Annotated in this window: 46 protein-coding genes and 1 pseudogene (1 of these 47 cut by a window edge); 23 read left to right on the top strand and 24 right to left on the bottom strand. The window is 73.4% G+C overall.

The genetic code is table 11. The annotated features are described in order from the left end of the window. On the bottom strand, positions 1-1,217 hold the 5' portion of the coding sequence (locus ADL05_RS16330) for an acyltransferase (RefSeq protein WP_082376462.1). It extends 106 nt beyond the left edge of the window; only the first 1,217 of its 1,323 coding nucleotides appear in the window; its start codon is at positions 1,215-1,217; the stop codon falls past the left edge of the window. A 201-nt stretch (positions 1,218-1,418) separates the two neighbouring features. Between ADL05_RS16330 and ADL05_RS16325 the strand changes: the two genes are divergently transcribed. The 4 genes from ADL05_RS16325 (at position 1,419) to ADL05_RS16310 (ending at position 6,173) form a co-directional block, all read left to right on the top strand. Continuing rightward, on the top strand, positions 1,419-2,333 hold the full coding sequence (locus ADL05_RS16325; protein WP_053617835.1) for a DUF3068 domain-containing protein: 915 nt from the start codon (positions 1,419-1,421) through the stop codon (positions 2,331-2,333). 725 nt (positions 2,334-3,058) lie between these two features. Further along, positions 3,059-3,940 (top strand): decaprenyl-phosphate phosphoribosyltransferase, encoded by an 882-nt coding sequence (locus ADL05_RS16320; RefSeq protein ID WP_082376468.1) that lies wholly within the window; start codon positions 3,059-3,061, stop codon positions 3,938-3,940. Beyond that, entirely contained in the window at positions 3,937-5,292 is a 1,356-nt protein-coding gene (locus tag ADL05_RS16315; protein ID WP_053617834.1) for an FAD-binding oxidoreductase, read from the top strand. The genes ADL05_RS16320 and ADL05_RS16315 overlap by 4 nt, the downstream gene beginning before the upstream one ends. Positions 5,293-5,423: 131 nt before the next feature. Further along, positions 5,424-6,173, top strand: a complete 750-nt coding sequence (locus ADL05_RS16310) for an SDR family NAD(P)-dependent oxidoreductase (protein WP_053617833.1) — start codon at positions 5,424-5,426, stop codon at positions 6,171-6,173. A 227-nt stretch (positions 6,174-6,400) separates the two neighbouring features. On the opposite strand, the gene ADL05_RS16305 is transcribed toward ADL05_RS16310, so the two are convergent. The 6 genes from ADL05_RS16305 to ADL05_RS16280 form a co-directional block, all read right to left on the bottom strand. After that, a complete protein-coding gene (locus tag ADL05_RS16305) occupies positions 6,401-7,342 on the bottom strand; it encodes an oxygenase MpaB family protein (RefSeq protein WP_053617832.1) in 942 nt (313 codons plus the stop codon). 101 nt (positions 7,343-7,443) lie between these two features. Continuing rightward, positions 7,444-8,421 (bottom strand): oxygenase MpaB family protein, encoded by a 978-nt coding sequence (locus tag ADL05_RS16300; protein ID WP_053617831.1) that lies wholly within the window; start codon positions 8,419-8,421, stop codon positions 7,444-7,446. Positions 8,422-8,633: 212 nt separating this feature from the next. Beyond that, the gene (locus ADL05_RS16295) at positions 8,634-9,215 is read right to left on the bottom strand and encodes an ATP/GTP-binding protein (protein WP_053617830.1); all 582 of its coding nucleotides are present in this window, start codon (positions 9,213-9,215) and stop codon (positions 8,634-8,636) included. Beyond that, the gene (locus tag ADL05_RS16290; RefSeq protein ID WP_053617829.1) at positions 9,196-9,603 is read right to left on the bottom strand and encodes a DUF742 domain-containing protein; all 408 of its coding nucleotides are present in this window, start codon (positions 9,601-9,603) and stop codon (positions 9,196-9,198) included. The genes ADL05_RS16295 and ADL05_RS16290 overlap by 20 nt, the downstream gene beginning before the upstream one ends. 9 nt (positions 9,604-9,612) lie before the next feature. Continuing rightward, positions 9,613-10,044 carry a roadblock/LC7 domain-containing protein gene (locus ADL05_RS16285; RefSeq protein WP_053617828.1) on the bottom strand — a complete coding sequence of 144 codons (432 nt, stop codon included), beginning with the start codon at positions 10,042-10,044 and terminating at the stop codon, positions 9,613-9,615. Then, positions 10,041-13,016 (bottom strand): nitrate- and nitrite sensing domain-containing protein, encoded by a 2,976-nt coding sequence (locus ADL05_RS16280; protein ID WP_231640773.1) that lies wholly within the window; start codon positions 13,014-13,016, stop codon positions 10,041-10,043. The genes ADL05_RS16285 and ADL05_RS16280 overlap by 4 nt, the downstream gene beginning before the upstream one ends. 703 nt (positions 13,017-13,719) lie before the next feature. On the opposite strand from ADL05_RS16280, the gene ADL05_RS16275 reads away from it, so the two are divergent. Next, a complete protein-coding gene (locus ADL05_RS16275) occupies positions 13,720-14,868 on the top strand; it encodes an antibiotic resistance protein VanZ (protein WP_053617827.1) in 1,149 nt (382 codons plus the stop codon). Here ADL05_RS16275 and ADL05_RS16270 read toward each other — a convergent pair. The 4 genes from ADL05_RS16270 to ADL05_RS16255 all read right to left on the bottom strand — a co-directional run bounded on the left by ADL05_RS16270 (position 14,831) and on the right by ADL05_RS16255 (position 19,093). Continuing rightward, the gene (locus tag ADL05_RS16270; protein ID WP_053617826.1) at positions 14,831-15,226 is read right to left on the bottom strand and encodes a DUF3592 domain-containing protein; all 396 of its coding nucleotides are present in this window, start codon (positions 15,224-15,226) and stop codon (positions 14,831-14,833) included. The genes ADL05_RS16275 and ADL05_RS16270 overlap by 38 nt on opposite strands. A gap of 43 nt (positions 15,227-15,269) precedes the next feature. Further along, positions 15,270-15,914: a TetR/AcrR family transcriptional regulator gene (locus ADL05_RS16265; protein WP_053617825.1), complete on the bottom strand. Its 645-nt coding sequence runs from the start codon at positions 15,912-15,914 to the stop codon at positions 15,270-15,272. Between the two features lie 190 nt (positions 15,915-16,104). Next, positions 16,105-18,147: a YhgE/Pip domain-containing protein gene (locus ADL05_RS16260; RefSeq protein ID WP_082376467.1), complete on the bottom strand. Its 2,043-nt coding sequence runs from the start codon at positions 18,145-18,147 to the stop codon at positions 16,105-16,107. 136 nt (positions 18,148-18,283) lie between these two features. Further along, the gene (locus ADL05_RS16255; protein ID WP_053617823.1) at positions 18,284-19,093 is read right to left on the bottom strand and encodes an ATP-binding cassette domain-containing protein; all 810 of its coding nucleotides are present in this window, start codon (positions 19,091-19,093) and stop codon (positions 18,284-18,286) included. 203 nt (positions 19,094-19,296) lie between these two features. Here ADL05_RS16255 and ADL05_RS16250 point away from each other — a divergent pair, with 203 nt between their 5' ends. Further along, entirely contained in the window at positions 19,297-20,070 is a 774-nt protein-coding gene (locus ADL05_RS16250) for an endonuclease V (protein ID WP_053617822.1), read from the top strand. Positions 20,071-20,185: 115 nt separating this feature from the next. Here the strand turns inward: ADL05_RS16250 and ADL05_RS16245 are convergent, their stop codons facing one another. After that, positions 20,186-21,625 carry a GuaB1 family IMP dehydrogenase-related protein gene (locus ADL05_RS16245; RefSeq protein ID WP_053617821.1) on the bottom strand — a complete coding sequence of 480 codons (1,440 nt, stop codon included), beginning with the start codon at positions 21,623-21,625 and terminating at the stop codon, positions 20,186-20,188. 234 nt (positions 21,626-21,859) lie between these two features. On the opposite strand from ADL05_RS16245, the gene ADL05_RS16240 reads away from it, so the two are divergent. Next, positions 21,860-22,789, top strand: a complete 930-nt coding sequence (locus ADL05_RS16240) for a CDP-alcohol phosphatidyltransferase family protein (protein ID WP_053617820.1) — start codon at positions 21,860-21,862, stop codon at positions 22,787-22,789. A gap of 102 nt (positions 22,790-22,891) precedes the next feature. Here the strand turns inward: ADL05_RS16240 and ADL05_RS16235 are convergent, their stop codons facing one another. Continuing rightward, entirely contained in the window at positions 22,892-23,971 is a 1,080-nt protein-coding gene (locus ADL05_RS16235; protein ID WP_231640772.1) for an acyltransferase family protein, read from the bottom strand. A gap of 490 nt (positions 23,972-24,461) precedes the next feature. On the opposite strand from ADL05_RS16235, the gene ADL05_RS16230 reads away from it, so the two are divergent. Together ADL05_RS16230 and ADL05_RS16225 are read left to right on the top strand one after the other, a co-directional pair. Then, complete coding sequence (locus ADL05_RS16230; RefSeq protein WP_053617819.1) at positions 24,462-26,432, top strand: amidohydrolase; 1,971 nt, start codon at positions 24,462-24,464, stop codon at positions 26,430-26,432. 6 nt (positions 26,433-26,438) lie between these two features. After that, positions 26,439-27,242, top strand: a complete 804-nt coding sequence (locus ADL05_RS16225; RefSeq protein ID WP_197285820.1) for a M48 family metallopeptidase — start codon at positions 26,439-26,441, stop codon at positions 27,240-27,242. 463 nt (positions 27,243-27,705) lie between these two features. On the opposite strand, the gene ADL05_RS16220 is transcribed toward ADL05_RS16225, so the two are convergent. Beyond that, positions 27,706-29,868 (bottom strand): elongation factor G-like protein EF-G2, encoded by a 2,163-nt coding sequence (locus tag ADL05_RS16220; RefSeq protein WP_053617818.1) that lies wholly within the window; start codon positions 29,866-29,868, stop codon positions 27,706-27,708. Between the two features lie 180 nt (positions 29,869-30,048). Between ADL05_RS16220 and ADL05_RS16215 the strand changes: the two genes are divergently transcribed. From ADL05_RS16215 to ADL05_RS16205, 3 genes are all read left to right on the top strand, one after another. Continuing rightward, positions 30,049-31,380: a CPBP family intramembrane glutamic endopeptidase gene (locus ADL05_RS16215; protein WP_053617817.1), complete on the top strand. Its 1,332-nt coding sequence runs from the start codon at positions 30,049-30,051 to the stop codon at positions 31,378-31,380. A 70-nt stretch (positions 31,381-31,450) separates the two neighbouring features. After that, the gene (locus tag ADL05_RS16210; protein WP_053617816.1) at positions 31,451-32,242 is read left to right on the top strand and encodes an alpha/beta hydrolase; all 792 of its coding nucleotides are present in this window, start codon (positions 31,451-31,453) and stop codon (positions 32,240-32,242) included. Between the two features lie 58 nt (positions 32,243-32,300). Next, complete coding sequence (locus ADL05_RS16205; RefSeq protein ID WP_053617815.1) at positions 32,301-33,581, top strand: MFS transporter; 1,281 nt, start codon at positions 32,301-32,303, stop codon at positions 33,579-33,581. Positions 33,582-33,878: 297 nt separating this feature from the next. Here ADL05_RS16205 and ADL05_RS16200 read toward each other — a convergent pair whose 3' ends face one another. From ADL05_RS16200 to ADL05_RS16190, 3 genes are all read right to left on the bottom strand, one after another. Continuing rightward, positions 33,879-34,850 (bottom strand): hypothetical protein, encoded by a 972-nt coding sequence (locus tag ADL05_RS16200; RefSeq protein WP_053617814.1) that lies wholly within the window; start codon positions 34,848-34,850, stop codon positions 33,879-33,881. A 195-nt stretch (positions 34,851-35,045) separates the two neighbouring features. Beyond that, positions 35,046-35,600 (bottom strand): peptide deformylase, encoded by a 555-nt coding sequence (gene def, locus ADL05_RS16195; protein ID WP_053617813.1) that lies wholly within the window; start codon positions 35,598-35,600, stop codon positions 35,046-35,048. Positions 35,601-35,687: 87 nt separating this feature from the next. Further along, on the bottom strand, positions 35,688-36,506 hold the full coding sequence (locus ADL05_RS16190; RefSeq protein WP_053617812.1) for a nucleotidyltransferase domain-containing protein: 819 nt from the start codon (positions 36,504-36,506) through the stop codon (positions 35,688-35,690). An 835-nt stretch (positions 36,507-37,341) separates the two neighbouring features. On the opposite strand from ADL05_RS16190, the gene ADL05_RS16185 reads away from it, so the two are divergent. After that, the gene (locus tag ADL05_RS16185; RefSeq protein WP_053617811.1) at positions 37,342-38,019 is read left to right on the top strand and encodes a sirohydrochlorin chelatase; all 678 of its coding nucleotides are present in this window, start codon (positions 37,342-37,344) and stop codon (positions 38,017-38,019) included. 338 nt (positions 38,020-38,357) lie between these two features. Further along, positions 38,358-39,290, top strand: coding sequence for an aminoglycoside phosphotransferase family protein (locus ADL05_RS16180; protein WP_053617810.1), 933 nt, complete (start codon positions 38,358-38,360; stop codon positions 39,288-39,290). A gap of 130 nt (positions 39,291-39,420) precedes the next feature. Here ADL05_RS16180 and ADL05_RS16175 read toward each other — a convergent pair whose 3' ends face one another. Together ADL05_RS16175 and ADL05_RS16170 are read right to left on the bottom strand one after the other, a co-directional pair. Further along, entirely contained in the window at positions 39,421-40,098 is a 678-nt protein-coding gene (locus ADL05_RS16175) for a response regulator (protein ID WP_053617809.1), read from the bottom strand. After that, positions 40,079-42,613, bottom strand: a complete 2,535-nt coding sequence (locus ADL05_RS16170; protein WP_053617808.1) for an ATP-binding protein — start codon at positions 42,611-42,613, stop codon at positions 40,079-40,081. Before ADL05_RS16170 ends, ADL05_RS16175 begins: the two co-directional genes overlap by 20 nt. A 534-nt stretch (positions 42,614-43,147) precedes the next feature. Between ADL05_RS16170 and ADL05_RS16165 the strand changes: the two genes are divergently transcribed. Continuing rightward, the gene (locus ADL05_RS16165) at positions 43,148-43,813 is read left to right on the top strand and encodes a hypothetical protein (protein WP_053617807.1); all 666 of its coding nucleotides are present in this window, start codon (positions 43,148-43,150) and stop codon (positions 43,811-43,813) included. Between the two features lie 76 nt (positions 43,814-43,889). On the opposite strand, the gene ADL05_RS16160 is transcribed toward ADL05_RS16165, so the two are convergent. Continuing rightward, positions 43,890-45,518: an FAD-binding oxidoreductase gene (locus tag ADL05_RS16160; protein ID WP_053617806.1), complete on the bottom strand. Its 1,629-nt coding sequence runs from the start codon at positions 45,516-45,518 to the stop codon at positions 43,890-43,892. A 17-nt stretch (positions 45,519-45,535) separates the two neighbouring features. Between ADL05_RS16160 and ADL05_RS16155 the strand changes: the two genes are divergently transcribed. From ADL05_RS16155 to ADL05_RS16140, 4 genes are all read left to right on the top strand, one after another. Beyond that, positions 45,536-46,135, top strand: a complete 600-nt coding sequence (locus ADL05_RS16155; RefSeq protein WP_053617805.1) for a TetR/AcrR family transcriptional regulator — start codon at positions 45,536-45,538, stop codon at positions 46,133-46,135. Positions 46,136-46,252: 117 nt separating this feature from the next. Continuing rightward, positions 46,253-47,782 (top strand): glycerol-3-phosphate dehydrogenase/oxidase, encoded by a 1,530-nt coding sequence (locus tag ADL05_RS16150; protein ID WP_053617842.1) that lies wholly within the window; start codon positions 46,253-46,255, stop codon positions 47,780-47,782. 359 nt (positions 47,783-48,141) lie between these two features. Next, a complete protein-coding gene (locus ADL05_RS16145; protein ID WP_053617804.1) occupies positions 48,142-48,696 on the top strand; it encodes an ATP-binding protein in 555 nt (184 codons plus the stop codon). 209 nt (positions 48,697-48,905) lie between these two features. Further along, positions 48,906-49,805, top strand: a complete 900-nt coding sequence (locus tag ADL05_RS16140) for a bile acid:sodium symporter family protein (RefSeq protein ID WP_053617803.1) — start codon at positions 48,906-48,908, stop codon at positions 49,803-49,805. A 145-nt stretch (positions 49,806-49,950) separates the two neighbouring features. Here ADL05_RS16140 and ADL05_RS16135 read toward each other — a convergent pair whose 3' ends face one another. Together ADL05_RS16135 and ADL05_RS16130 are read right to left on the bottom strand one after the other, a co-directional pair. Next, a complete protein-coding gene (locus ADL05_RS16135) occupies positions 49,951-50,595 on the bottom strand; it encodes a response regulator transcription factor (RefSeq protein ID WP_053617802.1) in 645 nt (214 codons plus the stop codon). After that, positions 50,583-51,803, bottom strand: coding sequence for a sensor histidine kinase (locus ADL05_RS16130; protein ID WP_053617801.1), 1,221 nt, complete (start codon positions 51,801-51,803; stop codon positions 50,583-50,585). Before ADL05_RS16130 ends, ADL05_RS16135 begins: the two co-directional genes overlap by 13 nt. A 143-nt stretch (positions 51,804-51,946) precedes the next feature. Here ADL05_RS16130 and ADL05_RS16125 point away from each other — a divergent pair, with 143 nt between their 5' ends. Beyond that, on the top strand, positions 51,947-52,492 hold the full coding sequence (locus ADL05_RS16125) for a DinB family protein (RefSeq protein ID WP_053617800.1): 546 nt from the start codon (positions 51,947-51,949) through the stop codon (positions 52,490-52,492). A gap of 76 nt (positions 52,493-52,568) precedes the next feature. Here ADL05_RS16125 and ADL05_RS16120 read toward each other — a convergent pair whose 3' ends face one another. Then, positions 52,569-53,588, bottom strand: a complete 1,020-nt coding sequence (locus tag ADL05_RS16120; protein ID WP_053617799.1) for a tetratricopeptide repeat protein — start codon at positions 53,586-53,588, stop codon at positions 52,569-52,571. 56 nt (positions 53,589-53,644) lie between these two features. On the opposite strand from ADL05_RS16120, the pseudogene ADL05_RS29775 reads away from it, so the two are divergent. Then, positions 53,645-54,025, top strand: a pseudogene (locus ADL05_RS29775) (ATP-binding cassette domain-containing protein); the annotation flags it as partial. Between the two features lie 483 nt (positions 54,026-54,508). On the opposite strand, the gene ADL05_RS16110 reads toward ADL05_RS29775, so the two are convergent. Further along, positions 54,509-55,033, bottom strand: coding sequence for an LURP-one-related/scramblase family protein (locus ADL05_RS16110; RefSeq protein ID WP_053617797.1), 525 nt, complete (start codon positions 55,031-55,033; stop codon positions 54,509-54,511). A 262-nt stretch (positions 55,034-55,295) separates the two neighbouring features. On the opposite strand from ADL05_RS16110, the gene ADL05_RS16105 reads away from it, so the two are divergent. Both ADL05_RS16105 and ADL05_RS16100 read left to right on the top strand, forming a co-directional pair. Beyond that, positions 55,296-56,534, top strand: a complete 1,239-nt coding sequence (locus ADL05_RS16105) for an MFS transporter (protein ID WP_082376465.1) — start codon at positions 55,296-55,298, stop codon at positions 56,532-56,534. 437 nt (positions 56,535-56,971) lie between these two features. After that, a partial coding sequence (locus ADL05_RS16100) for a SulP family inorganic anion transporter (protein ID WP_197285819.1) occupies positions 56,972-57,316 on the top strand: 345 nt, incomplete at its 3' end.

The raw sequence follows: 57,316 nt of genomic DNA, 5'->3' as shown, positions 1-57,316 counted from the left end.
GGCTCCTCCACCCACCGGTGCGTGGCCATGGCCAGCAGGACCGTGCCGATGGTCACCGGCACCGCGTCCAGGAGGAAGGACCCCGTGAAGATCTCCTGGCCGGTGAAGTCGCGCCACAGGTAGAGCACCACGAACTGCCAGAGGAACACCCCGTAGGAGATCCGGGCGAGGAACTGGACCGTCCGGTGCCGCAGCAGCGAGTCCAGCCACCGCCCGTCGGTCCAGGCCCCGGCCCGGCGCAGGGGGAGCGGGGCGGACGTGGGGCGCGGCGCCAGCGCGGCGGGGGCCAGGACGAGGAACGCGAAGCCGATGCCGGTCGCCGTGCCCAGCGCCGAGCCCCAGATGTCCCCGGCGCCGATGAAGCGGCCGCCCGCGGCCGGTGTGGCGTTGAGCGCGAAGAACGCGCCCGCCGCCAGCCAGCAGATCCCCGGGGAGGCGGCGATCGTCCGGCACAGGCGCCGCACCGGTCCGTCCGGGCCCGGTTCGCGGTGGGCCCACTCCGACAGGACCGCCAGGGCCATCCCGGCCGCGAACAGGCCCAGCGCCCGGGGCAGCCACGCGTGCATGTACTCGCGCGACTCCGGATAGAACTGCGGCACCAGGGCGGCGAAGCCCAGCACGACCAGGGCGGCCAGGCCGATGAGCAGGCGCCGGCCGCGGTCGTCCACCGTGGCGCCGCGCCGGGCCCACAGCGACAGCGCCAGGGCCAGGAGCGGCAGCAGCAGGTAGAAGCTCACCTCGACGGAGAGGCTCCACATCTGCCCCAGACCGTACGGCCCGGTGCCGAGCCAGGGCGGGTCGGTGTTGAAGGGGAAGGCCAGCGTCAGCACCTCCAGCCAGTGGCGGAGGTTCAGGTCGGCACGCGAGTGGAGCAGCAGCGCGGTCACGGCCACCACCCAGTAGGCGGGGAAGACCCGCACTGCGCGGCGCCAGAGGTAGGGGAGGGCGCGCGGGCCCCGGTCGCCGTCCAGGACGGCGCGGGCCCACGGCCGGAAGAGCAGGACCCCGGAGAGCGCGAAGAAGAGGGGCACCGCCAGGTCGAGGGAGCCGAGCAGTCCGCCGACGACACCGGGCGCCAGGGAGTCGCCGGTCTCGGTGGCCACATGGAAGAAGAGGACCATCAGGGCGGCCGCGGCGCGCACGCCGTCGAGGGTCTCGTGGCGGCCGCCGACCTGGGGCAGCAGGCGGTCCGCGGTCGGGGAGAGGGTGCGCTCCATGGGGCCTTCCAGCGCGGGGGCGAGTCGAAACGCGTCTCACTAGAACGTGTTATAAAAATTCAGACACGCCCTGGTGACGTCGTTCACTACTGGGCAGTACTCTACCGGAACTGAAGCTAGTTCCACCCGCCCCCGCTCACCCCGATCCGATCCACCCAGTTCCAGATCCAGAACCGGACTCTCATCCGCCCAGGAGGGCACATGCGCCGTACCGTTGCGGTCGTTCTCATCGCGCTGGGGGTCTTCTTTCTCGCCTTCGCACCCATGATGCGCACGTGGATGTCGAGCTCCCTGATGAAGACTCCTCTGGACTACTACAGTCAAACCGTCAACGAAGGAGAGGTCGACTACTTCAACATCGAGGACGTGGAGGCGGTCGAGAACGCCCAGGTGGAGGCGCACTCGACGATCCGCGCCGATGTGGCCTCCAGCACCGACGACACCGTCGTCTGGGACCAGTTCACCTGGATCAAGGACGCCGACACCGACTTCGGCATCTCGTCGACCAGCCGCCGTGCCGGGCACGACCGGGTCACCGGCGAGGCGGTCGACTGCTGCGACGCCATGATCAACGACGAGGCCGCCACCCAGACCGGCCTGCTGTGGAAGTTCCCCTTCTTCCCGGAGCAGCGCGACTACGACTTCTTCGAGACCACCGTCCAGGAGGTCGTCCCGATGGAGTTCCAGGACGTCGAGGAGATCGAGGGCGTCGAAACCTACCGATACGTCCAGACCGTCGAGCCGACCACCGTCGGCGAGCGCACCATCCCGCGCTCCGTGGCGGGCCTGGAGGGCGACGGCGACATCACCGGCGAGGAGCAGTTCTCCATCGTGCGCACCTACTGGGTCGACGCCGTGACCGGAACCCCGATCAAGGTCAGCGAGGACCAGCACCGGGTCGTGGTCTACGAGGGCGAAGAGGTCCTCACCCTCCTCAGCGGCGAGCTCACCTTCGACGAGGCGAGCGTGCAGGACAAGATCGAGAGCACCGAACAGGGCCGGACACTGCTGCCCCTGCTGCGCACCACCATCCCGGTGGCGTCGCTGATCGTCGGTGTCGGCCTCATCGCCATCGCGACCGTCCTCCTCATCGCGGGACGTACCCGCACCGACTAGGTCGTGTTCTTTGCGGCATTCCGGGCTCGCGGCCGCCAGGCCGCCTCTCGCCGCGCCTCCGCGGTCGTGCAGCACGACCAGGCTGAACGTCGCACATCGTCTCGTGAGAGAGGGCCTGACGACCGCTCGCTCACCCGAAGGCCTGCGGAAGAACACTCCCTGGACGTGGATCCGCGGGCGACCCCCAGGACACCGCACTCTCCCCCGGCGGCCGACCGCCGGTGCATCCCCCCGGTGTACCGGCGGCACGGCCGTCTCCGGCAACGACTTCGACGGGAGCGGACATGTCCTCACCAGTGGACCACCGGCGGACCCGGCACGACGCGACCGTGCCCGCGGAGCCCGCCACATCCAGGGAACCCGCGGCACCCGCGACACCGGTGACGCCTGCGTCATCCGCCACACCTGTAACACCTGTGGCACCCGCCGCATCCGCCACGCCTGTGGCACCTGCGTCATCCGCCACACCTGTGGTACTCGCGTCATCCGCCACACCTGTGGCACCCGGGTCGTCCGCGTCACCCGTGGCACCTGCGTCATCCGTGACGCCTGTGGCACCCGAGGGGCCCGCCGAGCGAGTCGCCTCCGGGGAACCTTCGGACCCTGGCCCGGAATCCCAGGCCGCCCGCCCTCCCCGCTCCTCCCAGACCGCTCGCCTCCCCTGGTCACCGCGCTCCCCACGGACCACCGACTCCCCACGGGCCGCCCGCTCCCTCCCACTCGCCCTGCTGCGCGCCTGCCGCCCCCGGCAGTGGCTCAAGAACCTCCTGGTGTTCGCCGCCCCGGCGGCGGCCGGAGCGCTCGGCCAGCCGTCGGCCCTGGCCGCCTGCGCGGTGGCCTTCGTCCTCTTCTGCCTGGCGGCCGGGGGGACCTACCTGCTCAACGACGTCAGGGACGTGGAACGCGACCGCGCACACGAGCGCAAGCGCGACCGCCCGGTGGCCTCGGGCGAGCTGCCCGTCCCCGTCGCCGTGACGGCGGGCGCCCTCCTGGTCGCCGTCGTCCCGCCCGCCTCCCTGCTGTTCGGCGAACCCCGACTGACCGTCCTGCTCACCTGCTACGTCGTGCTCACCCTCGCCTACACGCGCTTCCTCAAGGACGTCGTCGTGTGCGACCTGGTCGCGGTCTCGGCCTGCCACGTCCTGCGCGCCGTCGCGGGGGCGGCGGTCGTCGGCGTCCCGCTCACCACCTGGTTCGTCATCGTCGTGTCCCTGGCGGCCCTGCTCGTGGTGGTCGGCAAGCGGGAGGCCGAACTGCGCGCCGCCGACGCCGCCGCCGAGACGGCGCCCGCCGGTCCCCGCGCACCCGCGCCCCCGGCGGCCCGCGAGACGCTGCGCGGCTACTCCGTCTCCTACCTCACCCAGACCCGCACCACGGTCTCGGCCGCGATGATCGTCACCTACTGCGTGTGGGCCCTCGAACCGGCGGAGCACACGGCCTTCCACGCGGTCAGTATCGTTCCCTTCATCATGTTCGTGCTCCGCTACAACCTGCTCGTCGACCGCGGCGTCGGCGAGGAGCCCGAGGAGGTCGCCCTGCGCGACCGGCCGCTCCAGGCCGTCCTCACCGCCCTCGTGGCCCTGGTCGGTCTGGGGATCTATCTGTGAACCGTCCGACGCTGCTCACCGGGTGGGGCCGCACCGCGCCCACCGCCGCCCGCGTGGTCCGTCCGCGCACCGCCGCGCAGGTGGCCGACGCCCTCGCCCAGGCCGGACCGCGCGGCGCCCTGCCGCGCGGCCTCGGCCGGTCCTACGGCGACGCTGCCCAGGCCGCCGGCGGACTGGTCCTGGACTGCCGCGAGCTGACCGGGCCCGTGCGGCTCGACGCCGACCGCGGCACGGTCACCGCGCCCGCAGGTACCGCCCTGGGCCGACTGGCCGCCCACCTGCTGCGCCGCGGCCACGTCCTGCCCGTACTGCCCGGCACCGGGTACGTGACGCTGGGCGGGGCGATCGCCGCCGACGTCCACGGCAAGAACCACCACCGCGACTCCTCGTTCGGCGCCCACGTGCGCTCCCTGACCCTGGTCACGCCCGACGGCCGTACCCGCGTGCTCGGTCCCGCCGGCGCGGACGCCGACCTCTTCTGGGCGACCGTCGGCGGCATGGGCCTGACCGGAGTGGTCACCGAGGCGACCGTGGCGGTCCGCCCGGTGGAGACCGCCCACATGCGCGTGGACACCGACCGCACCGGCGACCTCGACGCCACGCTGGAGCTGATGTCGCGCCACGGCGACGCCCCCTACTCCGTGTGCTGGGTGGACCTGCTCGCCCGCGGGCGAGCCCTGGGCCGGGGCGTGCTCACCCGCGCCCACCACGCCCGGCCCGCCGACCTCCCCCGGGCCCTGCGCGCCGATCCGCTGCGGCTGAACCCGTCCCCCCGGCTGTCCGCGCCGCCCTGGGCGCCGTCCGGGCTGCTCAACCGCTGGACGGCGGGGGCGTTCAACGCCGCCCGCTTCCACGGGGCGCCGGAGCGCCGACGCGGCGAGCCGCAGCCGCTGCCGTCGTTCTTCCACCCGCTCGACGCCGTTCGGGGGTGGAACCGGATGTACGGGCCGCACGGCTTCGTCCAGTACCAGTTCGTCGTGCCGTTCGGCGCCGAGGACGTGCTCACCCGGATCGCCCGGGACCTGTCCCGCGCGGGCACGCCGTCCTTCCTCGCCGTACTCAAACGCATGGGCGAGCCCACAGCGGGACCGCTCTCCTTCCCGCGACCGGGCTGGTCGCTGGCCATGGACCTGCCCGCCGCGCTGCCCGGGCTCGCCGGCCTGCTCAACGGCTTCGACGAACGCGTGCTCGACGCGGGCGGGCGCCTCTACCTGGCCAAGGACAGCCGTGCGCGGGCCGAGACCGTGCACGCCATGTACCCCGCTCTGCCCGCCTGGCGCGAGGTCCGGGCCAGGGCCGATCCGGCCGGGGTCCTGGTCTCCGACCTGGCCCGGCGCCTGAGGCTCGTGTGAGCGCGGGCCGGGCGCCGGTCCCTTGGACCGACCGGGCCGCCGACGCTTCCACCCGAAGGGACTCTCCATGACTGGGCCACGCCGCCCTGCCGGAACCCCGGTTCCGCACCGCCACGACCCGAAGGACCGCCATGCGTGACTCCGTGGGCTCGGTACGGACCGTGCTGCTGCTCGGCGGCCGGAGCGAGATCGGGCTGGCCGTCGTCGAACGGCTCGTCCGCGACGGCGCCAGGGAGGTCGTGCTGGCGGCGCGGGGCGGGACGGCGGCACCCAGCGTCCTGACCGCTCTGGGAGCCACCGTGCACTCGCTGGAGTTCGACGCCCGCGCCCCCGACACCCACACCGCGACGGTGGAGCGGGCCGTGGGCCTGGTGGGCGACCTGGACGTGGTGGTCGACTCCTTCGGTGTCCTGGGCGAGCAGGCCGACTACGAGGCCGACCCGGCCTCGGCCGCGCGCGCCGCCGCGGTGAACTACACGGGGCACGTGTCGGTCGGCCTGGCCGTCGCGGCGCGGCTGCGCGAACAGGGCCACGGCGCCCTGGTGGTGGTCTCGTCCGTGGCCGGGGTGCGCGTACGCCGCTTCAACTTCGTCTACGGGTCGGCCAAGGCCGGGCTGGACGGCTTCGCCCAGGGCCTGGCCGACTCCCTGCACGGTTCGGGCGCGCGCGTCCTGGTGGTGCGCCCCGGCTACGTACCGACACGGATGTCGGCGCACGTGGAGCCCGCGCCCTTCCCCGCCACCCCCGGGCAGGTCGCCGACGCCGTGGCGGCCGGGCTGCGCTCGGGCGCCACCACCGTGTGGGCGCCGCGCGTCCTCCAACCGGTGTTCGCGGGGATGCGGCTGATGCCGCGCGCCCTGTGGCGCCGACTCGGGCGCTGAGTGGGGGTCGGCGCCCTCGCTCGTGTCTTCTTCGGGCCTCCGCTCGTTCCTCGCTTCGGCTCGGGCGCCTTGAGGACGGGGCCTTCGCGCCTTCCGGTGTGCCCGCTCGTTCCTCGCGGACCCGCCTCCAGGCCCTCCAGGACCCGTCGGCGCCCTCGCTCGTGTCTTCTTTGGGCCTCCGCTCGTTCCTCGCTTTGGCCGGGGCGCCCTGAGGACGGGGGCCAGGCTCACTCGTGGGAGTCGGCCGCCTGCCGGGAGGCCGTCGGGCGGTCCAGTTCCTCGTTGCCGACCGGGTCGACGTCGTGCGCCACCGGGCAGCCCGCCGGGAACGTGCCGATCCGGTTGACGTCGTACCCCTGCGGGTAGCTGCGGACGTTCGGGTTGTTCTCCGCCCACAGCGGCTCCTCGCGCGGCTTCATCCGCCGCACCACCCTGGCGCGCAGCTTCAGTGCGAGGTCGGCGGCCCGGCGCCAGGCCCGGCTCGGCGGCTCGTAGCGGAAGGTCTCGATGAGCGAGTCGTCGAGGATCGCCATGGAGAACGCCCGGGCGGCCCCCGCCAGGCGCGGCGGATAGAACGACACCATCAGGTCCAGGGTCGAGTCCGAGACCCGGCGGCCTCCCTCGGTGTAGGCGAAGTGCTCGCGCTCGTAGCCGTCCATGAGCTCACGGAAGCCCTCGTAGGTCTCGGGGACGTCCTTGATCCCCATGTAGCGGCCCAGGCGGCGGTAATAGTGCGTGATCGCGGAGATCTCGTGCTCGGAGAGGCGGCGCCAGCCGTAGCCGTAGTCGTTGAGCCAGCGCACCGGCATCACGACGAACGTGCTGAGGACGTACCGGTAGTCGTCGTTGGAGATGTCGTAGGAGCGGTGCATCTGGTTCATCCGGCGCAGGGCGTCGCGCCCCGGGCCGGGCTCGAACCCGTGCTGGACCATGTTGCCCAGGATCAGCGCGGTGTCGTCGTAGCGCTTCTGCGTGCTGCCGGTGAACTCGTCGGTCTCGCCCAGCAGGCCGCCGATGCTGGGCACGGCGTAGGTGCGGTACAGGGCGATCCCCAGGGCGCGTCCCATGTCCCAGGGGAACTCGTGGGACTGCAGGATCTGCATGATCCGCACGCAGTCGGCCTCGGCGTCCAGGCGGTGGATCTCGTCGCGGAAGTCGAAACGCTTCATCGGGGTCCTCGTTGAGCGGGGCGGGGCGGGAGGGCGGAGGGCGCGGTGTTCTCGGCCGCCGGCGCAGGGCGCGCGGCGCCCGGCGGGCGGGGCGGCGGACGCTACCGCTCGGCGGCGTCCTCGGCCGCCGGGGCGGCGGACGTGCTCGCGACCGCCTGGCCGGGGGCGGGCACCCGGGCTCCGGTCCCGGGCACCTCCCGCGTGGCCAGGTCGTGCGGCACCGGGCAGCCCTGGGGGAACGTGCCGATCCGCGACGGGTCGTAGCCGTCCGGGTAGTTGCGGATGTTGGGGCTCTGCCGGGCCCGGCGCGGTTCCACGCGCGGGCTCATCCGCCGCACCGCCTTCGCGCGCAGCCGCAGCGCCCCGTCGGCCAGCCGCCGCCACGCCGCCGAGGGCTCCGGGTACCCGAACGCCTCGATGAGGCGGTCGTCCAGCAGCGCCTTGGTGAACGGGCGCACCAGGGGCCGCTGCCAGGCCGGGTAGAAGTCCACCATGAGGCCGAGGGTGGCGTCGGAGACCGCGCGTCCGCCGTCGGTGTAGGCGAAGTTCTCGCGCTCGTAGGAGTCGAACAGGTCGTAGAACTCCGCGTAGGTCTCGGGAATGTCCTTGATCCCCATGTGCTTGCCCAGGCGGCGGTAGTAGTTGGTGCTCGCGGCGATCTCGTGGTCGGTCAGCCGCCGCCAGCCGTAGCCGAGGTCGTTGATCCAGCGCACGGGCATGACGACGAACGTGCTGAGGACGTACCGGTAGTCGTCGTTGGAGATGTCGTAGGAGCGGTGCATCTGGTTCATCCGGCGCAGGGCGTCGCGGCCCCGGCCCGGCTCGAACCCGAACTCCATGATGTCGTTGAGGATCAGCGCGGTGTCGTCGTACCGGTGCTGCGGGCGCTCGGTGAACTCCTTGGTGTCGGCCAGCAGGCGGCCGATGCTCGGCACGGCGTAGGTCCGGTACAGCGCCAGCCCCAGCGCCTGCTCGAAGTCCCACGGGAACTCATGGCTGCCCAGGATGAGGACGATCTCCCGGCACTCGGTCTCGGCGTCCATGGCCGCTATCCGGTCACGCCACTCGAACCGCTTCATGGAGAACTCCCGTCACCTTCGTTGCGCCGCCCGGTCGGACGGCGGTCTGCGCTGCGAACCGTCCGGTGGTGGAACGTTTCACGGGCCGAACTTTACCTGGAAGCCCCGTGTGTACAAGGGTTCCGGGCCCCGGCGGGCTGCCTCCGGGGCGGGGGAGACCGCGGTGGGGGGAGGATCGCGTGGCGCGCGGCGGAGGGCCGCCACGGCACGGGTCAGGCGGCCATGCGCTCCGCCACCAGGTTGACCAGCGTCAACAGGACCTCCTTGGACGACTGGCGCTCGCGCGCGTCGCACAGGACCACCGGGATCCCCGGGTCCAGGCTGAGGGCGTCGCGCACCTCCGACGGCTCGTAGGAGTGGGCGCCCTCGAAGCAGTTCACCGCCACCACGAACGGCACGCCGCGCCGTTCGAAGAAGTCCACCGCCGCGAAGCAGGTCTCCAGGCGGCGGGTGTCGGCCAGCACGATGGCGCCCAGCGCGCCCTCGGAGAGCTCGTCCCACATGAACCAGAACCGCTCCTGGCCGGGCGTGCCGAACAGGTACAGGACGAGGTGCTCGTTGATGGTGATGCGGCCGAAGTCCAGGGCCACCGTGGTGGTGGTCTTGGCCTCGACGCCGGACAGGTCGTCGACGCCGTAGCTGGCCTCGGTCATCACCTCCTCGGTGCTGAGCGGAGCGATCTCGCTCACCGATCCGACCATCGTCGTCTTGCCGGCTCCGAATCCGCCCGCCACCAGGATCTTGAGCGCGGACGGGACCGGTGCCTGGGTGTCGTCAGAGTCGCTGGATGCCATCGAGAACCGCCTGGAGTACGTCCCGGCTGACCGGGCTCTTTGCCGTGTAGGGTGCGCGCGCCAGGGCCAGGCCGCGGTTGAGCAGGTCGCTGAGCAGGACCTTGACGACGGCGACCGGGATGTCCAGGTGCGCGGACACCTCGGCCACCGACTGGGGGCGTCGGCACAGCTCCAGGATCCGGAGCTGCTCCGGTTCGAGCGCCATCTCGTCGATCTCGGCCCGCTTGGCGGCGATGACCACGCTGATCATGTCGAGTTTGACTGAGTCGGCGTGGTCGCGGCCCTGGGCGATCACGTACGGGCGGACGAGGGGGCCCGCTTCCTCGGCCCCCGCGGGAACGGACGGGTCGTCCGCCCCGCCCGGTCGTTGCTCGTGGTTCGCTGGCATAACCGTCCCCTATCGCGTGGATTCCCCGGTCGCGCCCTCGTGCCTGGGTGCTGCGTCCAGGTACCGTCCCACCTGGTCGACCAGGACGTTCATCTCGTAGGCGATGAGTCCGACGTCGGCGCTCTCCTCGGCCAGGACGGCCAGGCAGGCGCCGCGTCCCGCGCCGGTGACGAACAGGTAGGCGCTCTCCATCTCGACGACCGTCTGGAGGACCTCGCCGCCGCCGAAGTGGCGGCCGGTGCCCCGCGCGAGGCTCTGGAACGCGGAGGCGACCGCGGACAGGTGCTCGGCGTCCTCCTTGACCAGGCCGCGGGAGCGGCCGATCAGCAGACCGTCGGCGGAGAGAACGATGGCGTGCCGCGATCCGACCGCTCGTTCGAGCAGTTCGTCGAGCAGCCAGTCGATGTCCTTGGTTCCGGTGCTATCGGGGGTGCTCGTCACGGTGAGGCGTCCTTGTCGGTGTCGTCGGTCTGCTGCTTGCTCTCGCGCCGGCCCCGGTCGGTGCCCTTCTGGAAGGCGGACATGTTCTGGCGCAGGCGGGCCAGGCGGTCCGAGGAGGCGGTGGGGTCGCCGGAGGGTGTGGCACCGGCCGCCGGGCCGCCCAGCACGTCGCCGCCGGTGTCGGCCGCGAGCTGCGGTGCCAGGTTCTCCTGCGGGCGCCGCTTGGGCAGGGGCGGACGCCCGCCGCCCGCCTCGACCATGGTCGGCGCCCGGTCGGCGGCCGTGTCCGGCGGTGTCGTCGGCGCGCCGGCCGCCGGGCGGCGGGTGGGGAGCGGTGTCCGGGCGGTCGCCGGGGCCGGGTCGCCGCCCCTCGCGGGGGTGCGCCGGGGCAGCGGTCCGGCGCCGTTGACAGGGGTGCGCGCGGTGGTCCCGTCGTCGTCGCCGGGGGTGGCGGAAGAGTCGTCGCCGGGCGTCGCGGACCCGTCATCGGTGTCGTCCGCGCCGGACCGGTCGACCGGGTCGGACCACCACTCGTCTGTGCCGTTCTCGTCGTGCCGGTCGGCGGACCCCTCGTCGGTATCGTCCGCGCCGTGCCGGCCGGCGGACCCGTCCCCGGCGTCGCCCTCGCCGGACCGGTCGCCGGACGGGTCGCCGGCCCCGCCGAGTGCCCCGTCCTCCTCGGACCGGTGGCTGGTCCCGGCGGCGTCGTCGCGGTCACCCGTGCCGGTCTCGTCCCACGGGTCGGCGTCCGGCACGGCCGTGGGCGCGGGAGCGGCGGAGAACAGCGACGCCAGGCCGGTGGGCGGGGAGGCCGGGCCGCCCGCCGCGCCGCCGCCGTCGGTGGTCGCCGTCTCGTCGGTGACGTCGGCCGGCGGGGCCACCGACGTCAGCACCGGCTTGGTGCCGTTGCCGCCGGGCGCCGGCGCCTCGATGGCGCCCCGCGAGCGGTCGACGATCTCGCGGACCTCCCAGATGTCCTCGTCGCCGTCCTGCCCGGGAACGGGCCGGCGCTCGCCCGAGATCAGGCTGTGGGGCAGGAGCACGATCGCCTGCACACCGCCGTACGGGGACTGGCGCAGGTGGACCTGGATACCGTGCCTGTGCGCCAGGTGCGAGACCACGAAGAGGCCGAGGCGCATCTTCTCGTTGAGGCGCATCACGTCGAACTCGGGCGGGTCGGCCAGCAGCGCGTTGGCCGACTCGAACTCGCCCTCCGTCATGCCCAGGCCGCGGTCCTCGATCTCGATCGTCACACCGTTGGGAACGTCGTCGCTGCTCAGGCGGACCTGGGTGTGCGGCGGCGAGAACATCGCGGCGTTGTCGACCAGCTCGGCGACCAGGTGGATGACGTCGGCGACGGCGGGGCCGTTCAGGTGCACGCGGGCGATCCGCTCGCGCTTGACCCGGGTGTAGTCGCCGGACTCGGAGATGGCGCCGCGCAGGACGTCGATGAGCGGCATCGGCCGGTGCCACGTGCGGCCCGGCGCCTCGCCGCCCAGGATCAGCAGGTTCTCGGCGTTGCGGCGCGAGCGCGTGGCGAGGTGGTCGAGCTTGAACAGCTGGGCCAGCTGGTCCGGGTCCTCCTGCTCGCGCTCCATCTTGTCCAGCAGCCGGAGCTGGCGGTGGACGAGCGTCTGGCTGCGGTGGGCGATGTTGAGGAACACCCGGTTGACGCCCTGGCGCAGCTCCGTCTGCTGGACCGCCTCGTCGACGGCGGCGCGCTGGGCGGAGTTGAACGCCCGGGCGACGTCGCCGATCTCGTCGTCGGAGGTGGTCAGCTGGGGGACGGCCGTGTCGGTGTCGACCGCGTCGCCCTCGTGCAGGCGGCGCATCAGCGCGGGCAGGCGCGTCTCGGCCAGGTCGGTGGCTCCGTCGCGCAGCTCCAGCAGGCGGGCGGTGAGCAGGCGGGCGGAACGGGTGGCCAGCAGGAAGGCGACCGCGGTCACCGCGGCGACGCCGAGGCTGCCCAGGACCGCCATGAGGACGGCGCGGTTGGCGTCCTCGCGGGTCAGGGACGCGGCGTACAGGGCCTCGTCCTCGCCGATGTCGGTGAGCTCGGAGAGGACGTACGAGTAGTCCTGCGCCCACTGGTCGGCGTCCACCGGCAGGGACAGGTCCTCGACCGTCTCCTCCTGGAGGGTGATCGGATCGGTGACGGTCTCCGTCTCGATCTGGCGGTGGACGATCCGCTGCTGCATCTCCTGGAGCCGGGTGTACTCGGGGCTCTCGAGCAGGGCCGTCACACGCTCCTGCTGGCCGTCCCCCTCCAGGTAGGGGGCGGTGGCCTCCAGGAAGCCCTGGTAGGACCCGACCAGCCGGCCGAACTCGTGCTGGTCCTCGTGGCCCAGCTCGTCGGTGGCGAAGGCCCGCGCGAGCTGGGCGTCGCTCTGCGCGAACAGGTCCACCGCGCGGAACAGGGTCGTGGCGGTGTAGGCGGGGCTGACCGCCGAGCCCTCCGTCCCCTCCCGCGTCTGCGTGTCGAAGGTGTCGGATCCGGCCAGGATCAGGGAGTTGTAGTAGGTGAGGACGTCGGCCCGGGAGGCGGACCCGTCGTCCACGGCCGCGCGGATGTCGCCGATCTCCGAGTACTGGCGGTGCAGCTCGCTGATCCGCGCGGCGGTGCCGTCGGGAGCGAGGTCGACGAACTCGAACAGCTCGTCGATGACCGCGCCCATCGACCCGTCGGAGAGGGCGCGGGACTCGGCCAGCTCCCGCTGCAGCTCCTCGTCCTGGCGGTTCTCGATGTAGGCGATCGTCTGGGACCGCTCCTGCATGACGTTCACGAGACCGACCGCGGCGGGGGCGATCATGTCCTCGGTGGCCTTGGCCTGGATGACCTGGAAGACGGCGTTTCCGGCGAGGGCGACGGTGAGGACCAACCACAGGGCGATCAGTGCCGCCACGGGGATCATGACCATGGTGCGGAGCCGGGCGGTGATCGTCCGCCTGCGCCGCTCGGGTGCTGCCTGCACGGTTCTCCTGTCGATCCGCGTCACGAGTGTTCCTCGGGGGCCGGGGGCGGCCGCTGGTACGTGGGGGGAGGGCGCGCGGCCCGCGCGGGGGCGGGGCCGACCGCCCCTGGGGGCCGGGTCCGCGTGCGGGGTGGTGACGCGGACCTACCGCAGGGTAACCACTCGCGTCCCCGCTCGGCGTCGCGGGTCGGCGCCTAGGGTGCGGCGAGCGGTCCACCGCTCCGCGGCGCGTCGCTGGCCACCGCCCCCGGCGGACGCCCGCGGCGCGGATCCCCGCATCGTGGAGGGGGCACCCGACGAACACGCCCTGGCACGCGGAAGGTGTGCGTTCCGCGTGCTGAGGCAGTCTGCCATGTTGGGCAGATATGTCCAGTCATCAGGTGGTTACTCACGAGGTAGGGCCACTGCAGAATAGGACAAACGTCATAAGAGTCAACAGGGGGTGTGGCGAGTTTCGCTTCGGAAGGGGCACACGGAGGCGGAATTCGCTGTTTCGGCCCGCCGCCCCCGCTCGGCGTACTAGCGTTGCGGCGCGGAGTGGGCGGGTTCCCGGGGCCGAGCGGCCACGACGGGCGGTCCGTTCCCGCGCCCGATCCCCGGCGGCCGCGCCATGCGGTACGCGGTACCACTTCTCGGAAGGAGGAGGGCGCCCGACCCCAGCACGGCCGGACCGGCCTCGGGGGACGCGCGCCCCAACCCACTGATGGGCCCACCGTTCGGCGGAGGACAGGCCGCCATCGACGTGGCGGTCGCCGCCGTGCCCCTGCTCGTGGTCATCGGCGCCGCGCTCTACCTGCGCGGCCAGCACCGCCGCTACGGGCGCCAGCACGGCTGGCCGGGACGCCTCACCACGGCCGCGCTGGCCACCGGTGCGTGCCTGGCCCTCTACGCCGTCTGGCCGCTGCCCGCCAACGCCGACGGGCTGTGCGCCCTCGACCCGTCCGTGGCCGGCGCCCGGCCGGACTCCGCCCTTCCGTGGGCAGCCCCCGCCGACACGCCCCGCGCGATGGCCCTGGCCTTCGCGCTCTTCCTCCCCGTCGGCGTCCTGGCCCGCTGGCGCTTCCGCCGCGGCTGGGCGCTCACGCTGGCCCTGGGCACCGGACTCGCCGCGGCCGCCGCCCTCCTGCGCGCCACCGGGCTGCTGGGGCTGTACCCGTGCGCGTACGCGGACACCTCCCCGGCGCTGGTCGCCCTCGGCGCCGCCGGGACCCTCACCGGCTGGCTGCTCGCCCGCTGGGTCCTCCCGCTGTGGCCGAAGGGGCCCGCGCGCGGATGGCCCGCGGCCCTGCCGGACCGCCTCGTCCCCGACCTCGGGCGGCGGATGACCGGCGCCCTGCTGGACCTGGGCCTGTGGTGGTACGGCACGGCCGCCCTGGTGGCGCTCCTGCGGGCCTACGAGGTCGTCCGGCCCACGGCCGTGGACCAGGTCCGCGTCGCCGCGCTGCTCGGCTGCGCCGCCGTCTTCGCCCTGGTCCTGCCGCACCTGCGCCGCGACCGCGCCACGCTGGGGGCCGCCGCCGTGCACCTGGCGCTGACCTCGCCCGCCGCGCCGCGCTCCGCCGCACGGTGGCGGGTCCTGGTGCGCACGCTGCTGCTCCAGGTCCCGGTCGCCCTGCTGCTCGCACTGGGCCCGGCCTGGGCCGCGCTCGCCGTGGCCGCCCTCCACGGGAGCACGGCGGTGGTGCGGCCGGACCGGGCGGGCCTGGCCGACCTGGTGTGCGGGGTCCGGGTCCGGACCCGTTCGGTCCTGGACGGCGGACTGCCCGACCGCCTGGTCCGCTACGCCGCGCCGGCGGAGTACGCCGGTGCGGGCGTCAGCTCCACGCCAGGTAGCCCAGCAGCAGGCCGATGAGCACCAGGAGCGCCCCGAGCCCGCCGAACATCACCCGCACGTAGCGGGAGAGCCAGGGGCCCGAGACGATCCGGGCCTGTTCGGGCGCCTCCGGATCGTAGGAGACGGTGACGATCTCCCCGGACCGGGAGGCGGTCCAGCCCGAGCTCTCGTGCTCGGCGTGGATCTCCAGGCCGTCCTCGGTCCGGAACTGCACGACCATCCGCGAGGCGGTCGACGTCTCGTGGTAGCCGATGATCCGGGCCTTGGCGCGTATCCCGTGGCGTACCAGGCGCAGTTCCAGGCGGATCTCGCGCGTGACCGTCCACAGCAGGACCACGCCCGCGAGAACGGGGATCAGGGGGTAGAACTCGGCCATCGTGGGGGATGTCCTCTCGGGAGGTCTCTGGAACGCCGGGACGCTAGGACGGCGGGGTCGGCGGCGGACCGACCAGACCGTCCGCCATGTGAGCCAGGGTGGCGTGGATGTCCTCGATGGGGCGCTCGGGCTGGAGCGTGCGCCAGTCCAGGGCCACGCTCACCACCATGCCGAACAGCGCCGAACCCGCAAGGGCGGTGTCCAGATCCGGCCGGACCAGTCCTTCGCGCACGAGGTCGTCCAGCAGTGCGGTGATCACCCCGATCGCCTCGGTGCGGATCTGGTGGACCGCCGTGTACCAGGCCCGGTTGGTGCGCCAGGCCTCGGCCATGAGCATCCGGGCCAGCGCCTCGTGGGCACCGATGAACACCACGCCGGCGCGCAGGACGCCCGCGAGCGCCGCGCGCGGCGGTACACCCGCGTCGGGGGCGGGGACCGCCTCGGCCAGGGTCTGGGCCAGCCTGGTCACGCCCCACTCCATCAGGGCCGTGTACAGCTCGCTCTTGCCGCCGAAGTTGTAGTAGACGGTGCCCTTGGCCACCCCGGCCCGCTCGGCGATCTCGTCGACGGTCGTGGCGTCGTACCCCTGCTCGGAGATCAGCGTGATCGCCGCCTCGAACAGGCGCTGGCGCGTGGCCTCGCGGCGTCTGCTCATCGGGCGGTCACCGCTGGGGGTGCGCACACTCATCTGGGGGTTGGACGACCCGTCCCTCGGGGCGGGTGCGTCCGTCTCCTTCCTACGACTCGTCGCCGGCCGGCCGCCGGCCCGTGGACCGCGGCGGCCCGGCGGCGCGGTGTCCGTGCTCCGGTCCACGCCGGTCGGCGCCCTCCCACGCTACCCGCGCGCGGTCGCACGGCCGGCGCGGCCGCTCCCGCCGTCAGAGCTTGAGCGCGGGGTAGAGGGCGCTCATGGTCCAGGTCCTCTTGCGTTCGACCGCCACCCACGTGAGTAGCAGGGGAACCACCAGCCACAGCGACATCACCCCGAAGGCCTGCCACACCAGGGCCATCTCCCCGCCGCCGATCAGGTGGCGCATCGCCGTCACGGCCCAGTGGAGGGGCAGGTACGGCCCGACGGCCTGGAAGAACCCGGGGCTGGTCTCGATCGGATAGGTGCCTCCGGCCGAGGTCAGCTGCAGGACGAGCAGGGCCAGCGCGATCACCCGCCCCGCCGCGTTGAACTGGACGTTCAGGTACTGCACCGTGGCGGTGAAGGCGGCCGAGGTCAGCAGCAGGAACGCGATCATCAGCGGCCAGCGCTCCGCCTCCAGGTCCAGCAGCAGGTGCAGCGCCGTCAGCATCACCGCGACCTGCCCCGCCCCCAGCAGCAGGGGGACCACGCGTCCCGCCAGCGCCACGCGCCAGGAGGCGGCGGTCGAGGACAGGGCCCGGGAGGACAGGGCGGGCAGCACCATGAACACGACCATGGCGCCCACCCACAGCGACAGCGGCACGAAGAACGGCGCGAACCCGGTGCCGTAGTTGGGGGCCTCGTTGTCGATCTCGGTGTCCAGGCGGACCGGCCGACTCATCATGTCGGCCGCCGTGGTCCGGCCCCCGTCGGAGTACGTGGGGATCTCGTCGACCCCCTCGGACAGGCCCTCGGCGAGCTCGTCCGACCCCTCGGACAGGTCGCCCAGCCCGTCGTGCAGGTCGCCCGCGCCGCCGCTCAGCTCGCCCAGCCCCTCGTCGAGGTCGGCGGCGCCGTCGGAGGCGTCGCTGAGCCCGTCGCGCAGCGTGCGGGCGCCCGAGGCGATCTCCGACAGGCCCTCGTCCAGCTCGTCGACCTGGTCGCGCGCCTCCTCGGCCTGGTCGACCATGCCCGGGAGGTCCTCGGCCAGCCGCGCCGCGTCCCCGCTCAGCTCCGAGGCCTCCTCGGAGGCCGTCCGGATGTCCTCGCGGTTGTCGTTGACGTACTCCGCGGTGGACAGTCCGACGCCCAGCGCGTCCTGGACGTCGGTGAGCAGCGTGTGCAGCTCCGGCTCCTCGGTCTCCAGGTCGGGATGGGACTCCAGGTACTCCGCCAGGCGCTGGTCCACCGCGGTCATCCCGGTGGTGTCGATCTCCTCGGGCAGGGCGTCCAGGGCGGTGGACAGGTCGCCCGCGATCCGCGAGACGCTCCGCGCGCGCTCCTGGAGGCCGGGCAGGTCCTCCTCCAGCTGGGGGAGGACCTCGTCGGCCACCTCGTCCAACTTCTCGACCTGGGTGGAGACCTCGTCGGAGGCCGTCGTGGCGCCGGTGGCCAGCTCGCGCGAGCCGGTGTAGAGCTCGCCCAGGCCGCTGCTGAGCGAGCCGGCGCCGGTGTGCGCCTCGTCGATCCCCGTCGACAGGTCGCCCGAGCCCTCCTCGGCGGAGTCGGCGCCCCCCGCCAGCTCGTCGGCGCCCTCGGCGGCCTCCTCGGTGGAGCCGTGGATCTCGTTGAAGCCGAGGAAGATCTCGTCGAGGTAGTCGCTGATCGCCGACTCGGCGGCGGCCTCGCGGACCTCCTTGAACGCCGCCCCGGCCAGGGACCGGACGATGTAGCTGTTGGAGTCGTTGTAGTTGGCCACGAGCATGGCCGGGACGGGTTGCTCCCGGTCGCGCGAGGGGGAGGTCAGGTTCTCGCTGAACCGGGACGGGATGGTCAGCGAGACGTAGTAGGTGCCGTCGGCCACGCCCCGGGCGGCCTCGTCGGCGTCCACCAGCCGCCAGTCCAGGTCCGCGCCGTCCATGAGGGTGTCGGCGAGCTCGTCGCCCGCGGCGACCTCGCGGTCGCCGACCTCGACCGGGACGTCCTCGTTGACCAGGGCGATGGGCAGGTTCTCCATCCGGCCGAAGGGGTCCCAGAAGGACCACAGGTACATGCCGGAGTACAGCAGGGGGATGATCAGGAGCGCCGCCAGAGCCGCGGTCGGCAGCGGTGAGCGCAGGAAGGACCGCATGGTGAGCAGCCCGAGGCGGGGCACCGCGAAGGGGCGGTAGCGCGGCCTGCTCGGGGCCTCCGCGCGTTCCTCGACTCGGCCCGGCTCGCTTCGTGCCTGTGCCTTCTGCGGCCTCGCACGCTCGGCGCGCGGGAGTCTACGCCTGGCCACGGGTGGAGTTCCCTTCCGTCCGGTGGTGGAGGAGTTCGTCGAGGGGGATCGGATCCGGAGCCGCGTGCCTGCCGCGCGCGCCGTCCGTCCCGTCGGGGGAGGCCGCCGCGTGGGCCCGGTCGTCGGAGCCCTGCGGGATGGGGAAGGGTCCCTGCACGTCGCGGTCCAGCGCGCCCGGGTCCTCGACCAGGGCCGTGGGATCGGCGCAGGTGGCGATCACGGTGAGCCCGGCCGCCGCGAGGTCGCGCAGGGTCCGCCACATCTCGGCCTGGCGCTCGCGGCACAGTCCGGCGTCGACGTCGTCGACCGCCAGCAGCCGGGGTTCGTTGACCAGGGCCAGAGCCGTGCCGAAGCGGCGCCGTTCCAGCATCGTCAGCTCCTTGACCAGCGTCGACCGGTCCAGGTCGCCGAGCCCGACGGCCGCCATGGCCTCGTCCGTGGTGCCGCGCGCGGCCGGGCGCATCCGCAGCAGCAGGCCCTCGGCCAGGTGCTCGCGGACCCGGAGCCGGTCGTCGAGGTCGTTGACGCCCTCCATCAGGCCGAGCGCGCTGATCCGCCGCGCCTTGCGTGCCTGCTTCGGCAGGGAGAAGCCGTCGACGTGCAGCGTGCCCGAGGAGGGCTTCATCCGGCCGGTGAGCGTGAGCAGCAGGGCGCTGCGCCCGCCGCCGGAGTCGGCCTGGAAGACGGTGAGCGTCCCCGGCCTGGCGGTGAACCCCACGCCCGAGTAGACGGTGCCCTCGCGGGTGCCGAGCGTGACGTCCTCGGCGTGGACGCGAGCTCCGGTGGCCCGACGCATGGTGATGGCCTCCCCTCTTTTTGAACTGACCAGTCAGTTCAAAAGCAACAGTACTCCCGGGAGCCCCTCCGCCGAGCGTTGGGGACTGTGTGCTCCGGCACAACGCAACGCGCGCGGAGCTGCCCTGCTTTTTACGCGCGCGAGAGGGCGGCCGGGTAGACGAGGATGGAGCGGACCGGCCGTGACTGACGGAGGGAGACGGGATGTCGGAGATCGCCGAGCGCGTCGGGCGTGTCCTGGACGACCCGGGGCTGTGGCCGCGGGAGCCGAAGGAGGCCACCGCGCTGCAGCGCGAGATGGCGGGCCGGGTGCGCGAGGAGCCCCTGGACGTCGACGCCGTCCGCTACGTCGCGGGGCTGGACGTCAGCTACGCCAGGGACGACTCGGCGCTGGCCGCGGCGGCCGTCGTGCTGGACGTGCGGACGATGGAGGTCGTGGACTCCGCCGTCATCTCGGCGGAGCCCTCGTTCCCCTACATCTCCGGGCTGTTCGCCTTCCGGGAGTCGCCGCCCGTCCTGGAGGCGCTGGGGCGGCTCACGGTCACCCCCGACGTCTACCTGTGCGACGGGTTCGGCCTGGCCCACCCGCGGCGGTTCGGGGTCGCCTGCCACCTGGGGGTCCTGCTGGACCTGCCGGTGGTGGGATCGGCGAAGTCGGTGCTCTACGGCAAGCACTCCGAGCCGGGCGGCGAGCGGGGCTCGTGGACGCCCATGGTCGCGGGCCGCTCGGAGGTGGTGGCGGACTCCGCGGCCCTGGCCGCGGAGGGCGCGGAGGTCGTCGGCCGGGTGCTGCGCACCCGCGCCGGGGTCAAGCCGGTCTACGTGTCGGTGGGCCACCGGGTGGACCTGGCCGGCGCCGCCGAGCTGGTGCTGCGCCTGTCGCCCAGGTACCGCGTGCCCGAACCCGTCCGGCACGCCGACCGCCTGTGCGGCGAGCACCGCAAAGCGGTCCTCGCCGCCCGCGCCGACGCCCCCTAGCTTCCGGCGGCGAGAGACGCAGACCGTTCCGCACGAAAGCGGCCTGCCTCGACGGGTCGAGGCAGGCCGTTCAGTCCTGCGAGGCACGAGCGGCGGCCCCAGAAAACACTGGGCTCTACCAGCTCGTCGGTACCGGACGTCCCTCGTTGTAGCCCGCGGCGCTCTGGACGCCGACGACCGCGCGCTCGCGGAACTCCGCGAGGGACGTGGCGCCCGCGTAGGTCATCGAGCTGCGCACGCCGGCGATGATCTGGTCGATCAGGTCCTCCACGCTGGGCCGCTCGGGGTCCAGGTACATGCGTCCCGTGGAGATGCCCTCCTCGAACAGGGCCTTGCGGGCGCGCTCGAACGGGGTGTCGTCGGCCGTGCGCAGCCGCACCGCGCGGGCCGACGCCATGCCGAAGCTCTCCTTGTACTGCAGGCCCTGGGCGTCGCGCATGACGTCGCCCGGCGACTCGTAGGTCCCGGCGAACCAGGAGCCCACCATGACGTTGGACGCGCCCGCGGCCAGCGCCAGGGCGACGTCGCGCGGGTGGCGCACGCCGCCGTCGGCCCACACGTGGGCGCCCAGCTCGCGCGCGGCCTCCGCGCACTCCAGGACCGCGGAGAACTGCGGGCGGCCCACGGCCGTCATCATCCGGGTGGTGCACATCGCGCCGGGGCCGACGCCGACCTTGACGATGTCGGCGCCCGCCTCGACGAGGTCGCGGGTGCCCCGGGCGGTGACGATGTTGCCCGCCACGATCGGCACGTCCGGCGCGAGCCCGCGCACCTTGGCGACCGCGGCGACCATCTTCTCCTGGTGGCCGTGCGCGGTGTCGATCACGAGCGTGTCCACGCCGGCGTCCAGCAGCTCGGCGGCCTTGCCCGCCACGTCGCCGTTGATGCCGACGGCCGCCGCGATCCGCAGGCGGTTCGCGTCGTCCACCGCGGGCGTGTACAGGGTGGAGCGCAGCGCGCCGGTCCGGGTGAGCACGCCCACCAGCCCGCCCTCGGCGTCGACGACCGGGGCGAGGCGGTGCCGGAAGTCGTGCAGGATCCCGAACGCCTCCTGGGGCTTCGTGCCGTCCGGGATCGTGAGGAGTTCGGTGGACATGACGTCGCGCAGCTGCGCGAAGCGGTCGACACCGGCGCAGTCGGCCTCGGTGACCACACCGAGCGGGCGGCGCGCCTCGTCGACCACGATCACGGCGTTGTGCGCGCGCTTGGGCAGCAGGTTGAGCGCCTCGCCGACCGTGCTGGCCGGGTTGAGCGTGATGGCGGTGTCGTAGACGAGGTGGCGCCGCTTGGTCCAGGCGACGACGTCGGCGACCACCTCGAACGGGATGTCCTGCGGTATGACGGTGATGCCGCCGCGCCGGGCGACCGTCTCGGCCATCCGGCGTCCGGCGACCGCGGTCATGTTCGCCACGACCAGCGGGATGGTGGTGCCCGTGCCGTCCGGCGACGACAGGTCGACGCTCAGGCGCGACCCCACGGCGCTGCGGCTCGGAACCATGAACACGTCGCTGTAGGTGAGGTCCTGCTGCGGGACCTGGTCGTTGAGAAAGCGCAATGCCTCTACCTCGGTCGGGACCGATGGGGGTGGACCATCCGCTGCTCCCGCACGCGGCCGCCTGTTGATCCCCCTCTTACCAGTCAAGTATGCCGTCACCGATTAGGTCGGGCGACCTCCGATCTGGCATGATGACTCGATTCCCGCCTACCCGGCCCCTTCCCGTGTCCTCGGTCTGTGCCTGAGCGCGATCTGACGATGGCCTGTGGGAACGGGCACTCCTGGAGATCCCGAATGTCGCGTTTCACGTTCGAGCAAGTCAAGGAAGAGACCTACAAGCCCAGGGACGCCTGGTGGACGGTCTTCCTCGTCGACCCGCTCGCCGGCCGCCTCGTGGTCTGGACCGCCAACCGCACCAACCTGACGCCGAACCAGCTCACGCTCGGCGCCGGTGTGCTGGGCCTGGCGTCCGCGGTGTGCTTCGCTCTGCCGGGCTGGCAGGTCCCCGCCTCCTGGGCGTGGCTCGTGCTGGGCGGACTGCTGTTCCACCTCAGCTTCGTGCTCGACTGCATGGACGGCAAGATCGCCCGCCTCAAGGGCAACGGGACGGTCTTCGGGGGCTGGGTGGACTTCGTCTTCGACCGGATCCGCTTCTTCGGCTGCCTGATGGCGCTGCTGGTCGGGCAGTGGGCGGCCACGGGGAACGTCGCCTACCTGGTCGTGGCGCCGGTCGTGGTCTTCTTCGACCTGCTGCGCTACCTCAACGCGACCCAGGTCGCCAAGACGCGCAAGACGATGCGGCAGGCGCTCGCCGAGGCCTCGGGCGACGAGGCGCAGATCCGGGCGGCGGCGGTCGGTGACGATGACCCCGAGAACGAGAACGAGAACGAGGACGCGGACGCCCCGGCGCGCCCGGCCGCCGCGGGCGGCGGCTCCCTCTACGCGCGCGTGCGGGACTCCCTGCTCCGGCACCGGGTGCGGCCGCACCTGTTCAGCGGCATCGAGTTCGAGATGTTCGTGTGCGTGGTGGCTCCGGTGACCGTGCTGGTCTCCTTCCTCACCCCGCTCGACAACCTCATCATCCCCGTCGCGGTGCTGTCCTGCCTGGCCCTGGCCTTCTTCGAGGTCGTCCTGGTGCTGCGCCTGTGGCGGGAGACGCGGCGCTTCGAGGCCCGCCGCCGGCAGATGGCCTCCTCCGTTCCGGTGGCGGCCGGCGAGAGCTGATCCCGTTCGCGCGAAGGCCCCCGGGCGCCCTCCTTGGAGGGACCCGGGGGCCTTCGTCGTGTTGCTCCGACCTGGGCCCTGGACCGTTCGGGAGCCCCGGGGTCAGGACTTCGGCCCGGCCGCGAACCCGGCGCCGGCCCCGGCGGCCGGGGCCCCTCGGGCCGTCTCGCGGCTCGGGACGTCGTCGCGCAGGAGCCACGTCAGGCGCGGTTCCACCGCCCACGACAGGGCCGCGCGGACCCACGGGGTGCACAGCAGCAGGGTGAGGCCGATCGCGAGGGCGATGGACAGGACCAGGCCCACGGCGCCGTCCACCCGCTCGTACCAGGGCGAGGCCTTGAGTACCAGCAGGGCCACGGAGTGTCCGAGGTAGATGAAGAGCGTGTAGGCGCCGAGTGAGGTGATCCACATCTGCCGCTTGGGCGTGAGCGCGAGCACGGCGATCGTCATCACCAGCGCCAGCCCCATGAACGCCAGCCGGATGCCCATGCTGGGCATGATCGGGTCGATCGCCCGGTCGGTGAGGCTGTCCTTCCAGAGCAGCCAGTCCCGGCTCAGCCGGTCGGAGATGGGCACCGCGAGCACCGCCGTCGAGACGAGCACGGCCACGGACAGGATCCGCACCCAGACCCGGTCGAGGTGGGCGAAGTGCTCCCGCCGCAGGCTCAGGCCCAGCACGAAGAACGGCAGGAAGCTGAGCACGCGGCCCAGCGCCAGTGTGCCGCCGCCGAGGTCGGTGGTGGAGGCGAACACCGAGATGAGCACCGCGATGGCCACCGGCCAGCGCAGCCGCTGCCACACCGGCACGCTCAGCCGCCACATGAACAGCGCCACCAGGAACCACAGCGTCCACGTCGGCCTCAACACGGACAGGGACTCGGGCAGTCCGCCGCGTTCGACGCCGTAGATCGTCTGGTGGATGGCCCAGAAGATGAGGTAGGGCACGGCCAGCGACACGACCAGCTTCTCCACGCGGCGCGACGAGGCGTCGAAGGACCGTGAGAGGTAGCCGCTGATCATGATGAACGCGGGCATGTGGAAGAAGTAGATCCAGTAGTAGAGCGCGCTGGCGGGCTCGAAGTTGCGCACCGGCTGGATCGCGTGGCCCACGACCACCAGCGCGATCAGGATGAACTTGGCGTTGTCGAGTCGTGCGTCACGTCCGGGGGCGCTCTCGGACACCGGACCCCCGGGGCCGGTCGGCCCGGTGCCCGGGATCGGCCCCGACCCTTGCTGATGGGACGCTGAACTGACGGTTGATGAGGCCACGAACGGTCTCCGAGACGACGGGTGCGGTATGACGGTGTGCGCTGGGCCCACGGCCTGGGCGGATGGGGCGGCGGCCGACGGGGGGTGTCGGAACGCTCGGTCGGTGCCGCGTGGCGACTGAGCCCGGGGAAGGGCACCGAAGGTCGGATGAGTTCGACTCGTGCGTCGTTACCCTACTGAGACATCGTGGAGCACGCCAGGGTTTTCTCCAAATCGGAGGCGGCCCCGTGGCGTCGCTCACCCCCGCGCAGGGCGCCGACCACCAGGGGATCGTAACCCATGGGTGCGGAGCCGTGCGCCTTGGGTGACCATGGCGGTGTGGGGCGGCGACGGTCGCGCCGATAGGCTGCACCCAGGTCGAGACGTCGGGCAGGCGTCGGCCCAGTCGAGAACGAAGAAGGCGGTGGAAACCGTGCCGCACGCGGTGGACCCCAACCGTGCAGCCCAGCACGGGAGCGTGGTCATGCGACTCCTCGACGAGATCTTTCCGCTCGTCGAGGGGTTCTATGTCGACCTGCACAAGAATCCGGAGCTCTCCCACTCCGAACATCGCACCGCCAGCGGCGTCGCCGAGTGGCTGACCCGCACGGGCTACGAGGTCCACAAGGGCGTCGGCGGCACCGGTGTGGTCGGGATCCTGCGCAACGGCCCGGGCCCCACGGTGATGCTGCGCGCCGACATGGACGCCCTCCCCGTGGAGGAGCGGACCGGTCTGCCCTACGCCAGCACGACGCGCGCGACCGACGACGAGGGCAAGGAGGTCCCCGTCATGCACGCGTGCGGCCACGACGCCCACACCGCGTGCCTGGTCGGCGCGGCCGACCTGCTGTCGGAGTCCCGTGAGGAGTGGACCGGCACCGTCATGGTCGTCGCCCAGCCCGCCGAGGAGACCCTCGACGGCGCCCAGGCGATGCTCGACGACGGGCTCTACGAGCGCTTCGGGCGCCCCGACGTCATCCTCGGGCAGCACCTGGGCCCGCAGCCCGCCGGACTCATCTCCCACCGGGCCGGTGTCATCCTCGGCGCCGCCGACTCCTACCGGGTGCGCGTCTTCGGCGAGGGCGGCCACGCCTCCCAGCCGCACACCACCATCGACCCGGTGCTCGTCGCCGCGCACATCGTCACGCGCCTGCAGGGCGTGGTCTCCCGGGAGATCAGCCCGAGCGAGATGGCCGTCCTCACGGTCGGGCGGATCCAGGCCGGGACCAAGGCCAACATCATCCCGGACGAGGCCTACCTGGAGGTCAACACCCGGGCCCTCAACGACAACGTGGCCCGGCAGCTCGAAGCGGCCATCGAGCGCATCGTCCGGGCGGAGGCCGCGGCCTCCGGCGCCACGCGCGAACCCGAGGTCGAGCGCTTCGAGGGTGCGGGCATCACGGTCAACGACCCCGCCTGCACCGCCGAGGTGGCCGCCGCGCACCACGCCTACTTCGGTGACGACTACGTCATCCACCTGCCCGACCCCTTCCCGGGCACGGAGGACTTCAGCTGCTTCGGCCTGCCCGCCGACCCGCAGCCCATCCCGTACGTGTTCTGGTTCGTGGGCGCCACCCCGCACGACGTGTGGGAGGCGGCTCCGGGGGACACGCCCTACGAGAAGATGGGCAACGTCCCCAGCAACCACTCGCCGTTCTTCGCGCCCTCCCGCGAGCCCACGCTGCGCGCGGGACTCGCCGCCATCACCGTCGCGGCGCTGTCCTACCTGGGCAGCGAGCGGTCCGCGCCGGCGGCGGAGGCGCCGCCCATGGGGGGCGCCTACCAGGACCAGTCCTACGACGCGGCGCCCGAGCCGGTCGGGGACCCCTTCCCCGTCCACGACGCCCCGCCGCCCGCGGAGCAGGTGCCGGCCGACTCCTTCGGTCCGCCACCGGGCGACCCGGCTCCCCCGAGCGGCTACGGCCCGGTGCCGGCGGACGCCCCGCCCGCCGACTCCTACGACCCGCCGGCGCGCTCCTACGGCCCGCCCATGGGCGAGCCGTACGAGCCGCGGCCCGAGAGCGGCGCGGCGCAGGACTCCAACGACGCCTACGACAGCGCGTTCCTGGCCTCCTCCTGGCCCGAGCCGGGACAGGAGGACCCGGCCAAGTCCACTCACGAAGCCGACATGGACGCCGTCATCGGGGAACAGGACGAGGAACTGCGCGAGGAGTGGCGCAGCGAGAAGGCGGAGGAGTCCACGCTGTCGGCGGACATGGCCGCCATCCTGGACGACGACCCGCAGGGGCCGCCCCAGGGGCCGCCCCCGCAGGGGCCGCCGCACGGGCAGCCCTCGGGACCGGCGTTCGGCGGGCCCCCGCCACGGGGCGACGCCCACCAGGCGCCTCCGCCCGGACCCGACGACGACCTGCCCGACTCCGAGTACCGCCTGTGACCCCGGATGGGGATCATCACCCGGCGCTGGGGTGATCCCCATCTGGCGCGGGACCTGCGCCATCCACTGGAGAACAGGCTCCTGGTCGTGTGCGTGGCCGTCACCCTGCTGGCCGTGGTGGGCGCGGCCAGCCGCGCCCACGCCGGAGAGCCGGGCGAGCCGCTGCTGCTGTTGAGCATCCCCGCGCTGGTGTACTTCGTACGCGGACAGCTCTTCGCCCGCCAGCGGATCAACGGGGTGCGCATCACGCCGGACCAGTTCCCCGAGGCGTACCGGATGGTCGCCGAGGCCGCGGCGGTGTTCAACATGCGCCGCGTGCCCGAGGCCTACGTCGTCCTGGGCAACGGTGTGCTCAACGCGTTCGCGTCGGGGCACGGCAGCCGGCGGTACGTGGCCGTCAACAGCGACCTGTTCGAGGTGGGCGGCCGCCTCGCCGATCCGGACGCGCTGCGGTTCGTCATCGGCCACGAGGTCGGCCACATCGCCGCCGGGCACACCTCGTTCCTCCGGCAGTTCGGCATCTCCGTGGCCAACGTCATTCCCGGTGTGGGCACCACGCTGAGCCGTGCGCAGGAGTACACCGCCGACAACCACGCCCACCTGTACTGCCCCGAGGGCGCGCAGGGGCTGCGCCTGTTCGTGGCGGGCAAGTACCTCTACACCGCCGTCGACTTCGACGCCGTCGCCGAGCGCGCCCACACCGACACCGGGTTCTTCGTTCTGCTGGTCAACCTGCTCTCCAGCCACCCGGTGAACACGTTCCGGTTCGCGGCGCTGGCCGACCGCAGCCGGCCGGGGCGGGTGTTGTAGTTGTTCGGGGCTGTGTTTTTTTGGGGCCGCCGCTCGTTCCTCGCTTTGGCCCGTGCTCGGGCGCCTTTGAGACGGGGCCTTCGCGCCTTGCGGTGCACGCCCTCGTTCCTCGGGAGCGCACCTCCAGCCGCTCCAGGACCCGTCGGCGCCCTCGCTGCGCCTCCTTTTGGCGCCCTCGCAAGCTCGGACGCGGGGCGCCGAGTAGCCAGTGTTCTTCGTCGTCGACTTGCCTTGCTCGCAGGCTCGCTGCGGCCCCGTCTCCTCCTGCAGAACACTGGCGCGCCCCTCGCGAACCCCCCTGCACACCGCATAGCTGAACGGCCTACCTTTCATCCCCGGCGGACGTGGCAGGCTGAACTGCCTACCTCTCAGCCCCCGGGGTCGAGGCAGGTCCTTCGTGCACGTTCGACCCCGCTTGCGGGCCCCTGGTCTGAACGACCCCAGGGGGCCCGATGGCGGGCGCTTACGCGGGTTGGGCGGGGAGGCGGGCGGCGACCTGGGGCGGCAGCGTCTCGTGGCGCAGGTAGTTCCGGGTGAACACGCCGGTGCCGTGGGAGATCGAGCGGAGTTCGACCGCGTACCGCGTCATCTCCAGGGTGGGCACCTCCGCGCGGACCACCGCCCGGCCCCCGTCGGCGGCCTCGGTGCCGACCACGCGCCCGCGGCGGGCGGACAGGTCGCTCATCACCGCGCCGAGGTAGGACTCGTCCATCTCCACGGTGACCTCGTCCACCGGCTCCAGCATCGAGAGCTTCGCGGCGGTCGCGGCGTCCCTGAGCGCGAGGCGGCCCGCCTTCTGGAAGGCCATGTCGGAGGAGTCCACCGAGTGCGCCTTGCCGTCGTAGAGGGTCACGCGCAGGTCCACCAGCGGGTACCCGGAGTCCACGCCCTCGGCCATCTGCGCGCGCACGCCCTTCTCCACCGAGGGGACGAACTGGCGCGGCACGACGCCGCCGACGATCTCGTCGACGAACTCAAGACCCGAGCCCGACTCCAGCGGCTCCACCCGGATCCGGCAGACGCCGTACTCGCCGTGGCCGCCGCTCTGCTTGACGTTGCGGCCCATGCCCTGCGCCGGGACGGCGAAGGTCTCGCGCAGCGGTACGCGCACCGGGCCCGTCCGCACGCGCACGCCGTGGCGGCGCTCCAGCCGGTCCAGGGCGGCGTCCAGGTGGGCCTCGCCCAGGGTCCACAGGACCATCTGGTGGGTCTCCGCGTTGACCTCGACCCGCAGCGAGGGGTCCTCGGCGACCAGGCGCGCCACCGACTGCGAGAGCTTGTCCTCGTCCGAGGCGGAGGCGGCGCTGACCGCCACCGGCAGCAGCGGCTGCGGGAAGCGCCAGGGCGAGACGCGCAGCGGCCGGTCCCGGTCGGAGATCGTGTCGCCCGTGCGGGCCGAGGGCAGCTTCGAGACCTGGCACAGGTCCCCGGCGACCACCTGGCCCACCGGCCGCGCGTCCCGGCCCAGCGTGACGTGCAGCGCGCCCAGGCGCTCGTCCTCACCGCTGCGGTCGTGCTCGTCGGACCCGGTCATCCCGCTGGGCACGCCGTGGCCGTGCAGGTGGACGGGGCTGTCGGAGGTGAGCGTGCCCGAGAAGACGCGCACGGTGCTGACCCGCCCGACGTAGGGATCGCTGGTGGTGCTCAGGACCTCGGCGACCAGCGGGCCGTCCGGATCGCAGGACAGGCCGCTCACCGGGCGCCCGTCGGGTCCGACCACCTCCGGGAAGGCGCGCCGGGTCGGGTCGGGGCACGACAGCGGGAGCTCGCGCAGCAGTTCGCGCACGCCGACACCGCGGGTGGGGCTGAGCGCCAGCACGGGATGGAAGCCGCCGGCGGCCACGGCCTGCTTCAGGTCCGCGATGAGCAGGTCGGGGTCGAGCGCGCCGCCCTCCATGTAGCGCTCCATGAGCGCCTCGTCCTCGCTCTCGGTGATGACCTCCTCGATGAGCGTCTCCCGCAGCGGGCCGGCGGCCTCACGCAGCCAGCCGGGCACCGGGCGCGGCTCGGGGCCGGCTCCCGAGTCCCCGTCGGAGTAGTCGTAGTAGCGCTCGGAGACCAGGCCCCACACGCCCACCACACGGCGGTCGTCCCCGGTGCCCTCGACCGCGGGCACGTAGGCGGGGTGGACCCCACTGCCGAAGGCCTCCTGGCACTGGGCGACGACGTCGTCGTAGTCGGCGCGCGGGTGGTCGATCTTCGTCACGGCCACGGCGCGGGGCATGCCCACGGCGGCGCACTCCTGCCACAGCACACGGGTGCGCCCGTCCACGCCGTCCAGGGCGGAGACGACGAACAGGGCGGCGTCGGCGCCCCGCAGCCCGGCTCGCATGGCGCCGATGAAGTCGGCGTATCCGGGGGTGTCGAGCAGGTTGACCTTGACGTCGCCCACCATGACCGGGTTGACGGTGAGGTGGACGGAGCGCTTCTGGCGGATCTCGATCTCGTCGTGGTCGCTGACGGTCGTGCCCTCCTCCACGCGACCGGGCCGGGGGATCGCCCCGGCCGCGAAGAGCAGGGCCTCGACCAGGCTCGTCTTCCCGGAACCCGTCGGACCCACGAGTGCGACGTTGCGGATGTCCTGGGGCCGATCGGCCCTCGGTACGACTACGGCTCGATCTACCATCCCTGCTGCCCAGCCCTTCGACGCGTTCGGGGCGGCGTACGGGGTGGCTCGTGCCACCGCCCGCGATGTGACCTGTGACACTCTCTACGGTCGCTGTTCGCCACCCCGTCCACAAGAGGTCATCGGGTCCGGAATCCGTCATGTGCGCAATGCGGGCTTTGGGAGCCCTACTATTGCCCCGTGCCTTGGTCGGAGACTCTCCCTCAGTTCAGCCTCGCCGGGACCCTGCTGACGGTCCTGCTCCTCCTCTTCGCGGCGTTCGGCGAGCCCTTCCTCGGTCGGCTCGCGTTCGCCCGCCTGGCCCGCAGCCGCCACGACGGCGGGCGCGCCCTGCGGCGCCTGTACGCCGTCACGGTGGCGACCCATGCCCTGTGGGGCGTGCTGGTCCTCGCGGTCCTGCTGCTCTCGCCCGGACTCGGCGCCGGTGACCTGGGCCTGCGGTTCCCGGCGGCGTGGGGGCCGATCGCGGGCGGTGCCGTGGGCGGACTCGTCGCGCTGGCCGTGCTGTGGACGCTGGCCAACGGGCTGCCGTTCCGGCGGTCCGGGCGGGGGAGGAAGGGCGGCCGCAAGGGCTCCGGGCACCGGGGGAGCCGGGCGTCCGCCGCCCCCGCGGCCCTGCCCGAGCCCGGACGGCACCCCCAGGGGCTGCTCGTGCCGCGGACGACGGTCGAGCGCCTGCTCGCCGGGGGCGCGGCGGTGACCGGCGGCGTGTTCGGGGAGCTGCTCTACCGGGGACTGTTCATCGTCCTGGTGGCCGGGATGGGCGTGCCGCTGTGGATCGCCGCGCTGCTGTCGGTGCTGCTGTTCTCGGTCGCCCACGTCTACCAGGGCTGGTGGGGCCTGGTCAGCGCGGGAGCCTCGGGCGCCCTGTTCACGATCCTCTACCTGGGAACCGAGAGCCTGTGGGTGCCGATGGCCGTCCACGTGGCCCTGAACCTGCGCTCCCTGGTCTTCCCGCCCGCCTCCGCCCGTGCCGACCTCGGCGACGAGGGGTACGAGGACGAGTACGACGACGGCGGGCCTGACCACGACGACCCGGGCTATGACGAGCGGGGTTACGACGAGCGGGGCTATGAGGACCACGGCCAGGGGGAGCGGACCCCCGGCGGGCAGGCGTACGACGCCCACGCCCAGGGCGGGCGGCGGTACGACTCCCACGGTTATGACGAGCGGGGTGATCAGGCCCCCGGCGGGCAGGAGTACGACTCCCACGGGTATGACGAGCGGGGTTACGAGGATCGCGGCCACGGGGAGCAGGGCCCCGGCGGGCAGCAGTACGACCCCCACGGACACGACGGCCGGGCCTACGACGGCCACGGCCACGGGCCGGGACCGGCGTACCCGGACCAGCCCTACGGCGTGCCCGCTCCGCAGGCGGACCCGCGCCCCTACGAGGAGCGCTACGGCGACCGGGCGGCCGATCCGCATCCGTACCCGCCGGGTCCCGGCTCCCCGTACGGACAGCCGTCCTACGGCGAACAGTACGAGCGGACCCGGCGCGACCGCCCCTGAGCGCCGTCCGCGCCCGCGACACACCGGGGCCGGACGCCCGCGCCCGGGGCGCGTCGGGCAGGATGGACGGGTGTCCGACGCTATCGACCATCCACTGTCCCGCTCCCAGGACCGCCGCTTCTGGCTGACGACGTCCGACGGCGTCGGCATCGACGCCGTGCTGCGGCGCGGTGCCGAAGCGCGCGACACGGCCGTCGTCCTCGCCAACGGGTTCACCGGCACCTACCGCAACCCGGCCACGCGGGCGATCGCCGAGGCCCTGCTGCCGGTCGGCGACGTGATGACGTTCGACTTCCGCGGCCACCACGGCTCCGGAGGACACAGCACCCTGGGCAACGACGAGATCCACGACCTGGAGGCCGTCGTCGCCCGGCTGAGGAGCCTCGGCTACACGACGGTGGCCACCGTCGGCTTCTCCATGGGCGCGGCCGTGGCCCTCCGGCACGCCGCCCTCCTCGGCGGGGTCGACGCGGTCGTCTCGGTCAGCGCCCCCAGCCGCTGGTACTACCGGGGCACCCGCCGGATGCGCCTGCTCCACGTCGGCATCGAGCGCACCGCCGGGCGCTTCTTCCTCGCGCGCATGCGCAAGGTGCGGGTCACCGACCGCCGCTGGGACCCCCGACCGGCCGAGCCGCGCGAGGTCGCGGGCCGGATCAGCCCGACCCCCGTGCTCGTGGTGCACGGCGACGCCGACACCTACTTCCCCGTCGCCCACGCCACGGCCATCCACGAGGCCGCGGGCGAGCCCCGGGAGCTGTGGATCGTCCCGGGCATGGGGCACGCCGAACGGGCGGTCACCCCCGAGCTGTCGGCGCGCCTGCGCGACTGGCTCCGGGAACGGGTGGGGCCCTCCGGGGGCTGAGCACGGGGCCGCGGGGGACGGCGTCGACAGCGCCGCCGCGGTCAACTACAAAGGAGGGATGACCCGACCCCGTACGCCTTCCTCCCGCCGCGGAGCGGGCGCCCAGGACACCTCCCACGACGGGCTGCCCGGCCTGGGAGGTCGGGGCTTCGCGCTGCTGATCGCGGCGACCGCGGTGGGCCTGGTCGGGTTCGCCGCCGTGCTGCCGCTGGTCCCGCTCTGGGCCAGCCGGGGCGGCGCGGGCGAGTTCGGCGCCGGGAGCACGACGGCGGCGTTCATGCTCACCACCGTCCTCACCCAGCTCACGATGCCCTGGATCCTGGAACGGGGCGGCTACCGGTGGGCCTTCCCCGTGGGCTGTCTGATCATGGGGCTGCCCACCCCGCTCTTCGCCGTGACCGCCGACCTGGCCCCGCTGATCGCGGTCTCCGCCCTGCGCGGCGTCGGTTTCGGCATGGTCAGTGTCGCCGGAACGGTCCTGGCCGCGCGGCTCGTACCGAACGAGCAGGTCGGCCGCGCCACCGGGTACTACGGCCTGGCCGTCGGCCTGCCGCAGGTCCTCATCCTGCCCGGCGGGGTGGCACTGGCCCTCCAGATCGGCTTCGACGCCGCGTTCTGGATCACCGGCGCATGCTCCGTGCTGGGAGCCGTACTGGCCGCGGGCGTCTGGTTCGCCGACGGCGGGCGCAACCGGTCGGCGCTGCGGTCGGCGCCGCCCCACGGCGGGGCGGGCGACGCCGGGCCCGTCGGGCTCCCGCTCCTGCTGGTCCTGGCGGCGCCGCTGGCGATCATGCTCGTGGCCGCCACGTCGGCGAGCACGGTCATCACGTTCCTGGCCATCCCGCTGGAGCAGGCCGCGTGGCTGGTCAGCGGCACACTGGCGGCCCTGGCGCTGGCCGTCGTCGCGGGCCGGTGGACGGCGGGGACACTGCACGACCGCCACCGGCGCGCGGTGCTACTCCTGCCGGGCATGTCCGGTGCGGTCCTGGGCCTGGCCCTGGTGACCGCGGGGCTGTGGACCGTCGGCGGGGACGACACGGTGCCCGGACCGGCCGCCGCGGCCCTGGTGCTGGCGGGGGCGGCCCTGTTCGGGCTCGGGTTCGGCGCCGTGCAGAACGAGACGGTCATGCTCATGCTCAACCGCGCGGGTCCCGCCGGGTACGGACGGGCCAGCGCGGTGTGGAACATCGGCTTCGACGCCGGTTCGGGCGTGGGCGCGATGGGCATGGGGCTGGTCATCCAGCTCATGGGCTACGGTCCGGCGTTCGCCCTGCTGACGGTGCTGTTGGCCGGGGCCCTTCCGCTGGCCCTGACCGGGCGCGGGCGCCCCGTGAGGTAGGGAGCAGACCGGGCCGAAGCGAGGGACGAGCGGAGGCCTAGGGCAGGCACGGGGAGGGCGCCGACGGGTCCTGGAGTGGCTGGAGGTGGGTCCGCGAGGAACGAGGGCGTGCACCGGAAGGTGGGAGGGTCCCGTCTTCAAGGCGCCCGGGCCAAAGCGAGGAACGAGCGAAGGCCCGAGGCAAGCACAAGTGAGGGCGCCGACGGGTCCTGGAGTGGTTGGAGGTGGGTCCGCGAGGTACGAGCGGGCACACCGGAAGGCGCGAAGGTCCCGTCTTCCGGGCGCCCGAGCCCCCTCCTAGTTGACCGACGAGATGTGCACGTGGTCGTAGTGGTTGGCCGTCGCGCCGCCGCGGTCGTTCATGAACACCCACTGGCGGTTGCTGCGGTGCCAGATCCGCTGCTTCCAGATGACGTAGTCCACGCCGAGGCGGTCGGCGTTGTCGATCGCGTACTGGGCGATCTGGTCGCCGAGGGAGTTGTTCTCGGCCGAGGGGATGGCGCCGCCGGAGCTCATCATGAAGTCGCAGGCGCGGCCGTCGCCGTGGTCGTCGGCGCTGGGCCGCCAGCAGCCGACGGGGTAGGGGGCGCCGTAGGCCATGATGATCTCGTCGCGGATCCCGGCCATCCGGGCCGTGGTCGACTCCCAGCCGCCGCCCATGGCGCTCTCGGGGATCGTGCCGTTGCCGGGAGTCTCGGGGATCTGCGACTCCTCGTACTCCTCGATCTCCGCCTCGACCTCCTCGCGCTGCTCCTCCAGGGAGTCGACGAGTTCGACGGCCTCCTCCAGCTCCTCGGTGAGCTCGGTCGTGACCTCCTGCTGCTCGTCGCGGGTCGCGATGAGCTCGGAGATCTGCTCGGACTGGCTCTCGCCCAGGTAGGTCAGCGTCGCGGCGTCGGAGAACATGTTCTCGGGCTCGCTGGAGAAGACGACCTGGAGCGCCGGGTCGAACCCGTTGTTGTTCTTGTACTGGGCCGACGCGATGTTGGAGACACCCGACCGGGAGCCCTCCAGGCGCTCCTCGATCTCCTCCAGGTCCTCCTCGGCCTCCTCGACCCGGTCCTTGATCTCGTTGTACTGCAGGAGTTCGCCGCCGTAGGACTCCTCCAGCTCCTCGGCGCGCTCGTTGAGCGCGTCGATGTCGACCTCGTCGTCCGGCTCGGCGTAGGCGGCTCCGGGCACCGCGAGCAGCAGCGCCAGGGAGACCGCGCCGACGGACAGCGCGGCCCGGCCGGTGCGGGGGACTCGGGATCGAGGGCTGGGTGTCATCTTCTGCTCCGTGGACGGTCTGAGCGCATTCGGTGGGCCGACGGCGAGACGAGGGGGTGCCGTGGGGCGGGAGATACTCAGCAGACCTTACGAGATCTTGGCGTTACATGCCTAGTACGTGACTCGCGGGGGACGGATCCGAAGATACCCGGAGTCGGTGACCGCACGGGGCCGGACGGGCGGAGCGGTCGGCCCTCAGGCGGTCCCGCCGAAGGCGCTGGGCAGCTGGACCCCGGCGGGCTCGGGTGCCTGGGCCGGCATGAACCAGTCGGAGCGGCGGACGTCGCGCAGGGCCCGGCGCCGGGTCTCGGGGTCGAGGCGGTCGAGGTAGAGCATGCCGTCCAGGTGGTCGGTCTCGTGCTGCAGGCACCGCGCCATCAGGCCGGTGCCCTCGACGGTGACCGGTTCGTTGCGCAGGTCGACGCCGGTGACGACGGCGCGCACGGCCCGGCGTGTGGGATACCACAGCCGCGGGACCGACAGGCAGCCCTCCTCGTCCTCCTGCGTCTCCTCGGACAGCTCGGCGATCTCGGGGTTGATCACGTAGCCGACGCGGTCCTCGACGTTGTAGCTGAACACGCGCAGCCCCACCCCGATCTGGGTGGCGGCGAGCCCGGCGCGACCGGGGGCGTCCACGGTGTCCAGGAGGTCCCGGACCAGGGCCGCGGTGTGCTGGTCGAACTTGGTGACGGGCGTGGTCCGGGTGACGAGGACGGGGTCGCCGAACCGGACGATGGGGCGCATGCTCATGCCCCACAGAGTAGCCGGGCCGGGGGAGGTTGACACCGGGGTGCGCACGGCCGGGCGCCGCCTCCGGGCCCCGGCCCCGCGCGCGGGTCAGGTCGAGACGGCCAGCCCGGGGCGCAGCGACTCGTCCAGCACCATCTCGATGTAGTCCAGGGCGGCCCGGCGGCGGGCGAGGGCGCTCTCGTACAGCGAGGGCGCCTGGACGCCGCGGCGCACGCGCAGGCACTCGTTGACGATGCGCTGCCAGCGGTCGGGGAAGGCGTGCAGGGCGTAGGAGCCGGCGCAGGACTTGGAGGTGATCTCGCCGGTTCTGAGCGTGAAGTGCAGGCGGCTGACGCTGAGCACGCTCCAGGAGGGGGCGAGCGAGCCCAGGGCCGCGAGTCCGCGCGGGGTCACGAGCCGTCCGGCCCGTTCGCGCCAGCGGCGCCAGTGCTCGTCCAGGGAGCCCAGGGACCAGGCCCGCAGGCTCTCCGGCTCGTCCCACACGTCCAGCTCGACCGGGTGCGGGCCCCGCACCGGGACGCCGCGCTCGGCGAGGATGTGCCAGGTGGCCGGGTTGACGTCGGAGCTCGCGCGCTCGCGGAAGCGGCCGCCGACGACCGAGGGCAGGGGGCCGCAGGAGGCGGAGTCCTGGGCGAGGTGGTCCCAGGTCACGTGGACGCCGTTGAACTGGGGCCGCGGCACGTCCGCGCGGGTACGCGCGTGCGCGCGGCGTAGCTGCTCGACCTCTCGGCCGCCGGGGGTGCGCGCGGTGACGATGACGAAGTCGACGTCGCTGGTGTGCGGGCGGAAGTCGCCGAGGGCGACGGAACCGGTCAGATAGAGGCCTTCGACCAGGCCGGGGGCCTCCTGGTCCGCGTTGGCGAGGAAGGTCTGGGCCAGCGTCTGCACCCGAGGGTGGACGGCCATGCTCACTCCAGTCTGATGGTGGGTTCGTGCGCGCGATCCGGTGGTGGGGAGGACCGGATCACTGTGGCTGCGGCTGGGCCCTGAGCCTGGTGAGGCTGCTGGGGCTCTCGCCTCCTACCTCCAAGTTTGGGCGGGTGCGCTGGTGATGGCAAGTGATCACGCCGGACTTGCATCCTGTCTCCCCACGTCATGTGGTGTGCGGCTATGGCGGAGAGGGGGAGCCTACACCCTTGACAGACGTGGGCGGGGTGTGCAATGGGGTCCGCTCGGGCGCGTGAAGGCGGGCCGGGGTGCGCGGGAGGACCATGGGGCCGATGGGACTCCGTTCCCTTTTCCGGGCGGCTCGTGCCGTTCCGTTCACGCGCGGTGCCGGAACCGGTCCGCGTGCCGTGCGCAATCCTTCGCACGTGCATGCGCACGGTTCTTTGCATGCGATTCTTTTGCCACGGCTTTTCCCTAGAGAACTTCGTGACAAAACGGACCGTGTTCGGCGTGCCATTCCGAGTGTGGCGTCCGCCATGTTCTACCGGCCGGTAGCACCTTGCCCGTGCGGGGTCCGCGCTCGTGTTCGCTGGTCAGGATCCTGTCGGCGCCGCCGCGCGGAACGGGCTTCTCCGGCCGCCGCGGGAAGGCGGTGCACGGCACAGTCCGCGGATGTGGACACGCCCCATCTTTTCGGCGATTGTTATGATTCACCAAGCCTCCCCCTGGTGATACCCATCACAGCCATTGTTCGTTGTTTTCATCCGTGTAACACGAGAGCACCCTCCTGAAACTGTGCCTCATTACTCTCTGGGGGGAACGGCAGATCTCGCAGCGATTCCAAGGAGCCGGAATGGTCCCGACCATGGTCCTCGTAGCCGACGACTCGCGTGACGCCCACAGACGGGAGGCCCTGTGCGGCCTCGCGGCGGCGGTGGCCAGCCGTGGAGAGGTCCCCGTGACCGCCGCCTTCGGCAGCCCCGACGAAGTCACCGCCACCATCCGCTCCGTCGAGGGCCCCAAGGTGGTCGTCCCGGCGTTCGTCGCGGGAGGCGACGTCGCGAGCGCCCACCTGCTCACCCGCATCGGCCTGGGCCGGCTGGAGAACGTCTGCCAGACGGCCCCCCTCGGCGCGGTCCCGTCCATCGTCGCCGACCTCGCCGGACGCCTCGGCGAGTCGGGATGGAGCCGTGAGGACGGCGTGGTCCTGGCCGCGGACGGTACCACCGGTACCGAGGAGCGCCAGGTGGTCATGGACGTGGCCCGGATGCTCAGCCGCCGCCTGGGCTCGCCGGTCCAGGTCGGGTACCTGCGCACGTGGGCGCCCTCCGTGTTCGACGCCGTCGACCGCCTGCGCCGGGACGGCCGGGAGCGGGTCGCCGTGGCGGCCTGGCGCCTGGTGGACGGGCCCGACTTCGAGCTGCTGCGCGGCCTGGACGTCACCGCCATCACCGCGCCGCTGTGGCCCTCCGAACTGGTCGTGGACACGCTCCTCGCCCAGCACCGGGCGGTCAAGGGTCGTCTCGCCTGAACGCGCCCCGGCGCCGCTCGCTGGGCGCCGGAGCGCGGAAACCGCGGTGCGAAGCGTGCGCCCACCGTTACCGGAGGTGCCGGGATGGGTAGGGGTCCGATGGGCGGGAACTCCCCGCACCCAGACTGTGGCACCGTGCCGCGCCGCCGACCGCGCGGAGTGGTACGGGCCGGGAGCGGCCCCAAGTCCCGGCCCTGGACCTCTCGTCCCGGCCCGTGCGTCCTCGCGACCGGGCGGGCTCCCCGTGCGGTCGCCGCCAACGGACCAACGCGTCGGCCGTCGGCGTCAGGGGTCGGACCCGGCCAGGCACCGACGCGCGCGACCCGAAGGTGGAACTCATGAACGACGTCACAGCGCGGTTCGTCGACGACCGGCAGCGCCGACGTCTGGAACGGCGCTTCGGCGCGCACGTCGGCGAATGGCTGACGGAGGTCCCCTCGATCGTGGAGAAGCTCGCCGCCGAATGGGGGGTGACGGTCGAGGGGCCGGCCCCGCACGGACGCACGTCCGTGGTGGTCCTGGTCAGCCGTCCCGACGGGAGCGAGGGCGTGCTCAAGCTCTGCCCGGACAGCGGGCTGGCCGTGTCCGAGGCGCGGCTGCTCCGCATGTGGGCGCCCTCGCACCGGGTCCCGGAGGTGTGGGGCGTGGACTCCGACCGCGGCGCTATCCTCATGGAGCGGGTCGACGGCGAGACCGTCGCGGCCACCGGGATGGTCCCGGCGATGGAGACCGTCGGGTCCCTCATCGCGCAGCTGCACGCCGTCGAGGTCCCGCGCTCCGAACTCATGGAGCTGCGCCCCCTCACGTCGCGGGTGCAGTTCATCTTCGACATGTGGTCCCGCGAGCGCGCCGAGGGACCCGCCGCCGAGATCGTGCCCGCCTCCGTCATGCACCAGGGCCTGTGCCGGGCCCGCGACCTGGCCCACGGCGAGATCGGGGTCGTTCCCGTGCACGGCGACCTGCACCCGGGCAACGTCATCGACGGCGGCCAGCGCGGACTGGTCGCGCTGGACCCGCGCGCCTGCGTGGGCGACGGCGCGGTCGACGCGGTCGACTGGACGGTGTGGCAGGCCAGCAGCCTGCGGGAGGTGGAGCGCCGGGTGGACGTGCTGTCCCGCGTCATGGACGTGGACGGCGACCGGCTCATGGCGTGGTCCCGCGCCTTCGCGCCCTGCATGGTCGTCGCCAAGGTCAACCGCGGCCAGACCGGAACCGAGGAGTTCGACGTCCTGATGGAGATGGCCGAGGGGAGCGCCTTCGCCCGCCGTTAGGCGGCGTTCTCCGCTGCGTTCCGGGCTCGCGGCCGCCAGGCCGCCTCCCGCCGCGCCTCCGCGCTCGTGAAGCACCGCCGGCCCGGGCCGGGGTCGGCGCCGGGGCCGGGGCCGTTCCGAAGCGCCGGGATCAGGCCGGGGTCTCGAACCGGTAGCCGCGGCCGGCCTCGGTGATGAGGTAGCGGGGATGCGCGGGGTCGGGCTCCAGCTTGCGGCGCAGCTGCGCCATGTAGACGCGGAGGTAGTTGGTCTCGCTCTGGTAGGAGGGCCCCCACACGTCGTGGAGGAGGCGGCGCTGGCTCACCAGCTGCCCGCAGTTGCGGGCGAGGATCTCCAGGATGTGCCACTCCGTCGGGGTCAGCCGCACCTCCTCGCCGTCGCGCAGCACGCGCTTGGCGCCCAGGTCGACGGTGAAGCACGAGGTGCGCACCACCGGCGCCTCCTCCGAGTGGACCGACCGGCGCTCGGCCGCGCGCATCCGCGCCAGCAGCTCGTCCATCCCGAACGGCTTGGTGACGTAGTCGTCGGCGCCCGAGTCCAGGCAGCGCACCTTCTCCCCGGCCGAGTGCCGTGCGGACAGGACGATGATCGGGACCTGCGACCAGCCGCGCAGCCGCTGGATGACCTCCATGCCCTCCATGTCGGGCAGCCCCAGGTCGAGCAGGACCACGTCCGGGTGCCGATCGGCGGCCAGCCGCAGCGCCGCGGCCCCGTCCGCCGCGGTGTCCACGTCGTGCCCGCGGGCCCTCAGGTTGATCCGCATCGCCCGGATGATCTGCACGTCGTCGTCAACGACCAGAACCCGCATCGGACCTCTCCTCGCCTGCCTCGTTCGGATCCGCCGCCTTCAGCGTGAACACCATGGTGAGCCCGCCGCCCGGTGTGTCCTCCGGCGTGAGCGTTCCGTGCATCGCCTCCACGAAACCACGGGCCACCGCCAGCCCGAGACCGACCCCGGTGCCCTGAGGCGCGTCGCCCAGGCGCTGGAACGCCTCGAACATCCGGTGCTTGCCCTCGTCGGAGACTCCGGGCCCCCGGTCCGCCACGCGCAGCTGCACGTTCTCGCCGTGCGCGCTGGCCGCGACGAGCACCGGGCTGCTGGGGTCGGGGTTGTAGCGGACCGCGTTGGTGACCACGTTGGCGATCGAGCGCTCCAGCAGCCCCGCGTCGGCGCGCACCCGCGGCAGGTGGTCGGGGACGTCCACGGTGACCGAGTCGTGCGGCAGGCCCAGGAGCGTGACGGGCACGACCTCCTCCAGGCCGACCGCGCGCAGCCGGGGGCGGACGTTGTCGGTGTGGACCCGGCTCATGTCCAGCAGGTTGTCGATGAGCCGGTTCAGCCGGTCCGTGGACTCCTCCACGGTCTCCAGGAGCGCCTCACGGTCCTCGGGGTCGAGCTCGATGTCGGTCGCGCGCAGCGTCGACAGGCTCGCCTTGATCGAGGTCAGCGGTGAGCGCAGGTCGTGCGAGACGGCCGCCAGCAGCGCGGTGCGGATGCGGTTGCCCGCCGCCTGGCCGCGCGCCTCGGCCGCGTCCCACTCCAGCCGCTGGTGCTCCAGGGCGATGCCGATGTGCGCGGCGAAGGCCCGCAGGACCCCGCGGTCGGCGGCGGGCAGCACCCGCCCCCGCAACGCCAGGGTCAGGGTGTCGGAGATCGACACCTGCACGTCGGCCTCGTCCGGGGTCTCGCACGCGGGCGCGCCCACGCTGTGCACCACCCGCCATCCGCCCTCGTCGCGCTGCTCCAGCAGGGTCGCCGAGCGCTGCGCGAACGTCTTGCGGATCCGCCGGAGCAGGGCCTGGAGGGGTTCGCTGCCGGAGAGGACGCTTCCGGCCAGCAGTGTCACCGCCTTGGCCTCGGCCCGCCCGCGCGCCGCCTGGGCCGACCGGCGCGCCGCCATCTCCACGACCACGGCGACCAGCGTGCCCACCAGGGCGAACGCGGTCAGCGCGAGCATGTTGTCCAGCGACACCGGCGGTCGGCCGTGCAGCGGTGACAACACGAACGTGAGCAGGAGCGCGCTCAGTACGGCGGAGGACAGGGCGGGCCACAGGCCGCCGACGGCGGCGGTGGAGACGGTGATGAGCAGCAGGAGCAGCGCGTCCGAGGCCGCGCCGACCCCGCGCAGCGGCGGCACCGTCAGGACCAGGGCCAGCAGGAACGGGGCCACCACCGCCAGGGTCCAGCCCGCCACCCTGCGGTGCGGTCCCAGGCCGCGTCCCGGCGGCGGCAGCGGCCAGCGTCCGGTGCCGACCTGCTCGTGGGTGACGATGTGCACGTCGATGTCGCCGGACTCGCGCGCCACGATGGTGCCGACCCCGGGACCGAACACGTACTGCCACGCGCTGCGGCGCGAGGAGCCGAGGACGATCTGGGTGGCGTGCACCCCGCGGGCGAACTCCAGCAGGCCGGTGGGTACGTCGTTGCCGACCACCTGGTGGTAGGTGCCGCCGAGTTCGGCGAGCAGCCGGCGCTGGCGCAGGAGGTCGTCGGTCGGCGCCTGGGCGATGCCGTCGGGCGGCACCACGTGCACCGCCATGAGATGGCTGGGCTGGGGGTGGCCGCCACGCGAGCGGGCGGCGACCCGGGCGGCGCGCAGGATGAGGGTCTCGCCCTCGGGGCCACCGGTCAGGGCCACGACGACGCGCTCACGCGCCTCCCAGGTGCTGCGGATCTTGTGCTCGCCGCGGTACCGGGCCAGGCCCTCCTCGACCCGGTCGGCGGTCCACAGCAGGGCCAGCTCGCGCAGGGCCGCCAGGGTGCCCTCGCGGTAGAAGTCGGCCAGCGCCGCGTCCACCCGCTCCGCCGGATGGATGTCGCCGTGCGCCATCCGGCGGCGGAGCTCCTGGGGCGTGAGGTCGACCAGCTCGATCTCCGTGGCGGCCCGCACCACCCGGTCGGGGACCGAGCGCAGGGGAGGAGCGCCGGTGATCTGCTTGACGACGTCGTTGAGGGACTCCAGCTGGTGGATCCCCACGGTGGACACCACGTTGATGCCGGCCGCCAGCAGCTCCTGCACGTCCTGCCAGCGGGCGGGGTTGGGCGATCCGGGGGCGTTGGCGTGCGCCAGGTCGTCCACGATCGCCAGGGCGGGGGCGCGGTCGATGACGGCGGCGGTGTCGACGGCTCCGGAGGGCAGGGTGGGGATCGTCTCCAGGCCCTGGAGCAGGGCCTCGGTGCCCGGACGGCGGTGCGTGTGGGCGACGGCGACCACGGTGTCGGTGCCGCCGGACGACCGGCGGTGCGCCTCGGCCAGCGCGCTGTGGGTCGTGCCGACCCCGGGCGCCGACCCCAGGTAGATGCGGAGCTTGCCTCGTGCCACGGATCCATTGTGGATCCTCCGGGGGAGCACCCGGGCCGCCGAGTCCCCGTGGACACGGGAGCCCGTGCTGATCCTGTGCCGGGGCTTCCCGGGATACTGGGAGCCGCAGCACCGGCGCCGTCGGTGCGCGGGTGCCCGCCATCCCGGGCGCCCGGAGGCCCGCACACCTGTGAAGGAGGCGCGGGGCGCGTTCCGTGACACGGGACGTCCGCCGTGACAACGATGACCCATTCCCCCGACGACGGACCCTTCCCCGGGCGACCGGGCGAACCGCCGTTCCCCGGCCCGCCCGGTGGCCGGACTCCCCCTTGGCACCATCCGGGCCCGCCGCCGCGGCTGGAGCCGCCGGTTCCCGGGCATCCCGTCCAGCCCGGGCCGCACGGATCGAACGAGCGGCCCGGCCCTCCCCTGGCGGGACGGCCCTCTCCGCCGGCGGCCCAGCCCGGTGCTCCGGGCGGACCGCCGCCCCCGTGGCCCCCGGTTCCCGGGTACCCCGCCCATCCGGGGCCGCCGACCCGCGGCCCCCGTCGGGGCGTGTGGATCGCCGTCGCGACGACGGCCGCGCTGCTGGTGGCGGCCGGCACGGGCCTCGCGGTCCGCTACGTGGCCGACGCCCGCCCCTACGCCGCCCTGCCGTCGTGCCGGGACCTGCTCCCCACCGACCTCCTCGACGCCGTCCCCGGTGCCGACCGGCCACGGGCGCAGGGCGACTTCCTGCCCGTCGAGGACACGGGATACCACGGCGCGGAACCGGACGACGGGTACATGGGAAGCCTCGAGTGCATGGTGTCCGACGGAGCCGGCGACCATGTCCTGGGCGTCTATGCCGCCCTCTACGACGCGGAGGAGGGCGCGGACACCGTCGAGGACCGCAGGGAGGACATCGGGGACGGGATCGCGGACCTGGAGCGGGGGCGCTTCGGTGAGGACCTGCTGGACGGGGACGTCGTCGCGGACGTCCTCGCCTGGGACGCGCTGTCGGCCGGAGACGGCGGCTACGCGGTGGTCACGGAGCTCAGCGGTGCCGAGTGGGCCGACGCCGAGGTGTTCGCCGAGGCCTTCTTCAGCTCGGCGAACGTCACGGTCTCGGTCAGCTACCCGCAGGAAGGCCGCTTCGACGAGGAGGAGATCGTGGCCTTCCTCGACGGGTTCACCGGACGGGTGGACCAGCAGCTCTCCCGGGAGGGCGAGCGCGCGTGACACCCGCCGACGCCCTCGGCCCGCACTCGGCCCGCGCGTCGGCCCGCGCGTCGGGCCGGGCGCGGGCCCTCCGCGGTCATTCCCCGGGGGCGGGGATGAGCTTGCCCGGGTTCAGGACGCCGCGCGGGTCGAGCGCGCCCTTGGCCGCGCGCAGGACGTCCGCTCCCAGCGCGCCGATCTCCTCGGCCATCCACGGCCGGTGGTCGGTGCCCACGGCGTGGTGGTGCGTGATGGTCCCGCCGTGCGCGACGATCCGCTCCGAGGCGGCGCGCTTGGCCCGCTCCCAGCGCTCCAGGGGCGCCGATCCCGCCGCGGTCGCCACCGTGAAGTACAGCGAGGCGCCCGTGGCGTAGGTGTGCGACACGTGGCACATGACCACGGCTCCGCCCTCGTCGCCCTCCAGGGCGGCGGTGAGCGCGTCCGACACGGCCGCGTGGAGGGGCAGCAGGTCGGTCCAGCTCGCCGCGGTCTCCAGGGTCTCGGCGAGGATGCCCGCCGAGAGCAGGGTGTCGCGCAGGTAGGGGGCGGAGAAGCGGTTCTCCCGCCAGTGCGCCACCGGCTCCGGGCCGAGCCGGGTACCGCCCTCGGCCGCCAGGACGGCGCCGACCGCGGCGGCGCGCGCGTCCACCTCCGCCTCCGTCCCCTCGAAACCGACCACGGCCTGGCAGCCGGGCGTCGCCTCGCGACCGCCCAGGGCGGCCCCCACGAAGGTCTCCGCCTCGTCCAGCACCCGCGCCATCGTGGGGCGCGTGTCCGACTGGGCCACGGCGCGCAGGGCGGCGGCCCCCGTGCGGAGGTCGGGGAAGGACCACGCCTCGTCCAGGACCCTCTCCGGCCGGCGCCGTACCCGCACACCCACCTCGGTGATCACGCCCAGGGTGCCCTCCGAACCCAGCAGCAGGTGCCGCAGGTCCGGACCCGCGGCCGACGCCGGAGGACCGCCCGCCGCCAGGGTGCCGCGCGGGGTCGCCGCGCGCAGGGACACCACCATGTCCTCGAACCGGCCGTAGCCGGACGAGGCCTGGCCGCTGGACCGGGTGGCGGCGTACCCGCCGATGGTCGCGTACTCGTAGCTCTGCGGCATGTGCCCGAGGGTGCAGCCGTGCTCGGCCAGCAGGGCCTCGGCCCGCGGGGTCCGCACGCCCGCGCCCAGGACCGCGGTCATCGAGACGGGGTCGAAGGAGACGAGCCGGTCCAGGCGCCGCAGGTCCAGGGCGACCACGGCGTCGAAGCCGCCGCGCAGCGGGGTCAGACCGCCCACCACGCTCGTGCCGCCGCCGAAGGGGACGACGGCCACCCCCTCGGCCGAGCACACCTCCAGCAGGCGCAGGACCTCGTCGTGGTCGGCCGGGTACAGCACCGCGTCCGGGGCGGGCTCCGCCGAGCCGGCGCGGCGCCGCAGGAGGTCGGGGGTGCTCTTGCCGCCGCAGTGGCGCAGGCGCGTGGCGTCGTCGTCGGCCAGGTGGGCGTCGCCTGTGATCGCGCCCAGCCGCGCGCGCACCCGCGGGTCCAGGCGCGGCGCGGGCAGGCGGACCTCCGCCTCGGGAACCGGCGGCATGTCCCGGGGGCGGGCGCGCAGGACCTGGGCGATGAGGTCGCGCAGCCCCGGGTCGAGGGAGCGGGCCCGGGCGGGGTCGCCCCAGCCGAACCAGCTCATGTCCGGGGCGGTACCGGCCGAGGGGGCGTTCGTGTCGTCGTGAGCCATGCTCTACAGTTTTACACATGGCGTCAAAACGTAACGTTGAGGACCGGATCATGGACGCGGCCCTGCTCTGCGTCGAGTCGTTCGGGGTGCGCCGCACGACGCTGACCGACGTGGCCCGCCGCGCCGGGGTGAGCAGGCCGACCGTCTACCGCCGCTGGCCCGACGTCACCGCGCTCGTCGCCGACCTCCTGACCCGCGAACTCCGGCGGATCCTGCTCGCCCAGGAGGCGTCGGGCGGTGGCCCCGAGGGCGAGACGGTCCGCGCCCGGCTGGTCCGACACGCCGTCGGCGTCGCGCGCGAACTGCTCGCCCACCCGCTGTTCACCCGGATCGTCGACACCGAGCCCGAACTCCTGGCGACCTACACCTTCCACCGCCTGGGCGCCAGCCACCGGGCCGCCCTCGACGTCGTGGAGCCGGTGGTCGCCGAAGGCCAGCGGGAGGGCTCCGTGCGCCCCGGCGAGCCCGCCGTGCTGGCGCGGACCGTCCTGGTGACCGTCCAGGGCACGGTCACCTCCCGACGCCTGTTCGCCGACCTCCTCGACGAGGACGCCCTGGCCGACGAACTGGCCACCCTGCTGGACGGCTACCTCGCCGGGCCCGCCGACCGGGTGTGACGTACGTGCGGCAGCCGCACTCCGCCTCCACCGGGCCCCGGGGCCCTCCTGCCGAAGCGGCCCCCTCGCCTCCCTCCGCCACCCGCCCTCCGTCAGAAAGGCCGTGATCCCGTGCCGGTGCACCCGACCCAGCCGACCTCGCTCAACGCCGCCCGCCGCCGCGCCGACCTCGCGCGCCTGGAGGAACACCCGGAGGTGGACGTGCTGGTCGTCGGCGGCGGGGTCACCGGGGCCGGAGCCGCCCTGGACGCGGCCTCGCGCGGCCTGTCCACCGTGCTCGTGGAGCGCTACGACCTGGCCTTCGGTACCAGCCGGTGGAGCTCCAAACTCGTCCACGGCGGACTGCGCTACCTCGCCCGGGGCCAGTTCGGCATCGCCTACGAGAGCGCGCGCGAACGCGACCTGCTGATGACCGTGACCGCGCCCCACCTGGTGCGGACCCTGCCGATGGTGATCCCCGTCCACCGGGACACCCCCGCCGCCCACGCACTGCTGATGTGGGCGGGCACCGGGATGGGCGACCTCCTGCGCCGGGCCGCGGGCACGCGGTCGGCGGTCCTGCCGCCCCCGCGCCTGCTGACCCCCGCCCAGACCCGCCGCCTGCTGCCCGGCGTGGCCGACGAGGGGCTGCGCGGCGGCCTGCTGTCCTTCGACGGCCAACTGGTCGACGACGCCCGGCTCGTCGTCGCCCTGGCCCGCACGGCCGCCGGACACGGCGCCGGGGTGATCACCCGCTGCTCCGCCCAGAGCGTCACCGCCGACGGCGTGGTCCTGCGCGACGAGCGCACCGGGCGCCTGGTGCCCGTACGGCCCCGCGCGGTCGTCAACGCCACCGGCGTGCACGCGGGCGAGCTCGACCCGTCCGTGCGCCTGCGCCCCAGCCGCGGCAGCCACCTGGTGGTGGACTCCGCGGCCCTCGGCGGTCCCCGGGCGGCCCTGACCGTGCCCGTCGACGGCGGTACCTCGCGGTTCGTGTTCGCCCTTCCCCAGGCGGACGGCCGCGTCTACGTCGGACTGACGGACGAACCCGTGGACGGCGCTCCGCCGCACGTGCCCACGGCGCCCGAGGACGACGTCGACTTCCTGCTCGCCCAGATCAACCGCGCGCTGCGCACCCGGCTCGGCCGCGACGACGTGCGCGGCTCCTTCGCCGGTCTCCGGCCGCTGCTGGAAGCGGACGGGAACAGCGCCGACCTCTCGCGCGAGCACGCCGTCACCGTGTCCGCGCACGGCACGGTCACCGTGGTCGGCGGCAAGCTGACCACCTACCGGGCGATGGCGGAGGAGGCCGTGGACACGGCCGTGCGCGAACGCCGGCTCAACGCGGGCCCCTGCCGCACGCGCGACCTGCCGCTGGTGGGCGCGGCCGGCCGCGCGGAGCTGGCCGACCTGGCGGCGCCCCGGCGGCTGGTTGCCCGGTACGGCGCCGAGGCGCCCGCGGTGCTGGCCGAGGCCGGGGCGGATCCGGCTCTGCTGGAGCCGGTCGCGTGCGGGGTGACCGGGGCCGAGCTGCGGTTCGGTGTGCGCCACGAGGGAGCGCTGGACGTCGACGACCTCCTGGAGCGCCGGACCAGGGTCGCCCTGGTGGAGGCCGACCGCGAGAGCGCGCGGTGCGCGGCCGAGGCCGCCCTGGCCGACACCGTGTGAGGAGTGCGGGCCCGCCGCCGGTCCGCGTTCCGCACCGAACGGACACCCCGGGCCCGCGGCGGAAGGGCACCCGACCCGCGGCGGAAGGCACCCCGGCTCGCAGAAGAAGGACAGCCCGGCCCGCAGCGGACGGACACCGGGCCCGCACCGGAAGGACATTCGGTCCCGCGCCACACCCGCATCCCCTGTCCCGTAAGGAGATCATCGCGTAAGGTCGTAGCGGTCGCTCGTCGCCTCCCCCGTCGGCGTAGGACGCTCCCCCAGCCGGCCCCTCCTCCGGTGTGCCCGGCCACCCGCTCCCGCCCGCCACCACCCCCGACCGTGAGTCACGGGCTCCGGTCGTCGCCAAGGAGTCATCCATGCCCACGCTCGTTTCCGTACCCACGCTGGCCCAGGCGGAGGGCTCCGTCCTCCCGGGGGTACCGGACGAGTACCGGCACTACTTCAACGGGCGTCCGCCCGTGCCCTTCACCAAACGGCACTGGGAGTTCCCCGGCGAGCCCGCGAGCGTCCCGCTCGCCCGCGCCTTCCTGGACACGTGCGCGGCCACCCGGGACAGCGAGTTCCGCTACGTGTTCGCGCTCCTGGGCACCGAACTGGCCACCAACGCCATCCGGCACAGCCGGTCGGGGGAGGAGGGCCAGACCTTCGTACTGCGGGTCACCCGCGGACCCAACGGCCTGACCCTGGTCTGCCGGGACAGCGGGACCCCGAGCCGCGCGGCGGCGGGGGAGGACGGCCCCCTCAGCGCCGGAGCCCTGGCCGGAGACCAGCTCACCGCCGAGAACGGGCGGGGCCTGGCCCTGGTCGACAGCTTCGCCAGCGCGTGGGGCGACAACGGCCATCCCAGCATCCGCAAGGTGTGGTTCCACCTGGCCTACGACCTGACCGGGAGTTCCTGGCCCGCCGCCTGACCCGCCGGAGCGACGGCGGGGGAGTGCGCAAGGAGCGGGGCAGGGAGCGCACGCGCGCGGCCCTTGTCAGGGGATCGGCGGCGTGCCACCATACCGACCAGTAGGCACTGAGACGCAGATCACGGAGCGGCGCGACTCCGCGCGTCCGCGGCGCCGCACACCCCCGTCCCCCGCAGCCGCCCCCGGCGGCCCCACCCGAGGTGGCCCCCTTGGACTCCAGCATCGCCACCATCGCGCTCCCGGCGGCCCTGGCCGTCATCATGCTCGGACTCGGGCTCAGCCTGACGACCGCCGACTTCGTCCGACTCCTCCGCGTTCCCGGCACGGTCGCGCTCATCCTGGGCTGCCAGATCGTCGTCCTGCCGCTGCTGTGCCTCGGCCTCGTCCTGGCCTTCCAGCCGCCGCCGGCGCTCGCGGTCGGGATGATGCTGCTCTCGGCCTCGCCGGGCGGTACCACCGCGAGCCTGTACAGCTACCTCTTCCGCGGCAACGTCGCGCTCAACATCTCGCTGACCGCGCTCAACTCCCTCACCGCCATGGTGACCCTGCCGCTGATCACCAATCTCGCGCTCGCCCACTTCATGAGCGACGGCGACACCCTCGGACTCCAGGCCGACAAGGTCCTCCAGGTCTTCGCGATCATCCTGATCCCCGTCGCGGTCGGCATGGTGCTCCGGGCCAGGGCGCAGGCCTTCGCCCTGCGCATGGAGCGCCCGGTCAAGGCCGCCTCCGTCGTGGTCCTGGTCGGCGTCATCCTCACCGCCGTCTACCAGGAGCTCGACAACATCGGCGACTACATCGTCGCCGTGGGCCTGATGGTCGTGCTGTTCAACCTCGCCAGCCTGGCCATCGGCTACTGGGCTCCGCGCGCCCTCGGCACCGGCCGCCCCGAGGCGATCGCCTCCTGCATGGAGATCGGCCTGCACAACACCACGCTGTCCCTTGCCATCGCGCTCAGCCCCGCCCTCCTGGGCAACACCGAGATCGCGATCCCCTCGGCCGTGTACGGCGTCCTGATGCTCTTCACCGCCGCAGCCACCGGGCTCCTGCTCAACCGCCGCGGGGTCCGCGACGACGCCGCCAGGCAGGCGGCTCCGCCCGTGCCGTGACCTGTGTCCCCGGAGGTGACCGGCGTCCACGGAGGTAACCGGTGTCCACGGAGGTGACCGGTGTCCACGGCCGTGACCGGTGTCCCCGGCGACCCGGGTCCCCGACGGTGACCGGCGCTCCCGGCCGTGACCGGTCGCGCGGTGCTCACCTGCGGTCGAGGTAGGCGAGCACCGCGCGCACCCGCCGGTGACCGGTGTCGGTGGGCGCCAGCCCGAGTTTGGCGAAGACGTTCCCGATGTGCTTGTGCACGGCGTTCTCCGTGACCACGATCCGCTCGGCGATCTCGCCGTTGCCCAGGCCCTCCGCCATCAGTGCGAGGACCTCCTGCTCGCGCGGCGTCAACGACTCCAGCGGATCGCGTGGACGCCGGGTCAGGAGCTGCCGCACCACCCCGGGGTCCATCACCGTGCCGCCCCCCGCCACCCGGTGCAGCGCGTCCACGAACTCGCTCACCCGGCCGACCCGGTCCTTGAGCAGGTAGCCGACCCCGCCGCGCCCGTCGGCCAGCAGCTCACCCGCGTAGTCCTGCTCCACGTACTGCGACAGGACCAGCACCGGCAGCGCGTCGTGGCGCCGACGCGCCTCGATCGCCGCGTGGATCCCCTCGTCCCGGAAGTCCGGCGGCAGCCGCACGTCCACGATGGCCAGGTCCGGCCGGTGCCGCTCCACGGCCGCCGCGAAGGCCTCCGCGTCCCCGGCGATCTCCGCCACCTCGAACCCGCGCGTGGCCAGCAGCAGCTCCAGCCCCGCGGACAACAGCACGTTGTCCTCGGCGATCACGACCCGCACGGCAGCTCCACCTCGACCTCGGTCGGCCCGCCGACCGGACTCGTCACCCGGACGGTCCCGTCCAGTGCCGCGACCCGTCGGCGGATCCCCACCACACCGCTGCCCCGGCTCTCGTCCACACCGCCCGTGCCGTCGTCGTGCACGACGACCCTCAGGGCATCGTCCTCCCTGGCCAGGCGCACCGTGATCGCGCCGGCGCGGCCGTGCCGGACCGCGTTGGTGACCGCCTCGGTCACCACGAAGTAGGCCGCCGTCTCTGCTGCCAACGGCAGCGTGCCCAGCTCGCCGGCGTCGAGCCTGGTCGGCACGGTGGTCCGGGCGGCCAGCGCTCGCAGAGCCCCCACCAGGCCGCGGTCGGCGAGGATTGGCGGGTAGATGCCGCGGATGCAGTCCCGCAGCTCCTCCATCGCCTCCTCCGTGCCCGTGTGGGCGTCCCGCAGCAGGGCGGCCACCCGCGGGTCGCCCTGCACCGCCTCCTCGGCCACGCCGAGCTGCATCGCGATGGACACCAGCCGCGCCTGGGTGCCGTCGTGCAGGTCGCGCTCGATCCGGCGCAGCTCCGCGCCGTGCGCGTCGACCACGTCGGCGCGCGTGCGGGTCAGCTCGTCGACCCGCCCGGCCAGCAGTTCGGCCTCGGAGGGGGCCAGGAGCCGGAAGTTCATCCGCGCGTGCGCCCTGGCCAGCGGCGACAGGACCAGGCCGCCCAGAGCCGCGGAGGCGCCCAGCTGTGCCGCGATGCCGGTCAGAGCCGTGCCCCAGCCGGTCACCGGTGCGCCGAACGCCTGCAGCTCCTGGCCCGGGGGCATGGCCCACCAGAACGGCAGCAGAACGGAGGTCGCCGCCAGCCCCGCGGCCAGGAGCGCGACCAGTCCGGCCGGCACGCTGGAGAGCGGGAAGAGCAGCAGCCACACCAGGTCACGGCGAGTGGAGGGCGCCTTGGTCAGGGGCCCGAACCGGCTCCGGTCCGGCGCGGGACCGCGGTCGGCCGGCAGGCCGAGCAGCCGCGCCGCGCGGCCGTGGTGCAGGTCCGCCCACGCCCGCACGACCCCCAGCCACCGGGGCAGGGCGAAGTACCCGAGGCCCGCGACGACCACCGTCAGGGCCACGGCGACGGTCAACGGCAGCATCACCATCGAGACCATGCCGGCTCCCAGCCCCACCAGCAGGTACCCGCAGGCCCTTCGAGCGCGCTCCCAGACGTCCCTCATCCTCGTGCCCCTCCTCGTCCGCACCGCCGACGCCGGCGGCGCATCCGACATTCTGGGCCATGCGACCGGGGCCGGACACTACAGCTGCCTACCGCTTCCGCCGACCGCGGCGGATGTCTGCGCCCTGGTGCAGGCTGGACCCCATGCACCGCATCCCCGCGCAGAACCTGAGCCCGGCCATGGACGTACCGGACCGGGCCGCCCTGCCCCTGACCGGCGACGAACGCACGGTCCTCACCGCCTACCTGGACTGGCAGCGCGCCACCCTGGCGGCCAAGTGCGACGGGCTCACCGCCGAACAGCTGTCCGCCCGCGCGGTCGAGCCCTCCGGCCTGAGCCTGCACGGACTCGTCCGCCACCTGGCCGACGTCGAGCGGTGGTGGCTGCGGATCCAGTTCGCGGGCGAGGACCTGCCGCTGCTGCACTACTCCGACGAGGACCCCGACCACGACTTCGACGGACTGGACGGGGACCCGGAGGAGGACATCGCCCTCTGGCGGGCCGAGACCGAGCGGGCCAGGGCGGTCACGGACGCCGCCCCCTCCCTGGACGCGACCGGTACCGAGTCCCGCACCGGTGCCCCGATCCAGCTGCGCGTCGTGCTGGTCAAGCTCATCGCCGAGTACGCCCGCCACCTCGGCCACGCCGACCTCCTGCGCGAGCGCGCGGACGGGCAGACCGGGTTCTGACCGTGATGGCTCCGGACCCCCACTGGGCCCCGCCCGGAGCGAGCCCGCGAACCCGGGCGACCGGGGGCCGGTCCTCCTACGAAGGCTCCGCGTCCCCCGCCGCGTCGGTGCCACCCAGTCGGCGCAGCAGGTCGGCGAGGGAGTCCGCGGCGCCCGCGTGCCCCGCGTCGGCGGCCCGCCGCAGCCACGTCCGCGCATCGTCCGTCCGGCCCTCGTGCCAGGCGAAGATCCCGACGTTGTTCATCGCCACGGGATTCCCGGCGTCGGCGGCTCGCCGGGACCAGGAGTCGGCCTCCCGGAGGCGTCCAAGCCGCCAGAGGACGCCGCCCAGGTGGGCCATGGCCGGAACGTGCCCCGCCCACGCCGCCTCGCGGTGCCACACCTCCGCCTCCTCCAACAGGCCGGAGTTCATACGCAGGCCTCCCATGGTGTCGAGGGCTCGCAGGTTTCCGGCGGTCGCCGCCGCGTGGAACCACTCCTCGGCCTCCTCGGTCCTGCCCTGGGCCTGGAGCAGGCAACCGAGACGGTAGGCCGCCCCGGTGTGCCCGGACTCGGCCGCGCGCCGGCACCAGGCCTCGACGTCGGCCGTGCCGTCCGGCGAACCGTACCGCGAGGCCCTGAGGAGGGCCGCTCCCGCAAATCCCGCGTCCGCACCCCGTTCCAGCCACGAGCGCGCCTCCGCGCGCCGGCCCTGTGCCCAGCGCAGGCAGCCGAGGATGGCCATGGCCAGCGGATTTCCCGCCTCGGCCGCACTGACGCAGGCATCCTCGTAACGCGCGTCGATCAAGGTCGGGGGCCGCACGACCGTCTGCCCGGCCGTGTTCATGGTGGCGTTCTCCAGGTCCGCGGCCGCCGCCAGTTCCTCCGAGGACAGCGGTCTCGCGAGCATGACGAGTTCGAGCATCTCCAGAGCGGATCCGCCGTCCACGAGTGCGTCGAGCCGCTCGACCGCTGCGAGGAATTGCTCCTCCGGCCCATCACGCCCACTGCGGGCGACCAGTTGCACGGCGGCCACGATGTCTCCGGAGTCCGCGCGTTCGCGCACGAGGGCCCACAACTCCGCGGTGGTCGGGCCGTCGGGGTGCTGGTCGCTCATCGGGTCTCCCTGGGGATTGTTTTCGACTAGGACGGTCCCGACCGTGAGGGAGTTCCGTGTCATCCGGGGTTCGGTGTCCCCCGGGTGGACACCGGGAGTGTCCACCCGGGGCCGATGCGCCGGACCGGGCCCGAGCATGGGCGCATGATCGACATCCGCGGACTCACCAAGCGCTGCTCGACGTCGGCGGTGCCCACCGGGCGCGCACCGCCCGCTCCCACCTGGCCTGGATCGCCCGGGCCAATGGACTCCCTCCCGCGCGGGTGGGCGAGGTGCTGGAGCGGGTGGGCCTCGAACGGGCCGCCCGGACCCGGGTGCGCGCGTTCTCCCTGGGCATGGGGCAGCGATTGAACCTGGCCGCCGCGCTGCTCGGCGATCCCCGGGTCGTCGTCCTGGAGGAACCCGTCAACGGCCTGGACCCGGAGGGCATCCGGTGGATGCGCTCCCTCGCGCGGGGCCTGGCCGACGAGGGCCGCACCGTGCTGCTCTCCAGCCACCTGATGGACGAGATGGCGCGGATCGCCGACCACCTGGTCGTCATCGACCGGGGCGGACTCGTCGCCGAGGGCGCCGCGCTGGCCGGGGCCGCGCTCCTGATGGTCCTGGCGACCGTGCCGGGCGCCTTCGCCGCCACCCAGGCGGGCCTGGGCGACCACGGCGTGTCGTGGTCGGGGGTGTGGGACGGGCCCGCGCCCGCCTACACGGCCGGGGCGGTCCTGTACTGGGTGCTGATCGCGCTGCTGTCGGCCGGGGCCACCGTCATCGTCCGCAACGCGGTCGTCCCCCTGGCCGGGCCTCGTGCCGACCGCCCCCGCCCAGGGGACGGTTCCGCGGACCCGCTCCGGCTCCGCTCCGGACCCGCTCCGGCTCCGCGGATCCGCTCCGGCCCCGGCTCTCTGGGGCCGGGGCCCGGGCGGGGATCAGCCCTCGTCCTCTTGTTCCCCGTCCTGCGCCTCGTCCCCGGTCAGGGCGTCCACCGCGACGGCGACGCTGATCACCAGGGCGGGGTCGCCGCCGATGTCGTCGCGGTGGGTGTTGACGTCGACCGCGTAGGTGTCGCGGATCCGGAACCACTTGCGGGAGACCACGGCCACCGTGCCGTGGTCGTCGCTGATGACGAACTCCTTGTCGAGCATGTCACCGGTGACCTCCCAGTCCGGGCCGTCCTCCACGTCCACGAGCAACTTCTCCCGCAGCGGGTTGAACAGGCGCCGGCGCACGGTGGCCACGGTCTCGCCTCCGCGTTCGATCCGCATCTGGTCGCGGATCTTGAACATCTTCTCCCGGATCGTCATGAGCTCGTTGCCGTCGGGGTCCTTGAGCTCGAAGGTCGTCCGGAGGCGCATGGCCTTGCCGTCGACGAGGAAGACCTTGTTGTCCTCCTCGTCGGTCACCCAGTAGTCGTCACCGATGTCGAAGACGCGTTCGCGTACGAGGAATCTCATGCCCCGAAGCTAGAGCACCCGCGCACGCCCCGCCAGGGCGGATCAGCCGTCCCCACGGGGGATCATGGGACCCCGCCTGTCTTGGAAAGGGCTTACCAAGAGATACTGGTGACGCCGGCCGCGCGCCGGCGGTCGTGATCCCCGCACCACAGGAGTTCCTCTGTCCTCCGAGCCAGCACAGCCCGGCCCGCCCGCACCCGCGTCTGCTCCCGACGCCCGCCCGCGCGGGGCCCTGCGCATCGTGGCGGCCTCCGCGCTCGTCATGGCGCTGAGCGGCCCCGGACAGACGACGGGCATCTCCGTCTTCGTCGACCACATGATCACCGATCTGGACGTCAGCCGTTCGGCGGTCTCCCTCGCCTACATGGTGGGCACGCTCGGCGGCGCGCTGGGCCTGCCCTGGATCGGGCGGGCGGTGGACCGCTTCGGCGTTCGGCGGGTCCTGGCGTTCGTGGCCGCGGGCTTCGGTTCGTTCCTGCTGGGCCTGGCGTGCGTCCAGGAGGTCGTCGGGCTGACCGTCGGCTTCGTCGGGGTCCGGGCCCTCGGACAGGGCGGTATGACCCTGATCGCCACCACCGCCGTCGCCATCTCCATGACCAGGAACCGCGGCGCGCTCCTGGGGATCACCAGCTCCGTGGGGGCCGCCGGGATCTCCTTGTTCCCGCTGCTGGCCGAACGCCTGATCGCCCTGGTGGGTTGGCGCTACACCTTCGCCGCCGAGGCCGTGCTGGTGTGGGTGATCGTCGTCCCGATCGTGGTCTGGGGGCTGCGCGGCGTCGTTCGGGCCGAGCCCGCGCCGGAGGCTTCCGGTGCGGACGGTGCGACGGCGGCGCCGGCCCCGGAGTGGCCGGTGCGCGCGATCGTGCGCACGTCGGTCTTCTGGGCGATGGCCGCCGCGGTCGCGTGCAGTGGGCTGGTGTCCACCGCGGTTTTCTTCCACCAGATCTCCGTGCTCGGCGAGCAGGGGCTCACCGCCACCCAGGCCGCCGCCAACTTCCTGCCGCAGACCGTCGCGGGACTGGGGGCCGCGCTGCTGTTCGGCGCCGCGGCCGACCGCTACTCGCCCAAGCTGCTGCTCAGCTCGGCCATGGCGCTGCACGCCCTCGCACTGGTGCTCCTGCCGCTGGTGGGCCCCGGACCGAGCGCGCTCGCCTACGGGGTCGCGCTCGGGTCGGCGGCGTCCGGGGCCCGGGCGGTGGAGAGCGCCGCGCTGCCCTACTACTTCGGGACCGCCCACCTCGGCGCGCTACGCGGGCTGACGCAGTCCATCGTGGTCGCCTCGACGGCGGTCGGCCCGATCCTGCTGTCGCTGGCCTACCAGTGGGCGGGGTCCTACCGGCCCGGGCTGACGGGCCTGGCGCTGCTCTGCGCGGTCGTGGCCGTCGCCGTCCTCTTCGCTCGCCGCCCGCGGCCCCGTTCACACGAGGGCACACCCGGGCCCGGGGACGTGGAAGGCGTGCCCGGCGAGGGCGGAGCGCGGGAGCCCCGGGCGAGCGACTAGCGACGGGGCGCCCGTTCGTGGGGCGAAGGTGTGAACATCCGAGGAGTAGGTCCACTTTCGTCACTGTGGGTCATGGCGAGGGCGGAAGGGCCCCAGCTCGCGCAGTCGGCTCCTGACAGGAGAAACGGGCTCCGACTCGGCCCTTGTGAGAGTTGTCTCAGTCGCGCAGCGTGACACCAAATCTCACGTAACGGTAAAGTTTGACCTGTTGCCGACCGTGGCCATCCCACGCGGCGACACCCCTTTCCTCCCGGCCGGTTCTGACGGACACGGTCGGGCACGCGGCGACGAAGCCGCGCTCCCGGGGCACCGCAGGTGCCGCACCGGGACCGACACGAGCACCGCCGACACACAGGCACACGCCCGCTGTCCGCGCGCCGTCGCCGTTCCACCTGACCTGATCACCGCGGTCCTCGCTGTGGGCTGCCCGACACCAGATGGGTTCCATGAATCTGCCGGTGAAGACCCGACGAGGGTCACTGAAGTCCCGCATCCCCGCCCCCGCCCAGATCCGCGCCGACGTCCTGGCCGGGCTGGTCGTTGCGCTGGCGCTGATCCCCGAGGCCATCGCGTTCTCGCTCATCGCCGGGGTCGACCCGCGCGTGGGCTTGTACGCCTCCTTCGTCATGGCGGTGTCCATCGCGTTCCTGGGCGGCCGTCCGGCGATGATCTCCGCCGCCACGGGCGCGATGGCCCTGGTGGTGGCGCCGCTGTCGATCGAGTACGGCGTCGACTACCTCATCGCCGCCACGATCCTGGCCGGACTCATCCAGGTGGGCCTG

The sequence above is a fragment of the Nocardiopsis sp. NRRL B-16309 genome (assembly GCF_001279585.1).
Classification (GTDB): Bacteria; Actinomycetota; Actinomycetes; order Streptosporangiales; family Streptosporangiaceae; genus Nocardiopsis.
The sequence above is the reverse complement of the archived record's forward strand: the minus strand, read 5'-3'. Positions and strand labels throughout refer to the sequence as shown.

Bases quoted from the DNA above. Each gene is read 5' to 3' on its own strand.
- ADL05_RS16190 (WP_053617812.1), bottom strand. From the start codon at position 36,506: ATGGCCGTCCACCCTCGGGTGCAGACGCTGGCCCAGACCTTCCTCGCC.
- ADL05_RS16120 (WP_053617799.1), bottom strand. From the start codon at position 53,588: ATGAGCGACCAGCACCCCGACGGCCCGACCACCGCGGAGTTGTGGGCC.
- ADL05_RS16310 (WP_053617833.1), top strand. From the start codon at position 5,424: ATGCGTGACTCCGTGGGCTCGGTACGGACCGTGCTGCTGCTCGGCGGC.
- ADL05_RS16145 (WP_053617804.1), top strand. From the start codon at position 48,142: ATGCCCACGCTCGTTTCCGTACCCACGCTGGCCCAGGCGGAGGGCTCC.
- def (WP_053617813.1), bottom strand. From the start codon at position 35,600: ATGAGCATGCGCCCCATCGTCCGGTTCGGCGACCCCGTCCTCGTCACC.
- ADL05_RS16255 (WP_053617823.1), bottom strand. From the start codon at position 19,093: ATGCGTCGGGCCACCGGAGCTCGCGTCCACGCCGAGGACGTCACGCTC.
- ADL05_RS16110 (WP_053617797.1), bottom strand. From the start codon at position 55,033: ATGAGATTCCTCGTACGCGAACGCGTCTTCGACATCGGTGACGACTAC.
- ADL05_RS16160 (WP_053617806.1), bottom strand. From the start codon at position 45,518: ATGGCTCACGACGACACGAACGCCCCCTCGGCCGGTACCGCCCCGGAC.
- ADL05_RS16270 (WP_053617826.1), bottom strand. From the start codon at position 15,226: ATGGCCGAGTTCTACCCCCTGATCCCCGTTCTCGCGGGCGTGGTCCTG.
- ADL05_RS16125 (WP_053617800.1), top strand. From the start codon at position 51,947: ATGCACCGCATCCCCGCGCAGAACCTGAGCCCGGCCATGGACGTACCG.
- ADL05_RS16180 (WP_053617810.1), top strand. From the start codon at position 38,358: ATGAACGACGTCACAGCGCGGTTCGTCGACGACCGGCAGCGCCGACGT.
- ADL05_RS16240 (WP_053617820.1), top strand. From the start codon at position 21,860: ATGTCGCGTTTCACGTTCGAGCAAGTCAAGGAAGAGACCTACAAGCCC.
- ADL05_RS16225 (WP_197285820.1), top strand. From the start codon at position 26,439: ATGGGGATCATCACCCGGCGCTGGGGTGATCCCCATCTGGCGCGGGAC.
- ADL05_RS16325 (WP_053617835.1), top strand. From the start codon at position 1,419: ATGCGCCGTACCGTTGCGGTCGTTCTCATCGCGCTGGGGGTCTTCTTT.
- ADL05_RS16305 (WP_053617832.1), bottom strand. From the start codon at position 7,342: ATGAAGCGTTTCGACTTCCGCGACGAGATCCACCGCCTGGACGCCGAG.
- ADL05_RS16130 (WP_053617801.1), bottom strand. From the start codon at position 51,803: ATGAGGGACGTCTGGGAGCGCGCTCGAAGGGCCTGCGGGTACCTGCTG.
- ADL05_RS16275 (WP_053617827.1), top strand. From the start codon at position 13,720: ATGGGCCCACCGTTCGGCGGAGGACAGGCCGCCATCGACGTGGCGGTC.
- ADL05_RS16105 (WP_082376465.1), top strand. From the start codon at position 55,296: ATGGCGCTGAGCGGCCCCGGACAGACGACGGGCATCTCCGTCTTCGTC.
- ADL05_RS16175 (WP_053617809.1), bottom strand. From the start codon at position 40,098: ATGCGGGTTCTGGTCGTTGACGACGACGTGCAGATCATCCGGGCGATG.
- ADL05_RS16205 (WP_053617815.1), top strand. From the start codon at position 32,301: ATGACCCGACCCCGTACGCCTTCCTCCCGCCGCGGAGCGGGCGCCCAG.
- ADL05_RS16250 (WP_053617822.1), top strand. From the start codon at position 19,297: ATGTCGGAGATCGCCGAGCGCGTCGGGCGTGTCCTGGACGACCCGGGG.
- ADL05_RS16300 (WP_053617831.1), bottom strand. From the start codon at position 8,421: ATGAAGCGGTTCGAGTGGCGTGACCGGATAGCGGCCATGGACGCCGAG.
- ADL05_RS16200 (WP_053617814.1), bottom strand. From the start codon at position 34,850: ATGACACCCAGCCCTCGATCCCGAGTCCCCCGCACCGGCCGGGCCGCG.
- ADL05_RS16265 (WP_053617825.1), bottom strand. From the start codon at position 15,914: ATGAGTGTGCGCACCCCCAGCGGTGACCGCCCGATGAGCAGACGCCGC.
- ADL05_RS16290 (WP_053617829.1), bottom strand. From the start codon at position 9,603: ATGCCAGCGAACCACGAGCAACGACCGGGCGGGGCGGACGACCCGTCC.
- ADL05_RS16260 (WP_082376467.1), bottom strand. From the start codon at position 18,147: ATGCGGTCCTTCCTGCGCTCACCGCTGCCGACCGCGGCTCTGGCGGCG.
- ADL05_RS16295 (WP_053617830.1), bottom strand. From the start codon at position 9,215: ATGGCATCCAGCGACTCTGACGACACCCAGGCACCGGTCCCGTCCGCG.
- ADL05_RS16185 (WP_053617811.1), top strand. From the start codon at position 37,342: ATGGTCCCGACCATGGTCCTCGTAGCCGACGACTCGCGTGACGCCCAC.
- ADL05_RS16220 (WP_053617818.1), bottom strand. From the start codon at position 29,868: ATGGTAGATCGAGCCGTAGTCGTACCGAGGGCCGATCGGCCCCAGGAC.
- ADL05_RS16155 (WP_053617805.1), top strand. From the start codon at position 45,536: ATGGCGTCAAAACGTAACGTTGAGGACCGGATCATGGACGCGGCCCTG.